The organism is Streptomyces sp. 3211.6 (assembly GCF_003634815.1).
In the GTDB taxonomy this organism is placed as follows: domain Bacteria; phylum Actinomycetota; class Actinomycetes; order Streptomycetales; family Streptomycetaceae; genus Streptomyces; species Streptomyces katrae_A.
The window spans coordinates 2,534,534-2,590,955 of sequence record NZ_RBXC01000001.1; the positions used below are offsets into that span (position 1 = coordinate 2,534,534).

Genomic DNA, 56,422 nt, shown 5'->3' on the forward strand with positions numbered 1-56,422 from the left:
AACTGCTCGCGGGTCAGGTCGTGGCGGGCGGGCTCGGCGGCGAGTTTCGCGTCCGAGGGCGGGGCCGGTGGCGTGGCGGCGGCCGCACTGTGCGGCAGGGCCGGCAGGAGTGCCGCGGCCAGGGCTGCGGCGGCGAGTCCCGCTGCGGGGCGTGTCAAGGGGTCTCTCCTCGGGGAGGGTGGGGGCCGCCCGGCGTGGCAGGGTCAGGGGTGCCGGGCGGCCCTGGTCGGGGGCGCGGGTCAGTTGCGCCAGGTGTCGGTCAGGGTGACCTTGCCGTTGGCCGGGACGGTGGCGGAGCGGTTGGCCCCGCTCTCCCAGGTGACGTTGCCGGAGGCGTCCTTGCGGACGTACTTGTAGGAGAAGGAGGTGCCGGCGGGGAGGGTGACGTCCAGCTTCCACACGGGGTAGGAGGCCGGGTCGAGCTTGAGGGCGGCGCCGGTGTTCCAGTTGCCGAGCTCCGCCCGGTCGCCGGTGACGTAGACGTCCTGGCCGGGGACGGTGGTGGCGCTGACGGCGAAGGAGGCGCCGGTGGCGGCCGGGGGCGTCCCGGCGGCGGTGCAGGTGCGGGCGCCGGTGTGCAGGGCGAGGGCGGTCTGGGGGGCGAGCGTGGCGGTGAACCGTCCGCCGGAGTCCACGCTCACGGCGCGGCCGCTCTGCACGTCGCAGTAGCTCCCGGCGGGCAGGGAGGTCTGGAAGGTCCGGGTCAGCGGCGAGCCCTCGTGGTTGAGGGCCACGTACGCCTTGGTCCCGCGCCCGAAGGCGATCTGGTTGGCGCCGTCGTCCCACCAGTCCGTGACGCCCTGCCCCCGGGCGGTGTTCCGCAGGCCCACCATGGAGGAGATCTCCGGCCAGGCGTGCTGGCACTTCCACCCGTCGCTGTAACAGGCGTTGACCGTGCCCCCGTTGGGCGAGCCGGCGTCCTTGTCGGTCCACTCGTAGCCGGAGTGCACGTCCGGGGAGCCGTAGGGCCAGGCCAGCATGAAGACGGAGGCGAGGGTGTAGTTCGCGCCGTCCTTGTAGTTGAGGGTGTCGCCGACGCGTTCGGTGTCGTGGTTGTCGACGAACACCGCCGACTGGGCCGAGGGCATGTATCCCCAGCCCTCGCCGAAGTTCTTCAGGTAGGCGAGCTTCTCGCCCTGGAACACCCGCTTCAGGTCCCGGGCGTACCGGAACTCCTGCACGTCCCCGTTGCCGAGGTATTCGGAGGGCTGCACGGCCTCGCCGGCCCCGTATATCGCCTCCTGCTTCCAGTAGGCGGAGGGGTGGGCGAGGCGGGACTTGATGTTGGCGAGGTCGGCGGCGGGCATGTGCTTGGCGGCGTCGATCCGGAAGCCGTCGACGCCCAGCGACAGCAGGTCGTTGAGGTAGCCGGCGATCCGGCCGCGTACGTACTCCTCGCCGGTGTCGAGGTCGGCGAGCTGGACGAGCTCGCAGTTCTGGACGTTGGCCCGGTTCTGGTAGTCGGAGACGGTGGCCCGGCAGTCGTCCATGTCGGCGCCGGAGTAGAGGCCGGGGTAGTCGTACTTCGTGTACGAGGACCCGCCGGTCCCGATCCCGTCCCCGGCGGCCATGTGGTTGATGACGGAGTCGGCGACGACCTTGACCCCGGCGGTGTGGCAGGTGTCCACCATCCGCTTGAAGGCGGCCCGGTCCCCGAGCCGCCCCGCGATCTTGTAGCTGACGGGCTGGTACGAGGTCCACCACTGGGGGCCCTGGACGTGTTCCTGCGGCGGCGAGACCTGGACGTACCCGTATCCGGCGGGGCCGAGGCTGTCGCTGCAGGCCTTGGCGACGGAGTCGAACCGCCACTCGAAGAGCACGGCGGTGACGTCCTTGTCCCCGGGCGGGGCGGCCTGCGCGGGCGGGGCCTGCGCGGTGAGGGAGGCGGCGGCGAGCGCGACCACCGCGAGCCCGGCTCTGCCGGCGCGCGCGGATACGGATCTGGCCATGTGGGGGCTCCTCCTGGCGGGAAGGCGTGGGGGGTTGCACGCGACCGTAGGGGGCGGCCAGGAGTGTTGCAAGAGCTTGCGCAAGAGATTGCAGAATTGTTTCCGGACCTGCCTCCGCCCCCCGTGCCGGGTTCGCCTAGGTTGGGCGGCATGACTTCTGCGCTTCTCATCGGGTACGACCCGCACGCGATACCGGTACCGGACGTCGACCGGGCGGGCGTCCAGGCAGCCCTCGACGCGGAGTTGGTCCGCTTCGGCGAGCACGGCATCGACGCGGCGATGACAATGATCGTGTGGGACGAGTCGGCCGAGCCCACGCTCATCGCATCACTGACCGAACGGCCGTGGGACGTCGTGATCGTCGGCGGCGGCATCCGCAAGGCGGAGCAGCTGTTTCCCCTGTTCGAGCAGACCATCAACCTGATCCGCCGCCACGCCCCCCAGGCGGCGATCGCGTTCAACACCCACCCCGGCGACAGCGTCGAGGCGGCCCGGCGCTGGCTCTGACCGCGCCGGGCACGCGAACGGGGGGTGGCAGACGCGGACTGCGCGCCTGCCACCCCCCGCGGGGTGTGCGTTACTTGACGTTGACGGCCGTCCAGGCCGCCGCCACCTGCTGGTACTCGACGCCCGTCGAGCCGTACAGGTCGGCCGTCGCCTTCAAGGTCGCCGTGCGGGCGCCCGCGTAGTCGGTGGTCGAGGTCATGTAGGTCGACAGGGCCTTGTACCAGATCTTGTACGCCTTGGTCCGGCCGATGCCCGCGACGGTCGAGCCGTCGTAGGTGGGCGAGTTGTACGCCACGCCGTTGACCGTCTTCGCGCCGCTGCCCTCGGACAGCAGGTAGAAGAAGTGGTTCGCCACGCCCGACGAGTTGTGCACGTCGAGACGGCCCACCGTCCTGGACCAGTAGTCGGCGGAGGCGCCGTCCTTGCTCGGCTTGTCCATGTAGCGCAGCGGGCTGCCGTCGCCCCGGATGTCGATCTTCTCGCCGATGAGGTAGTCACCGGGGTCGGAGGCGTTGTTGGCGAAGAACTCCACCGACGTGCCGAAGATGTCGCTGGTGGCCTCGTTCAGACCGCCGGACTCACGGCTGTAGTTGAGCTTGGCGGTGGCGGCCGTGAGGCCGTGGCTCATCTCGTGACCCGCGACGTCCAGCGCGGTCAGCGGCTTCTGGTTGTTCTGGCCGTCGCCGTAGGTCATGCAGAAGCAGCTGTCGTCCCAGAAGGCGTTGACGTAGGCGTTGCCGTAGTGGACCCGGGAGTAGGCGGCCTTGCCGTCGCCGGCGATGCCGTTGCGGCCGAGCTCGCTCTTGTAGAAGTCCCAGGTGACGGCCGCGCCGTAGTGGGCGTCGACGGCGGCGGTCTGGCGGTTCGCCGGGGTGCCGTCGCCCCACGTGTCGTCGCTGTCGGTGAAGAGGGTGCCCGTGCCCGAGGTGCCGCCGTTGAGGTCGTAGGTCTTGTGGCCGCCGCGCGCCGTGTCGGTCAGGCTGAACGCCGACCCGCTCGGCGCGGTGCCCAGGGTGACCGAGCCGGAGTACTCGCTGGTGCCGATGCCGGTGTCGATGGCCTCGTACGAGTAGAGCTCGGCGCCGGTGGCGGCGTCTGTGATGACGTGCCGCTCGCTGGGGGTGCCGTCGTGCTGGGTGCCCTTGACGACGGCCTCGTAGGCGAAGACCGGCTTGCCGGTCGCGGCCCACACGACCTGGCGCGCCCCTGCGGGCGCCCGCAGGGCGGAACGGGCCCCGGCCGGGGCTATCTTCGCCTCGACCGCCTTGTCGGTCTTGCGGCTGCCGTCCTTCTTCTGGTGGACGACCAGGTCGCCGCCGAGGACGGGCAGGCCCTGGTAGGTGCGCTCGTAGCGGGTGTGGACGGTGCCGTCCGCGTCCTTGACGACGTCACGGGCCACAAGGGCCTCGTCGCCGGCCAGGCCGATGGCACGCGCGGTGGCGGCGGCGGAGTTCTGCGCCTCGCCGATCGCCTGGGCGCGGGCCCCGGCCGACAGGGTGAGGGCGGTGGCACCCGCCTCACGCTCGGCGGAGGCGCTGGCGGAACCGGTCTGAACGGCGATGGCGACCATGGCCGCCGAGGCGACGATCGCGGCGGCACGCAGCGTGCGGGAAGAGGACATGGGGAAAGGTCACTCCTTGGTAGCCGTGGGGGGACTGGCTGAGAGAGTGCCAGGCAAATGGCCGAAGTGACAGGTACGCAACAAGGATTTGACCTGCCGTTGTCCGTTGACCGAAGCACAAGCACCGCTCAACGAACGAAAACCCCCCATTCCGCTTCCCCCGCAACGGAGTTGCCTCCAGCCCGGGCCGGCTCCCCCGACCTTCAGATCACCGGCGGCGCCCCAGCCGGGTCATCCTCCACACCGTCCGCCATCGGATCGGGCGCCGTGGGAGCGCCCTCGCCTTCCCGCTCCGGCGCGTGCCTACACGTTGGCGATGGCGAGCATGTGGGAGCTCGCGGCAAGGAGGTCGGGGTGGGGTTCCGCGAGCCGGGCCGCCGTCAGTGCCGCCTCGAACATCGGGGTGTCGATGAGGCTGTCCTTGCAGTGCTGCTCCGTGGCCTTCAAGGCAGCCCACACGGGGCCTTCGATTCCGTACACGACCGGATCCGTCAGACCTGCCTCCCGCAACTCCGCCGCCAGGTTCTCGCCCGTGTGGAAGTAGGAGCTGGTGAAGCCTTTGCGGCCGGGTGCGTGGATGCCGGTGACCATGATGTCGGCGACGGCGTCGCGTACGCGGTCGATGGTGAGCATGGTCGTGGCGACGTGCTCGAACAGTGACGCGTACCGTCCGATCGCCGCCGCTGCGATGAGACCGCCGGGGCGTACGACCCGGGCCGCCTCGCGCAGGGCCCGGATGCGGTCGTCATGGTCGAGGAGGTGGTAGAGCGGCCCCAGTACCAGCGCGACGTCGTAGGAGTCGTCCTCGGCGTCCAGCGCGCGGGCGTCACCGATCCGGGCCGTGAAACCGGCGGCCGTGGCTTCTTCGACATGGCGCGGTACGGGGTCGACGAGGTCAACGTCGTAGCCGTCCTTCAGCAGCCATCGTGCGTGAGCCCCGGGGCCGGCGCCGATGTCGATGATTCGGGCGGGCGCAGCGGGCAGATGGCGCCTCAGAAGCTCTTGGGTGCGGACCATTTCCAGGACGCCGTCGGCGCTGCTGCTCAGCCGTTCGGACTCACTGATGGTCTCGCTGTAGAAGGCGATGATCTCGGGACCTACGGAAGGTGCGGTCATGCCGATGATTTTGGACCCTGGCGGGGGCAGCCGGTACCCCCCTAGCCTGACCGGTCAACCGGTCAACTCTTTTGTCGAGGAACGCACATGCCGATTCTGAAGTACGAACAGATCGCGGAGAGCCTGCGCCGCCGGATCGCCGACGGCGAATTCGGGCCCGGCGCCCTGCTGCCGTCCAGCCGGGACCTGTGCGAACAGTGGGCCGTCTCGCGAGCCACCGCCGTCAAGGCCATGGACGTCCTGCGGGCCGACGGTCTCGTGGTGCCGCACCAGGGGCGCGGATTCTCGGTGGCGGAAACCCCCGTGGCGCGGCCGGCGGGCAACCGGGGTGCGGGAACCAGCCGGATCCAGGGAGGCATGCCGTTCAGGCGGATCGGTGCGCCGGAGATGCTGGTGCCGCCTTCGCATATCGCCGACGCGCTCGGCCTGGAATCCGGCGCACGGGCCCTGCACCGCGCCCGGCTGACGCTGATCGACGACAACCACCCCCACTCGTACACCGCAGCCTGGTTCCCGCCGGACATCGCGGAGGCGTGCCCGCGTCTGCACCAGGGCGGCCCGATCGCGGAGGGGACCACGCACTACGTCCGCCGCACCACTGGGCGCGGCCCCGTACAGGGCTTGGACGTCACCACGGTCCGGCTGGCCACCAGCAGTGAGGCCGAACACCTCCAGGTGAAACGGCCCTGCGCGGTGGCCGTCGTTCTGCACACCGCCTATGACCAGGACGGGAAGCAACTGGTCTGCGAGGAGGGTGTTACGCCATCCGGGTTGTGGGAGCGCACCGACAACTACACGATGGGCCAAGGGGATTGACTGGACCGGTGGACCGGTCCAGTCTGGTGCGCACGGCGGGACGCACACAGCGTGAGCGCCCCGTCACCTTCCCGGGTCTCAGCCGCTGCACAAGCTGACCCGGGCTCCCTCGCGCAACGGTCCGCGGGTCCTCACCCTCATGCCGCCCCCGCGGCCCGATGCGTTCCCCTCTCGGAGAGGAGCACCACCGTGAGCACCTCCGAACTCCCGCGCCGCAAGCCCGGAGCCAGCGGACGCGCCGTCGCCATACAGGAACCGTCCCCCGGGGCGCCGAGCCGGGCGCTGCGCGTCCGCGCGGCCGGCGGCTGGGAGAAGTTCATGCGCCGCGCCGACTTTCTCGAAGGCGGTGACCGTGTCCCGTCCCGGCCGTGACCGCCAGCGCCAGACGATCCCCGGCTGGGTCACCGAGGGGACCGCCATCACCGATCCCCTCGAAGGCCGTAACGGCATCGTGCAGTGGATCGGCGAGTGGGAGGATCCCCAGACCCGCGTCGTCATGGCCAACGCGGTGTTCGTCCGCCCTCCCGGCGGCGGCAGGGAGTGGGTGGTCAAGGACCCCTCCAGCCTCGAACGGGCCTGACCCCGCAGACTGCCGCGCCGCCTCACGCCATCCGAAGGGACCGCCTCTCCCGCGCCTGGTCCGCCCGCCACTCGGCCCCCGACCACCGCGAGGTCGTCGGCGCGCTGCTACCCGGCCTGATCCGGGACGCGCAGGCCTCCGTCCGCGAGGCCGAAACGGTCGCCGACCGCAAAGCGGCACAAGCCCGCCTGGCGGAGACCTACTTCCTCGCGCAGTTCTTCTGCGCCTACCAGCCCGACGCCCCCCTGGTCTGGCGGGTCGCCGAACGCGGCATGACAGCGGCCCAGGACTCGGAGGACCCGCACGCCATCGGCCTGGCGGCCTGGCTCACCACCCAGGCCCACCGCGACAGTGCCCACTACGAGGCCGCCGACGCCGTCACCCTCGAAACCCTCCGCTACCTGACCCCGCTCCTCCCCGACGCCACCGCAGACGTACGGGCCGTGGCAGGCGCACTCACCGCCGAAGCCGGCCTGACGGCGGCCCGGCGCGGCGAAACCGGGACCGCCTGGCACCACTGGGAGCAGGCCCGCCTCCTGACGGAAACCCTTCCCCCCGCCTACTTCCACCCGGTCACGAGCTTCTCCCGGGCGGTCATCGGCGCCCACGCCGTCACCGTGGCCGTGGAACTCCACGCGGGCGGCGAATCAGTCCGCCAGTCCGCCCGCGCCGAGGCCGAGACGATCCCCTCCCGCCCCCGACGGGCCCGTCACCGCATCGAACAGGCCCGCGCCTACCACCTGGACGCCCAGCCCGACGTAGCCCTGGCCACGCTCGCCCAGGCCCACGAAACAGCCCCCGACACCGTCCGCTACAACGGCTACGCCCGCAGGATCATCCTGGAAGAAACAGAAGCCAAATCCCCCTCCCGCCGCCGCCGAGCCTCCGACCTGGCAGCCCACCTGGGCCTCCTCACTGCCTGAGCAGGCACCGGCCCGAAGGGCCCGTGGCCTCCGGATAGTGTTTCCGGTGTCGAGTCAGAACGGAGCACCAGCATGCACGCTCTCCCGCACGACCACACCGGCGCACGCATCAAGCGCCTCCGCCTGCAGCACGGCCTCACCCAGAAGGCGCTCTCCGATCTCTCCCAAGTCCCGTACTCCACCCTGACGAAGGCGGAGCAGGGCGTGAAGCCGGCGTCGCCGTACGTCATCGCCCAGGTCGCCCGGGCCCTCCGTGTCGACGTCGCCACGGTCCTCGGCCAGCCGTACGCCGCCGAACTCCGCGAGGACCAATTGGACGTCCTCGTACAGCCGATCCGCGAAGCCCTGGACGTGTACGACCTCGGCGCCGACCCCGAGATCACCCCGCGCCCTCATCAACTCCTCTCCGACGACGCCGAATCGCTCCTCATCGCCGTCCGGGCGGGAGAGATCAAGCGGGCGGCCGCCGCCGTTCCCGGCCTCATCCTGGAGGCCACCACCTCCGCACACGCGGCACCCGGCCACGAACGCTGGCTCCTGCTGGCCAGCACCTACCGGACCGCCTACGACGTCGCCACCAAACTGGGCTACGGCGACCTGGCGACCATCGCTCTGGCCCGCATGGACTGGGCCGCCGAACGAGCCTCCAGCGCCGCCCTCGGCGGCATCTACCGGTACATGCGCGCCCTCACCTACCTCCGCGACGGCCAATACCGCACCGGCCAGCGCCTCACCGCCCTGGGCCTGAGCCTTCTGGAGCAGGCCGACCCGGGCCAGGAGCGTGAGGTAGTGACGGGCCAACTGCACCTCGGCGCGTCGGTCATGGCCGGCCGCTCCAAGGACAGGGCGACCGCCGAGGTCCACCTGTCCGAGGCCGAGCGGATCGCCACGCGCACCGGCGAAGCACCCACCATGCACTACCTGTCCTTCGGCCCCACCAACGTGAAGGTCCATCGGGTGAGCGTCCTGGCCGAGCTGGACGAGTACGGCGACGCCGCACGAACCGGTCGCTCCCTCCAGATCCCACAGGACTGGCCAAAGTCAAGAAAGGCCCACCATTACGCCGAGCTCGCGCGAGCACACCTCTGGACCGGCGATCTGGACGCCTCGTTCGACAACCTGCTCCGCGCCCGGAAGGCCGCCCCGCAGCAGGCGCGCTACCACCAGACGGTGAGAGACACCTACACCGGCCTGGAGGCCGCTCGCCGCCAGCTGCCCGACAGCTTCCTCTCCTACGGCACCTGGCTGGGTGTCTAGCAGCACCCTGTAAGGCCCTGGCCCCGACTATCACCAGCGCGTGTCAGTCGGGGCCTTCTCACACCCCCACTCTGGTCACCTCATCCGCTGACAACGGCAGGGAGTGGCCCATGACCAGCCACATCACACACAGCTGCGCCCGCAAGGCGCCTAGGCCGTGTTTTAGAAATGGGCTTGTCGCTCGCCCTGCGCCGTGATGATCGTGGTGTGGGGCGAGGGGATCTTTCTGATGGTCAGTGGGCCGTGCTGGAACCACTGCTGCCGGTCGCGGTGTTGGGGCGGCCGCCGTTGGGCCGGCGGAGGCTGATCGACGGGATTCGGTGGCGGGTGCGGACTGGTGCTCCGTGGAGGGATCTCCCGTCGGAGTACGGGCCGTGGCAGACGGTCTATGGGCTCTTCCGCCGCTGGCAGCGTGACGGCACCTGGCCTGCACTGCTGACCAGGCTGCAAGCCCGCGCGGATGAGGCAGGGCTGATCACGTGGGAGGTCAACGTCGACTCCACGATCTGCCGGGCCCATCAGCACGCCGCGGGTGCCCGCCGCGACGGACAGGCCCAGAAGGAACCGCCCGGCGGGACCCGCGCCGAGCCGGAAGACCACGGACTGGGTCGGTCCCGGGGCGGTTTCACCACGAAGATCCATCTAGCCTGCGAGCAAGGTCAACGGCCGCTGTCGTTGCTGGTCACCGCAGGTCAGCGTGGTGACAGCCCTCAGTTCGCCGCCGTGCTGGAAGGCATCCGGGTTCCCCGCACCGGACCGGGCCGTCCTCGTGTCCGCCCGCTGCGGGTGCGGGGCGACAAGGCGTATTCCTCCCGCGCCAACCGGGCCTACCTGCGAAAACGGGGAATCCGCTGTACCATCCCAGAGCCCGCCGACCAGGTCGCGAACCGCAAGCGGCGGGGGAAGGCCGGCGGGCGGCCTCCGGCCTTCGACCGTGAGGACTACAAGGCTCGGCACGCGGTCGAGTGTGGGATCAATCGGCTCAAGCGCAACCGGGCGGTGGCCACCCGGTTCGACAAGCTCGCGGTCCGCTTCGAGGCAACCGTCCTGATCGCCGCCATCGGTGAATGGCTGTGACTGGCCTGGGCCGTCGGTCCGCATGCCATGCTGACCGCGGCCAGGGCGAACAACGCGAGGGAGAAGCAGCGATGGGGGCCCAGTACTACGGCGCCGACAGCGAGAACGGCGACCGCATCGACGACCCCTCTGAGGACGCGCTGTTCATGATGGTCAGCGACCTCAACGACTCCGACAACACCTTCGTGGTCGTCCAGCCCGACGAGGACGACCCCGTCTGGTTCGCCTCCGTGGCCGTCCTGGACGAAGGCGGCTACGAGTTCGTCCGCCGCGATACCACCCGCAACGAGCACGAGGTCACCACAGCGACCAGCATCAACGACATCGCCCGCGACCTCACCGTCTGAATGGCCGCCCGCGACTTCCCCGGACGGCCAACCAGGCAGGTCGGCGAGTTCTAAAACACGGCCTAGTTCCGAAACCTCAGACAATCCCTCGACCCGTGTGACGGTCATAGACACCCCCGGCACCGACCTGCTCACCCGCGCCCGCACCGGCTGGCAGCGCTTCCTCGACACCTTCGAGGAGCCACCCCATGAGTAACCAGTACGAGTACGTCCCCCACCGCCTCCTGCGCCGCCGCGTCCGCGACATCGCTTCCGGCGTCGAAGGGGAGCTGATGGCCGTGATCAACGAGAACGTCTCGGACTCGGACACCTACGAGCACTGGATGGAACTGGCGTACATCCGGAACGCCTCCGGCCGCGAATTCACGACCGCCGTCGCCAACGTCCAGCCCGCCTATGAACAACCCCAGACGGCCGACAGCCGCCGAAACGAGCGGAGCGCGTAGCGATCTGTCCGCCTGGGGGCTCCGCACAGGCCGATGTGTTCGTCATTTGCCGCAGGTACCAGCCCCAGACGACCGCCGGACGCCGAGACGGGAGAAGCGCGTAGCGATCTGTCGCGGGCGGCGGCGCCGCTTGCCGCTGATGTCGACCCGGATGCCAGGCGAGGCGGCCCCCGACCTACCCGCCTCATCGCTGAGGGAGCCGGATGGTCAAGGTAGGACCGTGCCGTCCTTTTGGGGGTTTCCCGGCAGTCCTTGTCTTTCCGGGGCGGGCTGTTCTGTCAAGGGTCGCCGCAGGCGATCGCGAAGCGACGCGACGAAGGAGCGCCCTTGACAGGGCGGCCCGGACCGGAAGGACAGTGGGACTGACGGGAAACCCCCAAGGCATCTCTGAGACCGCCGGGCCGGAACCCGGCCCCCCACCCCACCGCCCCGCACCCGGGGAGGCGGGTGGGCAAGCACCGCTCGGCCCCAGCCCCTCGAGGGGGAGATAGCGCGCCCGCACCGCGAGGCCCCGTAACCGCGGGCCCGCACCGCGAGGCCCGGTATCCGCGGGCCCGCACCCCCAGGCCCCCCTACCCCGGCCCCGTCGACCCCCGGACCACCAGCTCCGGCTGGAACACGTACTCCGTCCGCTGGACCGGTGTCCCCGCCACCGCCTCCAGCAGCGCCCCCACCGCCGCCGTGGCCATCGCGCGCACCGGCTGGCGGACCGTCGTCAGCGGCGGGTCCGTGAAGGCGATCAGCGGGGAGTCGTCGAAGCCGACCACCGAGACGTCCTCCGGGACCCGCAGCCCACGTTCCCGGGCGGCCCGTATGACGCCCAGCGCCATCATGTCGCTCGCGCACACCACCCCCGTGCAGCCCCGCTCCAGCAGGGCGATGCCCGCCGCGTGGCCCCCCTCGACGGTGAACAGGGTGCGCTGGACCAGCCCCTCCTCCTCGGCCCCCGGCCTCGCCGCCAGGAAGCCCTGCTCCTTGCGGGCCGACGGCACGTACCGCGTCGGCCCGATGGCCAGCCCGATCCTGCGGTGCCCCAGCTCCTCCAGGTGCCGCACGGCCATGTCCGCCGCCGCCCGGTCGTCCGGAGAGACGAACGGCGCCTGCACGTGCTCGTTGAAGCCGTTCACCATCACGAACGGAACCCCGCGCGCCGCCAGCCGCTGGTACCGCGCCGGATCCGCCGTCGCATCCGCGTGCAGACCGGACAGGAAGACGATGCCGGTGACCCCCCGCTCCTCCAGCTGCTCGACGAGCTCGTCCTCGGTCGCCCCGCCCGGCGTCTGCGTGCACAGCACGGGCGTGTACCCGTGCCCGGCCAGCGCCTGCTCGATGACCTGCGCGAACGCCGGAAAAATCGGGTTGGTCAGCTCCGGGATCAGCAGCCCCACCAGCCCGTTGCTCCGCCGCTTGAGCCGCACCGGCCGCTCGTAGCCCAGCAGGTCCATGGCGGCCAGCACCCGGTGCCGGGTGCCGGCCGCCACGCCCGCCTTGCCGTTGAGCACACGGCTGACGGTCGCCTCGCTGACCTGGGCCTGCGAGGCGATGTCCGTCAGCCGCAACGGGGAACTCACCCCTGCCACCACACAGCGGTGTCAGCGGGAAGGACGTCGGGGTCGCCAACGGCACCGCTCGCGAGCAGAACAGCACCCGCCGCCGGTATCCGCACGTCCTCCCCCGTCGTATTGACGGTGCACACGAACGCCCCACGCCGGAAGGCCAGCACGCCCTCGGGCGCCTCCAGCCACTCCACCGCGTCCCCGGCCCCCAGATCCGCATGCTCCCGCCGGATCCGCAGCGCCGCACGGTAGAGCTCCAGCGTCGACCCCGCGTCCCCGGTCTGCGCCTCCACGCTCAGCCCGGCCCACTCCGCGGGCTGCGGCAGCCAGCTGCCCCCCGCCCCGAACCCGTACGGGGCGGTGTCCCCCGACCACGGGATCGGCACCCGGCAGCCGTCGCGCAGCCCGTCCTGGCCGTTCGCCTTGAAGAACGAGGGGTCCTGGCGCACCTCGTCCGGCAGGTCGACGACCTCCGGCAGCCCCAGCTCCTCCCCCTGGTACACGTACGCCGACCCGGGCAGCGCCAGCATCAGCAGTGCGGCCGCCCGCGCCCGCGCCAGGCTCCCGAACCGCGTCCGGTGGCGGACCACGTCGTGGTTGGACAGCACCCAGGTGGTGGGCGCGCCCACGGGCCGCATGGCGTCCAGCGACTCGTCCACGGCGGCCCGCAACGCAGCCGCGTCCCAACCGGTCGTCAGATAGTGGAAGTTGAACGCCTGGTGCAGCTCGTCCCGCCGCACGTACAAAGCAGTACGGGCCACACTCGGCGCCCACGCCTCGGCGACGCCGATCCGCTCGCCGGCGTACTCGTCCAGCACCTTCCGCCAGGACCGGTAGATCTCGTGGACCCCGTCCTGGTCGAAGAAGGGCAGCACCTGGTTGCCCAGCAGCTTCAGCTGCTCGTCACGCCCCAGGTCGGGCAGCCCGGCCGCCTTCACCAGCCCATGCGCGACATCGATCCGGAACCCGTCCACCCCCAGGTCCAGCCAGAACCGCAGCACGGACCGGAACTCGTCCTGCACGGCCGGGTGTTCCCAGTTGAAGTCGGGCTGCTCGGGAGCGAACAGATGGAGGTACCACTCCCCGTCCTCGACCCGCGTCCACGCGGGGCCGCCGAAGATCGACTCCCAGTCGTTCGGCGGCTCCTCTCCCGCCTCGCCCTTCCCCGGGCGGAAGTGGAAGCGCTCGCGCAGCGGGGTCCCCGGACCTTCCCGCAGCGCCTGCTTGAACCATTCGTGCTGGTCGGAGCAGTGGTTGGGAACGAGGTCCACGATGATCCGCAGGTCCAGCGCGTGCGCTTCGCGGATGACGGCGTCGGCGTCGTGCAGGGTGCCGAACATGGGGTCGATGGCCCGGTAGTCGGCGACGTCGTAGCCGGCGTCGGCCTGCGGGGAGGCGTAGAAGGGGCTCAGCCAGACGGCGTCGACGCCCAGCTCCTTGAGGTAGGGCAGTCTGCCGCGGATGCCCTCGAGGTCCCCCATGCCGTCCCCGTTGGAGTCGGCGAAGCTGCGCGGATAGACCTGGTAGATCACCGCGTCTCTCCACCAGCCGGACCGGGTCCCGGTCGGGGTGGGGAGGGCGTCGGCGAGGTGCTGGGTCATGGTGTCCTTGGAGAGGTCGGGCCGGTGGAACACAGGAACGGGCGCCGGGTGGTCACCCCTTGGTGGCGCCCGCCGTCATGCCGGCGACGAGGTGACGCTGGGCGAACAGGAAGAAGACGGCCGCGGGGATGGCGATGAGGACGGAAGCCGCGCTCATCGCACCCCAGTTGGAGGTGTACTGGGTGACGAAGGTCTGCAGGCCGCCCGCGAGGGTGAGGTTCTCCTCGCCGACCATGAAGGCCGACGCGTACGCGACCTCGCCCCACGCGGTGATGAAGGCGTAGAAGCCGGTGACGGCGAGGCCGGGCCTGGCGAGCGGGAGGATCAGGCGCCAGAAGGTGCCGAAGGGGTTGAGCCCGTCGACCCGGCCGGATTCGTCGATCTCGACCGGGATGGAGTCGAAGAAGCCCTTCATCATCCAGGCGCAGAAGGGCACGGCGATGGTGAGGTACGTGATGATCAGGCCGAGCGGCTGGTTGAGCAGCCCGAGGTCGCCCATCAGGTTGTAGAGCGGGACGATGAGGATGGCCATCGGGAACATCTGCGTGATGAGCAGGGTCCACATGAGCGGCTTCATGCCGGGGAACTTGAAGCGGCTGACGGCGTACCCGGTCGTGGCGGCGATGAACACGCCCAGAACCGTCGTGACTCCCGCGACCAGCACGGAGTTCCAGAACCAGCTCAGGAAGTGGCTGGACTCCAGCAGGTTCGCGTAGTTGTCGAACGTCGGTTCCTTCACGAAGTCCGTGCTGATGGCGTACTTCGCGGGCTTCAGCGAGGTCAGCAGGATCCAGAGCACCGGGAAGACGGCGATGACGGAGGCGACGAGGAGCGTGGCGTGCAGCCCGAAGGAGGCGAGCGGCGACCGCGCACCACGCGGCCGGACGGCCTTCGAACGGGACGCGGAGCCGGACTCCGCAACGGACTCGGAAGCGGACACGGTCACCACACCTCTCCCTGCTTGCGCAGCGAGCGCCGGTAGACCAGCGCGAAGATCATGAGCAGGCCGAGGATCAGCACGCCCCAGGTCGCGGAGCCGGCGAAGTCGCGCGGGCTGGCGACGAAGGCCTGGCGGAAGGCCTGGGTCACGAGGATCTCGGTGGAGTCGCCGGGGCCGCCCCGCGTGAGCAGGAAGATCACCGGGAACATGTTGAAGGTCCAGATGGTGGAGAGCAGGATCACCGTCATGCTGACCGCCCGCAGCCCGGGCAGCGTGATGTGCCGGAACCGCTGCCACGGTCCGGCGCCGTCCATCTCGGCGGCCTCGTACAGCTCCGCGGGGATCGACTGGAGCCCGCCGAGCAGGGCGACCATCATGAAGGGCACGCCGAGCCAGACGTTGACGGCGATGACGGCGACCTTGGCCCAGGTGGGGTCGTCCAGCCACGGCACGGCCGAGATCCCCCCACCGTCGAGGATCTTGTTGAGGATGCCGTTGTCCCGGTTGAAGAGGAACCGCCAGGCGAAGACGGAGACGAAGCCGGGCACGGCCCAGGGCAGGATGAGGGCCATCCGGTAGGCGGAGCGGCCGCGGAACTGCCGGTTGAGGATCGTGGCCAGGGTGAGGCCGAGGGCGAAGGTGACGGAGACGCAGGCGACGGTCCACACCACCGTCCACACCAGCCGCTGCCAGAAGACGGGGTCGCCGAGGACCGCGGCGTAGTTGTCGAACCCGACGAACTCGTACGTGGCCTCGATGTGGCGGACGCCGATCGTCCGGGCGACGTTGCGCTCGCTGGCGTTGGTCAGCGACAGGTACACGCCGCGGACGAGCGGCCAGCCGACGATGACGCCGAGGACGAGGACGACCGGGGCGACCATGGCCCAGGCGTACCAGTGCGTGGCGAGGGCCCGGCGGAAGCCGCCGCGGGGGCTCCCGGCGGCGGCCCCGGCGCTCTTGGCCGTGGTACGGCCGGGGCCGGGGCCCCGGCCGGCGAGGGTCGTCTCGCCGGCCGCGGCCCCGGTCACCGACCGGCTGGTGTCAGCAGCCATCGTCCGTACTACTTCCAGCCCTTGAGGATCTTGCGGAACTCGACGCCGGCCGCCTTGGCCGCGTCCTCGGGGCTCGACGCCCCGGTGACGGCCTTGGTGTACTCGACCTTCAGCGGCTCGAAGAGGGAGCCGTTCTCCGGGATCCAGGCGCGCTGGACGGACTGGTCGACGGCCGGCTTGAAGAACTGGACCATCTCGCTGTTCTTGACGTCCGGCTGCTCGTAGGCGGCGGTGCGCGTCGGCAGCAGGCTCAGCTCCTTGGCGGACTGGACCTGGACCTCCTGGGAGGTCATGTACTCGACGAAGGCGTGCGCGGCGGCGGTGTTCTTCGAGCCGGCGTAGACGGCGAGGTCGTGGCCGCCCTGCGGGGCGCCGGCCTTGACGGAGCCGGCCGGGACGGTGGCGACGCCGAGGTTGGACTTGTCCTTGAACTGCTCGCCGGCGTAGCTGTCCTCGACCGCCCAGGGGCCGTTGATCATCATGGCGACCTCCCCGGACTTGAAGGCGGTCTGCATGTTGGTCCAGCCGTCGGTGGCGTTGGTGACCGCCGCGCCGGAGGCGACCAGGTCGCGGGCGGCCTTGAAGGCCTTGACGCCGGCCGGGCCGTCGACGGTGACGGTCTTGTTCTTCGCGTCGACGAGGTCACCGCCCTCGCCGTAGATGAACGGCAGGAACCAGTAGGAGTCGTCGCCGCGCAGGTAGAGGCCGGTCTTGCCGGTCTTGGCCTTGATCGCGGCGGCCGCGGTCTTCAGCTCCTCCAGGGTCTTGGGGGGCTGGACGCCGGCGTCGGCGAGCATCTTCTTGTTGTAGAAGAGGCCGAGGGTGTCGATGACCTGCGGGACGGCGTAGGTCTTGCCGTCGAACTTGCCGCTGGCGGCGGCCTGCGGGAGGAACTCGGCGTCGACCTTCTTGACCTGGTCGGCGGGGACCTCGTCGAGGTAGCCGAGGGAGGCGAAGTCGGCGACCCAGCCGACGTCGGCGCGGATCACGTCGGGGGCGTCGGCGCCGCTGCTGAAGGCGTTCTTGACCTTGTTCTGGGCGTCGCCGTAGGGCACGTTGACGTACTTGACGGTCACCTTCGGGTGCTTCGCGGTGAAGCCTTCGGCGATCTTCTGGAAGCTCGCCTTCTCGGCCGCGTTCGAGGTGTCCCACCAGGTGACGGTGCCGGACAGCTCGCCGCCGGCGTTCGTCTCGCCACCGTCCTTGGTGTCACCGCCGCAAGCCGTCGCCGCGAGCGCCAGGGTCGCGACCAGCGCGGTGGCCGCTATGCCACGCCGCATATGAACTCCTTCGATGATCCCGGCCGCGCCCTCGCGGTCCCGAGTTGCAGGGAACGTAACAAGCCTGAAAGCCGACGGAAAGACCTTGCGGCAATTTTCTGCAAGCGGAGGGGATCGTTACATCCGTGTGTCCCGAAGGTTGCCGCAGCTTGCTGTTAGTTCGAGGCCGCTTCGATTGAGCAGGCCCGCAACCACGGGGCGCGTACGCGCGTTGACTGCGGTATGAAGCACGAGTTGACGGCCGTCCCGCTTGCAAGAGCTTCCAGCAATCCGTCCGCGAGCGGCGGCTGGTGGCGTGATGCCGTCATCTACCAGGTGTACGTCCGCTCCTTCGCCGACAGCGACGGCGACGGGATCGGCGACCTCCGCGGGGTGCGCGAGCGGCTGCCGCACCTGGCCCGGCTCGGGGTGGACGCCGTGTGGCTCACCCCCTTCTACGTCTCCCCGCAGGCGGACGGCGGCTACGACGTCGCCGACTACCGGGCGGTGGACCCGCTCTTCGGGGACCTCGCCGACGCCGACGACCTCGTACGGGCCGCGCACGCGCTGGGCCTGCGGGTGATCGTGGACGTGGTGCCGAACCACACCTCCGAGCGGCACCCCTGGTTCCAGGAGGCCCTCGCCGGCGTGCCGGGCGCCCGGGAGCGGTACCTGTTCCGGCCGGGGCGCGGGGTGGACGGCTCGCTGCCGCCGAACGACTGGGAGTCCGTCTTCGGCGGGCCCGCCTGGACCCGGGTCCCGGACGGGGACTGGTACCTGCACCTGTTCGCCCCCGAGCAGCCCGACCTCGACTGGGAGCACCCGGAAGTGGCGGAGGAGTTCGCCTCGGTCCTGCGGTTCTGGCTGGACCTCGGGGTGGACGGCTTCCGGGTGGACGTGGCCCACGGCATGGTCAAGGCCCCCGGCCTGCCGGACATCGGCCGGGGCGCGCAGGCCACGCTGATCGGCACCGAGCCGCTCCCCTTCTTCGACCAGGACGGGGTGCACGCCATCCACCGCTCCTGGCGGCGCCTGCTCGACTCGTACGGGGGCGGGCGGATCGGGGTCGCGGAGGCCTGGGCGCCGACCTCGGAGCGCCTCGCGCTGTACGTACGGCCCGACGAGCTGCACCAGGCCTTCAACTTCCGCTTCCTGAACTGCCCCTGGGACCCGGCGGCGATGCGGACGGTCATCGACGAGTCCCTGGCCGCGACCTCGGCGGTGGGGGCGCCGACGACGTGGGTGCTGTCCAACCACGACGTGGTACGCCATGTGACCCGGTACGGGGGCGGGGCGCAGGGGCTGGCCCGGGCGCGGGCGGCGGCGCTGCTGATGCTGGCGCTGCCGGGGTCGGCGTACGTCTACCAGGGCGAGGAGCTCGGCCTGCCGGAGGTCACCGACCTCCCGGCGGAGTCCCGCCGGGACCCGGCCTTCCGCCGCCGCACCACGACGGCCACGACGGCCACGACGGCCACGACACCCCCAACAGCCCCGGCAGCCGCAACCGCCGACGCCGACGCCGACGCCGACGGGCAGGACGGATTGCGGGACGGGTGCCGCGTGCCGCTCCCCTGGGCCGGCGACGAGGCCCCGTACGGGTTCGGGCCGGGCGGGAGCTGGCTGCCGCAGCCCGACGGGTGGGGCGGGCTCAGCGTCGCCGCGCAGACCGGCGACCCGCACTCCACGCTCGAGCTCTACCGCGCCGCCCTGGAGCTGCGCCGCGCGATGCCGGGCCTCGGCGCGGTCGAGGCGGGCCAGGGCGGACCGGACGACGAGTGGCCCGGGGCCGGTGCCGGGCCCGCCGTGTACGCCCGGGGCATGCGGTGGTGTCCGGCCCCCGAGGGCGTCCTCCTGTTCACCCGGCCCGGCTTCGCCTGCACCGTCAACACCCGTCCCACCTCCGTCGAACTGCCCTCGCCCGGCCGCCCCGTCCTGTCCAGCGCCCCCGTGGAGACCGACGGCCGCACGGTCCGTCTTCCCCCTGATTCCTGCACGTGGTGGGCTTTCTGAGCCGCCTACCGGTACAGTCCGGTCCCGTGACCGCACGGCTTGCCGACATCGCAGCCCAGGCGGGGGTCAGCGAAGCCACAGTCAGCCGCGTGCTCAACGGCAAGCCCGGTGTGGCCGCAGGCACCCGTGAATCCGTCCTGGCCGCGCTCGACGTGCTCGGCTACGAGCGGCCCGTACGGCTGCGGCAGCGCAGTGCCGGCCTGGTCGGCCTGATAACCCCCGAGCTGGACAACCCCATCTTCCCGGCGCTCGCGCAGGTCATCGGGCAGGCGCTGACCCGGCAGGGGTACACGCCCGTGCTGGCCACGCAGACGCCCGGCGGGTCCACGGAGGACGAGCTGACCGAGATGCTGGTGGACCGGGGCGTCTCCGGGATCATCTTCGTCTCCGGGCTGCACGCCGACACCACCGCCGACATGGGCCGCTACGAGCAGCTGCGCGGGCAGGGCGTCCCGTACGTCCTGATCAACGGCTTCTCCGACAAGGTGCGGGCGCCCTTCGTCTCCCCCGACGACCGGGCCGCGATGCACCTCGCGGTGACGCACCTGACGGCCCTCGGGCACAGCCGGATCGGCCTCGCGGTCGGCCCGAAGCGGTTCGTGCCGGTCCTGCGCAAGATCGAGGGCTTCCGGCTCGCCATGAAGGAACGCCTCGGGCTCGACGAGGCCGCGGCGGAGGAGCTGATCCAGCACTCCCTCTACACCCTGGAGGGTGGCCAGGCCGCCGCGGCGGCGCTCATCGGGCGGGGCTGCACGGCCGTCGTCTGTGCCAGCGACATGATGGCGCTGGGCGCGATCCGGGCCGCGCGCCAGCACGGGCTGCGGGTGCCGCAGGACGTCTCCGTCGTCGGCTTCGACGACTCCCCGCTCATAGCGTTCACGGATCCGCCGCTGACCACCATCCGCCAGCCCGTGCAGGCGATGGGGCAGGCGGCGGTGCGGACCCTGCTGGAGGAGATCGGCGGTACGCCGGCCCCGCACAGCGAGTTCGTGTTCCTGCCGGAGCTGGTGGTGCGCGGGTCGACGGCTTCCGGCCCCGGGCAGCGGCGCGGGGCAGGGTAGCGGACCTCCGGGGCGGTGTCCTCCGCAGGGCGGAGCGCGGGCGCGGAAGACCGTCCGGAGGGATGATCGGAGGCGAGGACGCATCTGGCAGACTCTCTCCCCATGGGTGAAGCGAGCGTGAAGACACTGGAAACTCCCCCGGCCGCCGCCGGGGGCACCCCCAGCACGGACGTCTCGTCTCCCCCCGCGACCGGGAGCGAGGGCCGCCCGGGAACGGACGCCGCCCTCCTGACCCGGCTCCGCGCTCCGCGCCGGCCACGGATCTGGTTCGAGGTCCTGCTGATCGCGGTCAGCTACTGGACGTACTCGCTGATCCGCAACGCGGTCCCGGAGCAGAAGGCCGCCGCGCTCGCGAACGCCGACTGGATCTGGAGCGTCGAGCGCAGCCTCGGCATCGCGGTGGAGCACCACGTCAACCACGCCGTGGACTCGGTGACGTGGCTGGTGGTGGGCATGAACTACTACTACGCCACGCTGCACTTCATCGTGACCATCGGCGTGCTGGTGTGGATCTACCGCTTCCATCCGGGCCGTTACGCGGCCACCCGCCTCGTCCTCTTCGCGACGACGGGCGTGGCGCTGCTCGGCTACTTCTTCTTCCCGCTCGCACCGCCCCGGCTGATGAACGGGGGGCACTTCGTCGACACCGTGCTGGTGCACCACACCTGGGGCTCGATGGCCTCGGGCAACCTCAAGCACATGTCGAACCAGTACGCGGCGATGCCGTCCATGCACATAGGGTGGTCGCTCTGGTGCGGCCTGACGATCTTCGCGGTCGCCTCGGCCCCCTGGGCCCGGATCCTGGGCCTCCTCTACCCGGCGGCGACCCTGGTCGTCATCGTCTCCACGGCGAACCACTTCTGGCTCGACGCCCTGGGCGGCATGCTCTGCCTGGCCTTCGGCTACACGGTCTCCCGCACCTGGTACGGCTCCCTCCCGCACCGCCTGCCCCGCAGCCCCCTGGAAACCTCCCCGCACCCGGCGACGGCGGCCCTGGTAAACCGCTTCCGCCGCTGACCGGAAGCGGTTCGGCCGCGGGCTACGCCCCGTAGAAGAGGTCGTCCACGACCGCGCGGGCGCGGCGGGTGGTGCGGCGGTAGTCGTCCAGCATTTCGCCGACCCTGCCCTCCGGGTAGCCGAGGTAGCGGCCCACGGCCGCCAGTTCCCGGGCGTCCGCGGGGAAGGTGTCGCCGGCGCGGCCGCGGACCAGCATGACGGCGTTGCGGACCCGGGTCGCCAGCACCCAGGCCTCGTCGAGGATCTGGGCCTCCTCGGTCGGGATCAGGCCGGCCGCGTGGGCGGCGGCCAGGGCCCGGCGGGTGCGGGTGGTGCGCAGGCCGGGTTCGGCCCAGGCGTGCCGCATCTGGAGGAGCTGGACGGTCCACTCCACGTCGCTGAGGCCGCCGCGGCCGAGTTTGGTGTGGAGGGTGGGGTCGGCGCCGCGCGGGAGGCGTTCGGCCTCCATGCGTGCCTTCAGGCGCCGGATCTCGCGTACGGCGTCCTCGCCGAGGCCTTCGGCGGGGTAGCGCAGCGGGTCGATGAGGTCGATGAAGGTGCGTCCCAGATCGGCGTCGCCCGCGACGGGCTCGGCGCGCAGCAGGGCCTGGCTCTCCCAGGTCAGGGACCAGCGCCGGTAGTAGGCGGCGTAGGAGGCCAGGGTGCGCACGAGGGGGCCGGAGCGGCCCTCGGGGCGCAGGTCGGCGTCGATGAGGAGCGGCGGATCGGCGGTGGGCAGCTGGAGGAGCCTGCGCATTTCGGCGATGACGGTCTGGGCGGCCTTGGCGGCCTCCTGCTCGTCGACGCCCTCGCGGGGGTCGTGGACGAAGAGGACGTCGGCGTCGGAGCCGTAGCCGAGCTCGTGTCCCCCGAAGCGGCCGACGCCGATGACGGCGAAGCGGGTGGGAAGGGTCTCGCCCCAGTGGTCGCGGACGGCGGCCCGCAGGGCTCCGGCGATGGTGGCGGCGGTGAGTTCGGAGACGGCGTCGCCGACCCGGTCGACGAGGGCGCCGCAGTCCTTCTCGGCGGGGTTCTCCTCGGTGCCGTAGGAGGCGATGATGTCGGCGGCGGCGGTGCGGAAGAGCTCGCGGCGGCGGACCCCGCGGGCGGCGGCGACGGCGGCTTCCCCGCTGTCGGCGCGCCCGACGGCGGCGAGGACCTCCTGTTCGAGGGCCTCGGGCGTACGGGGCTGGAGGCCTTCGGGGTCGCCGAGGAGGGCGACGGCCTCGGGGGCGCGCATGAGGAGGTCGGGGGCGAGGCGGCCGGCGGACAGGACGCGGGCCAGGTTCTCGGCGGCGGCTCCCTCGTCGCGGAGCAGGCGCAGGTACCAGGGGGTCTTGCCGAGGGCGTCGGAGACCTTGCGGAAGCCCAGGAGTCCGGCGTCCGGGTCTGCGGAGTCGGCGAACCAGCCGAGGAGGACGGGCAGCAGGGTGCGCTGGATGGCGGCCTTGCGGCTGACGCCGGAGGCGAGGGCTTCGAGGTGGCGCAGGGCGGAGGCCGGGTCGGCGTAGCCGAGGGCTTCGAGGCGCTGGCCGGCGGCGGCCGGGGAGAGCCGGGTCTCGCCGGGGGCGAGCTGGGCGACGGCGTCGAGGAGGGGCCGGTAGAAGAGCTTCTCGTGGAGGCGGCGGACGACGGAGGCGTGCCGGCGCCAGGCCTTGTTGAGTTCGGCGACGGGTTCGGTGCGCAGGCCCATGGAGCGGCCGAGGCGGCGCAGGTCGGCCTCGTCCTCGGGGACGAGGTGGGTGCGGCGGAGCCGGTACAGCTGGATGCGGTGTTCCATGGTGCGCAGGAAGCGGTACGCGTCGTGGAGCTGGGCGGCGTCGGCGCGGCCGACGTAGCCTCCGGCGGCGAGGGCGTGGAGGGCGTCGAGGGTGGTGCCGGAGCGCAGGGTGGTGTCGCTGCGGCCGTGGACGAGCTGGAGGAGCTGGACGGCGAACTCGACGTCGCGCAGGCCTCCGGGGCCGAGTTTGAGTTCGCGGTCGATCTGGGAGGCGGGGATGTTGTCGACGACGCGGCGGCGCATCTTCTGGACGTCGGCGACGAAGTTCTCGCGTTCGGCGGCCTGCCAGACCAGGGGCGTTATGGCGTCGATGTACTGGGCGCCGAGTTCGGGGTCGCCGGCGACGGCGCGGGCCTTGAGGAGGGCCTGGAACTCCCAGGTCTTGGCCCAGCGCTGGTAGTAGGCCAGGTGGGAGGCGAGGGTGCGGACGAGGGGGCCGTTGCGGCCCTCGGGGCGGAGGTTGGCGTCGACGGGCCAGATGGTGCCCTCGACGGTGGTCTCGGAGCAGATCCGCATGAGGTGGGAGGCGAGGCGGGTGGCGGCCTGGATGCCCTTGCCCTCGTCGGTGCCGGGCACCGCCTCGCCGACGAAGATCACGTCGACGTCGGAGACGTAGTTGAGCTCGTTGCCGCCGCACTTGCCCATGGCGATGACGGCGAGGCGGCAGGCCTCGGCGTCCTGGGGGGCGGCGGCGGAGGCGATGCGCAGGGCGGCGCGGAGGGTGGCGGTGGCCAGGTCGGCGAGTTCGGCGGCGGTCTGGGCCACGTCTATGGTCGCGCAGACGTCGCGGGCGGCGATGGAGAGCAGGCAGCGGCGGTAGGCGACGCGCAGGGCGACGGGGTCGTGGGCGTCGGCGAGGCCCTGTTCGAACTCGGGGAGGCCCGGGTGCAGGTCGGCGGCTTCGTAGGTGACGAGGGCCTGCCAGTCGCGGGGGTGGCGGGCGAGGTGGTCGGCGAGGGCTTCGGAGGCCCCGAGTACGCCGAGGAGGCGGTCGCGCAGGGGTTTGGCGGCCACCAGGGTGTCGAGGAGGAGCCGCAGGTCATCGGGGGTCTGGGCTTCGGCGAGGCGGACGAGGCCGAGGAGCGCGAGGTCGGGGTCGGCGGTGGCGCCGAGGGCGTCGAGGAGCACCGGGTCGGCGCGCACGGCGGCCAGCGCGTCGGCGTCGAGGAGCCGGGACGCGGCGGTGGGGTCGGTGAATCCGCTCCGCAGCAGCCGGATGAAGGTACTGCTCCTGCGCCCCGGGACTGTCATCCCGCCGCCTCCCGAGTCTGTCGCTTCCGGTGGTCCGGTGTGTCCGTCGCCGGTCCGGTGTGTGTCGGTCGCCTGGTCCGGTCTGTCCGTCGCCGGTCGTGGTCTGGTCCTGTCCGGGAGCGAGCCTAGCCGGAGCAGGCGTTCGACTCACCGGGTGTCGTGGCCGATATCATGAGGCGGATTATCGGAATATCTGCTTACTTTTAGCTCTCCAGATCTGTGCGTCAGGGGCCCGGTCCCCGCCCGACCGGCCGCGAGGAGCCCCATGTCCCACGGACCCCCGTCCTCGCGTCCTGCCGCCGCGCCCGTTCCCCAGCCCGCCCCGAGCGCGCCTGGGGCGGCCCCCGAGGCCCCCGCGACCGTACGGCCCGACGGTGACGCGTCCGCCCGCCCCGGCCGCGGGGCGGCCGCAGGCCCCGACCGTCACGCGGCTGTCCAGCCCGACCCCGGCGCGGCCACGCGGCCCGGCCGTGACGCGGCCATCCCCCACCAGCGCGACGCGGTCACCCGGCACGGACACCACCACGTCGGGCACCCCCGCGCACGCGCGGTCGTCCAGACCATCGCCCTCCTCGCCGCCACCGCCGCCGGCGGCATGCTCATCCTGCGCGGCAACGAGGCCCTCACCGGCCTCGACGCGCCCGCCGGCCCCGGTTCCAGGCCCCCGGCCGCCGCCGTCCCGGACGCCCCGGACCCCGGCCGGGTGCTCCAGATCGTCGCCCACCCCGACGACGACCTGTACTTCATGAACCCCGACCTGGGGTACTCCATAACCGCCGGCCACCCGGTGACCACCGTCTACCTCACCTCCGGCGAGGCCGACGGCGTCAACGCCGGCGCCGGCAAGGAGGCCTCCACCCCCGCCAACAAGCCGGCCTACGCCGAGGCCCGGCAGAACGGCATCCGCGCCGCCTACGCCAAGATGGCCACCGGCGACCGCAGCAGCGCCTGGAAGCGCAGCGTCGTCCCGACCAAGGGCGGCGGCCACGCCGAGATCGACGTCCTCGTCGCCCGGCCCCAGATCAACCTCGTCTGGCTGCAGCTGCGCGAGGCGGGCAACGTCTACCAGGACGTGCCCGACAGCCTCCACGGCCTGTGGGACGGCAAGGTGCCCCGCCTGGAGTCGGTGCTCGCTTCCGGCAGCCCCGTCCGGCACGGGTTCACGTACACCAAGGACCAGGTCGTCCAGACGATCGTGGGCATCCTGGAGCGGTACCGGCCCACCACCATCCGCACCCAGGACCCCACCCCCGGCCGCTTCCACGACGCCGCCAAGCGCTACACCGACCACCAGGACCACTTCTACGGCGCCCGGTTCGTGCAGCTGGCCACCGCCCTGTACGCGGAGGGGTTCAAGGACCGGCCGCACTTCGCCGTCCAGAACTACGTCGGCTACTTCAACGGCTCCCTGCCCCGCGCCCTCGACCCCGGCGAGGCCAAGGAGAAGCTGGACATCCTGGACACCTACGCCTGGCTGGACCGGCAGAACCACTGCGGCAGCGAGGCCGGCTGCGGGGACCTCAAGGTCGCCGAGCACCCCTCCGGCAACGGCTGGGCCCAGTCCATCAACTACGCCCGCGGCACCGGCACCAACTGGCTGACCTCGGATGCCGAGCACGGCCTGTGGGCCTTCAAGGTCCTCGACGGCCAGGTCGCCGTGTGGCACCGCAGCGGGCTCATAGGCCGCTGGAGCGGCCCCCGGCTCCTCCCCGGAACCGGGATGGACCAGGGCATATCCACCGTCACCCTGAAGGACGGCCGGATAGCCGCCTTCGGCACCCGCACCTCCTTCGGCGACAAGCCCGCCGACTACCGGCGCGAGGTCGTCTACGCCGTCCAGCAGGCCCCCGGCTCCGAGGAGTTCGGCCCCTGGCAGTCCCTCGGCACCCCCGAGGCCTCCGACGCCGACTGGACCTCCGACATCAGCGCGCCCGCCGTGTCCGTCGACGGCACCGGCGCCCTCGCCGTCTACGTCCGCGACGGCGCCTCCACCCTGCGCGGCCGCGTCCAGCGCCCGGACGGCGCGTGGGGCCCGTGGGAGGCCCACGGCGGCTCCGACCTGCACGGCACCCCGGTCACCGGAACCGACGGCGCCGGGCGGCGGATGGTCTTCGCCGCCACCACCAAGTCGGTGACCGGCTGGCTCCAGCCCGGCCCCGGCGCCCCCCTCGGCCCCGCCACCCCCACCGGGCTCCCCGAGACCACCCTGCCCCTCACCGCCGAGGGCCGCGAGGGCGGCGTGCGGATCTGGTTCCGCAAGCCCGGCTCCGGCAACGTCCGCACCGCCCTGATGACGGACGCGGAAGGCCTGAAGGCGACCGGCCTCACCGACCTCGGCGGGCTCCAGGGCTTCGGCTCGGTGACGGCCAGCGGACACCTCCTCGCCGGCCGCTCGGCGGGCGGGCTGCTCGGCGCGGACGTCGGCGAGGGCCGGCCCTGGGAGCGCTCGCCGCTGATGTTCGAGGGCGCCCCGTCCAGCACGATGACCGGCAAGAACCTGGTCAGCCTGGCGGTGGTGGGCCTCGACGCACGGCTGTACGTCACCTCGTCGGCGGACGAACCCGACGCCTACCTCGCTCCCTGGCAGCCGGTGGGCCCGCGCAACACCACCCCGTAACGCCGTCCCGTCCCGGATCACCCCCACCCCGGGGCATACACCGCACACCGGCTGGACAGACACCATCCGTGCCGGATCACCCCCAAACCCCCACCCCGGGCGCCCTCTTGCCCGCGGCAGGACCGGACGGCGTCCACGATCCGGGCACGGGTCCGCCCCGGGGCCGCGGGCGGTGCATCATCACACCCGGCCGTCTTCGGAGAACACGCGTCACCGGCGAAATCGATGAACCGGTCCGTGAACCAACTTCCCCGTTTTCGCCTCTCAGTGACTGCACAGCGGTTCTTCCCGTCCGGAACGACATCGAGGCGTGACCCATGCCCGTATCCCGCCGCCGCTTCCTCCTCGCGGCCGTCGTGCCCATGCTCACCCTGGGCGCCTCCGGCGTGCTCTCCGTAGCCTCCGGCCAGCAGACGGCGGCCGAGGCCACCCAGGGGAAGGACCCCGCCGCGCTCCTCCCCGCCAGCACCACGTCCGGCACCGTCGTCCAGATCGTCGCGCACCCCGACGACGACCTGTTCTTCATGAACCCCGACCTCAGCCGCTCCCTGCTCGCCGGGCTCACCGTCACCACCGCCTACCTCACCTCCGGCGAGGCCGACGGCCGCAACGAGGCCAACGGCGGCCAGGCCAAGGACCCGAAGCAGCCCGCCGACCGCGCCCGCTACGCGGAGGCCCGGCAGAACGGCATACGCTCCGCCTACGCCCAGATGGCCACCGGAGACCGCACCAGCGCCTGGAAGCGGACCGTCATACCCACCGCCGGCGGCGGCCAGGCCGAGCTCGACGTCCTCGTCGCCCGGCCCCAGGTCAACCTGGTCTGGCTCCAGCTGCGCGAGGCCCGCAACCCGGCCGCCGAGAACCCCGACAGCCTGCGCGGCCTGTGGAACGGCGAGATACCGGCGCTGGGCTCCCAGCTCACCACCGGCACCCCGGTCAAGCAGCCGTTCTCGTACACCAAGGACCAGCTCGTCCAGTCCATATCCGGCATCCTGGAGCGCTACCGCCCGACGACGATACGGATGCAGGACCCGACCCCGAACCGCTACCCGGACACCGGCAAGTACACCGACCACCAGGACCACATGTACGGCGCCCGCTTCGTGCAGGCCGCCACCGCCGCGTACGCCGAACGGGTCGCCGACCGGCCGCGGTTCTCGGTGCAGAACTACCTCGGCTACCACAACGGCAGCCTCCCCCACGCCCTGGACCCGCAGACCGCCGAGACGAAGACCGGCTTCCTCAGGACGTACGCCTGGCAGGACCACGCCGACTACTGCGGCTCCCCCGACGGCTGCGGCGACCGCAAGGTGGCCGGCAGCCCCACCGGCCGCAACTGGGCCCAGTCCCTGCGCTACGCCCGCGCCGACAACTCCTCCTGGCTCACGGAGGGCACCCCGGGCCGGCTCTGGGCCTTCGCCGCCCTCGACGGCCGGATGGCCGTCTGGAACCGCGACCGCTCCGGCACCTGGAGCGGCCCCGCCCTGCTCCCCGGCCCCGGCATCGACTCCGGAGCCACCACCGCCCGCCTCCCCGACGGCCGCGTCGCGGTCCTGGCCACCCGCACGGTCATCGGCACCAGGGCCGCCGACTACCGGCGCGAGGTGGTGTACGCCGTCCAGAGCACCCCCGACGGCCCGTTCGGCCCCTGGCAGTCCCTCGGCACCCCCGAACCGGGCGACGAACCCGGCACCTCCGCCATCAGCGCCCCGGCCGCCGCCGTCGACCGGGCGGGCCGCCTGACCGTCTACGTGCGCGACACCGGGCGCACCCTGCGGGCCCGCGTCCAGCAGCCCTCGGGGGCCTTCACCGACTGGCAGAAACTGGGCGGCGAAGACCTCCAGAGCGACCCGGTGGCCCTCGTGGACTCCGCGGGCCGCCGCCACGTCTACGCCACCACCACCAAGTCCGTCCTGGCCTGGACCCAGCCCGCCCCCGACGCCCCGCTCGCCGGCCCCTACCCCACCGGCCTCCCCGCCACCACGGTTCCCCTCACGGCGGCCCGCGAGGGCGCGGGCGTGCGCCTCTACTTCCGCCGCCCCGACTCGGGCGTGGTCCGCAGCGCCCTGGTCACCGCCGGCCCGGGCGCCCCGCAGGTCTCCAGCGTCTCGGAATCCGGCGGGCGTGCGGGCTACGGCGCGGTCGCCGCGGCGGGCCGCCTCCTGACGGGCCGCGCCGAAACGGGCACGGTCTCCACGACCACCCTGGGCGGCCCCCCTGCCTGGACGGAGTCCCGCATGCTCTTCACGGGCGCCCCCTCAGCGGCCCTCGACGCCACGGGCACCCCCACCACAGCCGCCCTGGGCCTGGACGCCCACCTCCACACCGCCACCCCCCACCCCACCACCCCCACCTGGCACCCGGCCGTCGCACCAGCCCCGGCCACCTGATCCCCCCAACGACAGCGGCCCCGCCCGGACTCCCCGGGACGGGGCCACTCACGCCGTTCCGGCCCTACAGGACCGGCAGGTTCTTGCGGAGTTCGAAGGCGGTGACCTCCGAGCGGTATTCCTCCCACTCCTGCTTCTTGTTGCGCAGGGTCATATCCGCCTCAGCCCGCCAGCCGGACCCGACCATTCTCAGCTCGACCTGTCAGGTGCTCCTAGACGGGCGCTCGGGTCAGGTGCCCGCCGCCACGGCCGTCAGCCAGACGTTCCAGTCGCTCTCGTAGTCCAGCGAGGTGAGGAAGGAACGTGCGGCGGTCCAGTCTCCGGCGCGGTAGTGGCCGAGCACCGTGGCGACATCGGCCGGGTGCCTCTCGATCATGTAACGGGCGGCCAGATAGCCCCAGTTGTAGGTGCGGTTGACGTCGCTGTTGGCGTAGGTGGTGTCGAACAGCGTGCGCAGGGAGTACGTGTGCTTACCGGCCTCGGCCACCGCGCTGGCGTAGGTGGTGCCGCGGTAGGAATACGAGATGTACTCCGCGATGCCCTCACCCCACCACACGGTGGGGGTGGTCTGGCTGGCGCTGAAGTCGCCGTACAGGTCGAAGCGGCCGTCGAGGTAGTGCGTGTACTCGTGGTTGAGGTTCCAGATCTGCCAGCCGGGGCTCACATCCGTGCGCTCGTAACACACGAACCGCGGCTGGTTGCCCGTCTGGGAGGGGTCTCCCTCCAGGTACATCCCGCCGTTGTTGGTGTCAATGCCGTAGATCCTCCCCGCGTAGGCCTTGTAGTCGGCGCTCGAGTTGAAGACATCGACCTCCAGGGTGGTGTTGTAGTCGTTCGCGACCGGCCCCGAGTCGTTGACCACTCCGTGGAAATAGGCGTCCTGGTTGGCCAGGCTCGTGCAGGTCGTCGTCAGTTGATCGGCGGTCATCTCCTGGGCGCGGATCCGCAGCGTGGGGCTGCAGTTGTGGACGATCGGCAGGATGCGCGATTCCAGCTTGCCGCCGGTGGTCCCAGTCGAGCCGGGAGCGCCTTTGGCATTGCCGTGGGCGGGGCGCTGGCCCGGGTCCGCGAAGACGTGGTCCGGCTTGGGTTCGGCCTTTGAGGCCTGGGAGGCCTGGGCGGGAGAGGCTGCGACGGCGGCTATGAACAGGGCGGTGGCGACGGCCATGGCGCGCAAGATTCACTCCTGGGGACGGGGAGCAGTGGGGGCCCTCGGACGGGCCGCGCTGTAAAATGGCACATGTCACATGCTCTTTTCAATGTTTTTGACAGGGACACATCGAATTTCTTTCGCCGTCCCGGCGCAACGCATGCGCCCAGCAGTCGAAGCCCCGTCAGCCTCGGCGAATGACCCAGGACCTCACCGGCGTTGGCACTCGAGGCAGATGTGCCGCAGCGGGGGAAGCGTCGGCCCAGGGCCCGCGGCCGCCTGCGGGCACGCCGGGTGAGTGGGCCGCGCGCTGGAGGAGGCGGCTGCCCTACGAAGCCGCGCTCGCGCTCGCCTGCTCCAGTGACGAGGGGATGCTGCGCGAAGCGCGCGCGGCCTTCGACCGCTGGGCAGCGGCGCGATACGCCCGGCGGAACGGCGTGACGGCGGGCCTCCACCCGTCGACGGGGCGGCCCGCGTGGAGTTCCAGGGGCCCGTGTGCATGGTGCGGGCGGTATGAGCGGCCTTGATGCTGCGGCGGAGTGAGGGTTTGACCAGGTCGCGGAGTTCCGCGGGGGCGGCCGTGCGCCAGGCGAGGAGCTCGCTCGGGTCCAGGCGGCTGCGGGCGAGGGCGATGAGATCTACCGGGCCGCCGGTCCGGCGGCTGACGGCCCACGGACGGCCCAGGAGGGGCAACACGACTCCGGGCCGGCGGCTGAGTGCCGTCGGCCCGGGGGTCCGTGATGCCGGAGTACCGGCGCTGAACTGCGGTTACAGCACCGGGAGGTTCTTGCGGAGTTCGAAGGCCGTGACCTCCGAGCGGTACTCCTCCCACTCCTGCTTCTTGTTGCGGAGGAAGAAGTCGAAGACGTGTTCGCCGAGGGTTTCGGCGACCAGTTCGCTGCGTTCCATCAGGGAGATGGCCTCGCCGAGGTTCTGCGGGAGGGGTTCGATGCCCATCGCGCGGCGTTCCGCGTCGGAGAGGGCCCAGACGTCGTCGTCGGCGCCCGCCGGGAGTTCGTAGCCCTCCTCGATGCCCTTGAGGCCCGCCGCCAGGAGGACGGCGTACGTGAGGTAGGGGTTGGCGCCCGAGTCGATCGAGCGGACCTCGACCCGGGAGGAACCGGTCTTGCCCGGCTTGTACATCGGGACGCGGATCAGGGCCGAGCGGTTGTTGTGGCCCCAGCAGATGTACGAGGGGGCCTCGCCGCCCGAGCCGGCGGTGCGGGAGGAGCCGCCCCAGATGCGCTTGTAGGAGTTGACCCACTGGTTGGTGACCGCCGCCGTCTCCGCGGCGTGGCGCAGGAGGCCCGCGATGAAGGAGCGGCCGACCTTCGAGAGCTGGTACTCGGCGCCCGACTCGTAGAAGGCGTTGCGGTCGCCCTCGAAGAGGGAGAGGTGGGTGTGCATGCCGGAGCCGGGGTACTCCGAGAAGGGCTTCGGCATGAACGTCGCCTGGACGCCCTGTTCGAGGGCGACCTGCTTCATGACCAGGCGGAACGTCATGATGTTGTCGGCCGTGGAGAGGGCGTCGGCGTAGCGGAGGTCGATCTCCTGCTGGCCCGGGGCGCCCTCGTGGTGGCTGAACTCGACCGAGATGCCCATCGATTCGAGCATGGTGATCGCCTGGCGGCGGAAGTCCATGCCGACGTTCTGCGGGGTATGGTCGAAATAGCCGGAATTGTCCGCCGGGACCGGGCGGGTGCCGTCCAGCGGCTTGTCCTTCAGCAGGAAGAACTCGATCTCCGGGTGGGTGTAGAAGGTGAAGCCCAGGTCGGAGGTCTTGGCGAGGATGCGCTTGAGGACGTAGCGCGGGTCCGCGAAGGACGGGGAACCGTCCGGCATCAGGATGTCGCAGAACATCCGGGCGGTCCCGGGGGCCTCGGCGCGCCACGGCAGTATCTGGAACGTGCCCGGGTCCGGCTTGGCGATCATGTCGGACTCGTAGACGCGGGCGAAGCCCTCGATCGCGGAGCCGTCGAAGCCGATGCCCTCGTCGAAGGCCTGCTCCAGCTCGGCGGGGGCGACCGCGACGGACTTCAGGAAGCCCAGCACGTCGGTGAACCACAGGCGCACGAAGCGGATGTCGCGCTCCTCGAGCGTCCGGAGGACGAATTCCTGCTGCTTGTCCATGCCTTCATCCTCGCAGTTCAGACGATCTGTGCACCACCGACCCGGAGGACCGGCGGCACAGCCGGGGCCCGTCCAGTATCCCTAGTGGTGGTTTCCGCCACATTACGCACCCCCCAAGGCCGATGACACCCCCGCTCTGACCTCGGGCCCGTCATGAGCATTACCATCTGCGGCCATGGGGGGCTGGGAGCACACGCGGAGCGGGCGTCACGGGCGTCCCGCCCGTCGCCGCGCCCTCCTGCTGCTGCTCGCCCTGGGCGTGGCGGCCGGGATGGGGTTCCTGTGCGTGCGGGGCGGGGCTGCCGCGCGGGGCGCCGCGGGCCCGGAAGGGCCCGTACGGGTGTACGTCGCACACGGCGCGCACGGCCCCTCCGGGGAGCGGGCCGCCTGCGTGTCCCCCTACGAGCCGCCCGGCTGCTCCCCCCTCTCCCACGTGACCCCCGCCGTGCTGCCGGCCCCGCCGCCCGCCCTCCCCGCGGCGCGGCCCGGCCCGGCGCCCCGCGCCCTCGCGGCGGCCACGGGCCCGGTACGGCCGCCGGGGACCCTCGCGCGCGCCCCCGACCTGTACGCCCTGCAAGTGCTGCGGACCTGACGGTTGCGGCGCCGTACACGAGACCACCGGCACCACCCCCACACCCCCCTCAGCAGAAGGAACCAGGGCACATGGCCAGCAGGACGTCCGACAATAACTCCCGCCAGAACCGCATAGCCGAGATGCGCCGCGCCGAGAAGGCGCGCGACCGGCGCAACAAGATCATCGCGATCAGCATCTCCACGGCGGTCGTCGCCGGCCTCATCGGCTTCGGCTCGTGGGTGATCATCGAGCAGAAGCAGAAGGACAAGGACGCGGTCGCGGCCCGCAAGGCGCCGGTCGACGGCGAGAAGACCTGGGACGCGAAGAAGCTCGGCCGCAACCACGTCGAGACCCCGGTCAAGTACGAGATGAACCCGCCGGTCGGCGGCGACCACAACCCCCGCTGGATGAACTGCGACGGCGACGTCTACAAGAACCCGATCCCCGAGGTGAACGCCGTGCACTCGCTGGAGCACGGCGCGGTCTGGGTCACGTACAACGAGAAGGCCGCCAAGGCGGACGTCGACGCGCTGGCCGGGAAGGTCGGCAAGACCCCCTACACCCTGATGAGCCCCGACAAGGAGCAGGCGGGCACGATCATGCTCAGCGCCTGGGGCAAGCAGCTGACCGTGGACAAGGCGGACGACCCCCGGGTGGCGCAGTTCTTCACCAAGTACGTGCAGGGCCCGCAGACCCCCGAGCCGGGCGCGGCCTGCACCAACGGGCTGGGCGAGAAGTGACCCGCAGCCGTACGAACCGTACGTACTGGGCGGCGGGCGCGGCGGTGGTGCTGGCCGCGCTGTTCGCGGCGGGGGCCACCTTCGCCACGGCGGACGGCTCGGGCTCCGGGGACGCGGGCGGCTCCGCCGCCCCGGGCACGCCGGCCCTGTACTCCCCCGACGCGGGGTTCGCGCGGGACATGGCGGTGCACCACCAGCAGGCGGTGGAGATGTCCTTCATCGTGCGCGACCGTACCCAGGACGAGCCGGTCCGCGGGCTGGCGTACGACATCGCCAACACGCAGGCCAACCAGCGGGGCATGCTGCTGGGCTGGCTGGACCTGTGGGGGCTGCCGAAGGTGGTGGCTGACGAGCCGCCGATGTCGTGGATGGAGATGGGGTCCTCGGGCTCGACGGGATCCATGGGGTCCATGGGGCCGATGGATTCGATGGGCCCGATGGATTCGGGGCATTCGACGGGGTCCGCGGGGGCTTCGGGGGGCCATGCGGGGCACGGCGGGCAGGTCACTAAGCCCGGAGCGCTCATGCCCGGAATGGCCACCAAGGAGGAGCTCGACCGGCTGCGCGGCAGCAGCGGCCGGGACGCCGAGGTGCTCTACCTCCAGCTGATGACCGAGCACCACAAGGGCGGCGTCGCCATGGCCCAGGGCTGCGCCAAGCAGTGCCGGACCCCGGCGGAACGGGCGCTGGCCCAGGGGATGGTCGAAGCGCAGCAGTCGGAGATGAAGCTGATGGCGGACATGCTCAAGGAGCGGGGGGCCGCGCCGCGGTCGTGAGGGGGCGGCTCGGCGGGAGCGGGGCCGTCGCGTGGCGGACCGCCCGTGCCAGCTGGTGCGGGCGGTCCAGCATGACCAGGTGGCCGGCCGGCTCGGCCACCTCGAAGCGGGCGCCGAGCCGGTCCGCGAGGGCCGCCTGCCGGGCGAGCCAGCGCCGGTCGGCCCGGCCGTGGCCGCCGCCGTGCGCGACAAGGACGGTGGCGGGGGCCGGCAGGGGGTGGCGGGCCCGCAGGGCGAGGAGTTCGGCGGCGGTGTCCGGGTAGCGGGAGTTCTCCAGGAGGATGCCCTGCCAGACCCGGCCGGTGCGGTAGCAGCGGCGTACGAGGTCCCGCGCGGCCGGGTCGGCGGCCCGGCTCCCCGCACGGGAGGCCCGTACGGCGGCCCGCCGGGCGGCCGGTCCCAGTGCCGCGGGGAGCCCGGCGGCGGTGAGGGCACGGCCCAGGGCGCGGGCGGCGCCGGTGCGCAGCGCGGTCGGCAGGAGCGTACGGGGGGCCTCCTCGACGCTGGAGTCGACCAGGACCAGGGCGGCGGTGCGCTCGGGGTGGAGGCGGGCGAAGGCTTCGGCGTGGAACCCGGCGAGGGAGTGTCCGACGACGGTGACGGGCTCGGTGACGCCGAGTGCGTCCAGCAGGCCGGCGATGCGGCGGGCCTCGCCGGCGGCGGTCGGCGGGGCGGTGGCCGGGGCGCTGAGGCCGTGGCCGGGGCGGTCGAAGCGGATGACGGTCCGTCCGGCGGCCACGAGCAGCGCGGCGGCCTCGTCCCAGTCGAACCAGGCCATGGCGAGCCCGGCGCTGAGCACGACGGGCGGGCCCTCACGGCCCTCCCCCTCGACGAGGGTGTGCAGGGCGGTTCCGTCCACCCGGACGAAGCGGCCCGGAACGTGCGGCGGGGTCATGTGCGGCGCTCCTGGTGGACGGAGTACGCCAGGAGGCCGAGCCAGAGCGCGACGAGCAGGACCTGGAGCCGCTGCCCGGCGCCCAGGGCCCAGGTGCCGTGCCCGGCGGTGAACAGGGAGATGGCGGTCAGGGTCCAGGCGGTGGCGAGCAGTTCCAGGACGACGAGGGCGGGGCCGTAGCGGGCGAGGGGGGCGAGCCGGCCGTAGCGGCGGGCGGCGACGGTGAGGGCCACGGTCCCGACGAGGGCGCCGGTCATGGCGAGGCTGCTGCTGATGGCGTGGGCCTGGTGGGTGGCCGGGACCAGGCCGGCGGTCTCGCGGGCGGCGCACTCGGGGTCGGCGGTGGGCCGGCAGCTGAGCGGCAGCCAGGCGTCGGCGGCGGTGGCCGCGCCGAAGAGGGTGACTCCGGCCCAGCCGGCGACCGTCCAGGGGCGGCGGGCCGCGGGGTCCTGGGCGGGGCGGAGGAGTCGGACGAGGGCGAGGAGCCCGCCGAGGAGGACGAGCAGGCCCGCGGTGAAGTCGGTGGCCCGGAAGAGGCCGCCGAGGGGCTGGTCCTGGGCGGCGAGCTCGCTGACGTACGTCTCGATGGGGTTGAGGCCGGTGGAGAGGACGACTTCGAGCACCCAGGCGGTGTAGGCGGCCGCGCCGAGGCCGATGAGGCCGACGACGGACCCGGTACCGGGGGCGCTGCCGCGGTGGACGTCGGTGTCGGGGGCGGGGGCGGCTGGTGTACCCATGGGTGAATGATCCTCAGCAGATCGGGCATGGACGCGCGGCGCCCCGCGCGGCGGCGCTGCCGGGGATCGCCGGGGGCCGTCCGGCGCAGTCCCTCACCATGCAGAACGAGGCCGCGGGCCGCCGCGTTCCCCGTCGACCCGCGCAGAATCCGACAGACCATCCGATTTCCGTCGCCGGGGGAGGCCGGGAGGCCAATGCGGTTGGAGGGGACGGGCCGTCATGACAGGCTGCCCGCATCTCCGTACGCCGCTCTTCGCAAGGACGCCGCCAGGTATGAGCACGCCGCCGACCCCGCCCCACAGCCCGTCCGGCCCGCCGACCGAACCTGAGGGAACGCCGATACCCGAGGGGGCCGCCCCCTCGGGTGCGACGCCCCCGACGCCGGCGCACCCCGCGCAGCCCGTTGCGGCGGACCCGGCCGCGGAGGCCCCGACGGCCCCCGGGAGCACCACCGACAGCGCCGCGGCAGGGGAGCCCGCGCCGCAGGCCCCGTCGGCTCCGGCCGCGGATGCCGCGGAGACCGCCCGCCTGCCGCTGGACAAGCCCGCAGCCGCCCCGGCGGAAAGCCAGCCCACCTCGCCGGAAGACCTCGCAGAAACCGCCCGGCTCTCGCTCGACAAGCCCACCACCCCGACTGAGACCCAGCCCGCCCCGCCCGAAGACCTCGCCGAAACCGCCCGCCTGTCGCTCGACAAGCCCGCCACCCCGACTGAGACCCAGCCCGCCCCGCCCGAAGACGTCGCCGAAACCGCCCCCCTGTCGCTCGACAAGCCCACCACCCCGACCGAGACCCAGCCCGCCCCGCCCGAGGACCTCGCCGAAACCGCCCGCCTGTCGCTCGACAAGCCCACCACCCCGACCGAGGCGCAGGCTTCGCCGGTCGATGTCGGCGAGACCGCCCGGCTGCCCGAGGGCGCCGGGATCCCGCCCACCCCGCCCGCGCAGCAGCACGCCGCGGTGCCCCCCGCCGCCCCGCAGCAGCCGGCCCCCGGCGTCGCGGCGCCGGCGGGGCAGGACCCGTGGGCGACGCCCGCCCCGGGGGCCTTCGCCGCGCCCGGTGCCGCCCCGGGGCCCTTCGCCGCGCCCGCCGCCCCGCCGGCCGGCCCCGCGTACGGCGCACCCGGCGGGTCCTGGGGGCCGCCCCCGCAGGGCGGGTACCCGGGATACCCGGGGAATCCCGGCTACCCCGGCTACCCCGGGCAGCCGGGGGCGGCCGGGTACTACCCGGCCCCGCAGCCGCAGACCAACGGGCTGGCCGTCGCCGGGCTCGTGCTCGGGCTGCTCGCCGTCCTCCTCGGGATCATCCCGTTCCTCTTCTGGCTCGGCGCCCTGCTCGCCCTCATCGGGATCGGGCTCTCCGGCGGCGGCGTGGCCCGCGCCCGCAGGGGTGCCGGGCGCAGGACGATGTCCGTGGTCGGCGCCGTCCTCGGCGTCGTCGGCCTCGGCGCCTCCGTCGGCGGCTGGTTCCTGACCACCCTGATCCTCGACAAGGCCCACGACCGCATCTCCCACCAACGGCTGCACGACCCCGAATGGGGCGAGGACCCGGAGGACTGGGAGGACGAGCCCTTCCCCACCCCCTCCGTCCCGCGCTTCTCGGCGCCCCCCAAGACCCCCTCGGGCCCCGGCTTCACCACTCCGGTCCCCTTCGGCCGGACCGTGGCGTACCCCAACGGCCTCAAGGTGACCCTGGCGCCCCCGCGCAGGTACGACAGCAAGGCCACGTGGATGGAGGTGGGCAACGCGGTGGAGGTGTCCTTCACCATCACCAACAACACCGACAAGCCCCACAACGTCATCTACGCCATGCCCGCCGTGAAGGACGACAAGGGCGGCTCCGCCAAGCTCGTCTTCGACGGCGACACCCCGAAGCGGATCGAGGGCGTGATCCAGCCCGGCCAGTCCGCGACCGGCGTCGCCGCCTTCGAGGTCCCCGAGGGGACGAAGAGCATCAGCGCGGAGTTCTCCCCCGGCATCCTGATGGCCCCGGCGAAGTTCAGCGGCCCCGTCGGATAGGGGCGAAACGGCCCGGGCCCAGGACATCGCGTCAGAAAGACGATTACACTGGGCCCGTGCCTCAACTTCGCCTCGCGCTGAACCAGATCGACTCGCACGTCGGCGACATCGCCGCCAACGCCGACTCGGTCGTGCACTGGACCCGGCACTCCGCCGAGCAGGGCGCCCACCTCGTGGCGTTCCCCGAAATGACGCTGACCGGGTACCCCGTCGAGGACCTCGCCCTGCGCGGGTCCTTCGTCGACGCCTCCCGCACCGCACTGGCCGGCCTCGCCCGGCGCCTCGCGGACGAGGGCTTCGGCGAGCTCCCCGTGATCGTCGGCTACCTCGACCGCTCCGAGCGGGCCACCGACCGGCTCGGCCGGCCCGCCGGCTCCCCGGAGAACGCGGCCGCCGTGCTGCACCGCGGCGAGGTCGTCCTGCGCTTCGCCAAGCACCACCTCCCCAACTACGGGGTCTTCGACGAGTTCCGCTACTTCGTGCCCGGCGACACCCAGCCCGTGATCCGGGTGCGCGGGGTCGACGTGGCGCTGGCGATCTGCGAGGACCTCTGGCAGGAGGGCGGCCGCGTGCCCGCCACCCGCTCCGCCGGGGCCGGGCTGCTGATCTCGGTCAACGCCTCCCCCTACGAGCGCAACAAGGACGACGTCCGCCTGGAACTGGTCCGCAAGCGGGCCCAGGAGGCCGGCTGCACCCTGGCCTACCTGGCGATGATCGGCGGCCAGGACGAGCTGGTCTTCGACGGGGACTCGATCGTCGTGGACGCCTCGGGCGAGGTCGTCGTGCGGGCCCCGCAGTTCTCCGAGGGCTGCGTCCTGGTCGACCTGGACCTCCCGGCCGCGCGGCCCGACGCCCCCGAGGGCGTCGTGGACGACGGCCTGCGCATCGACCGCGTCGTCCTCTCCGAGGAGCCGGTGGAGCCGTACGAGCCGGTCGTGACCGGCGGCTACGCCGAACGCCTGGACGACGACGAGGAGGTGTACGACGCGCTGGTCGTGGGCCTGCGGGCGTACGTGAAGAAGAACGGCTTCCGCTCCGTCCTGATCGGTCTGTCCGGCGGCATCGACTCGGCCCTCGTCGCCGTCCTCGCCTGCGACGCGATCGGCGCGCAGAACGTGTACGGGGTGTCGATGCCCTCGAAGTACTCCTCGGAGCACTCCCGGGGCGACGCCGCCGCCCTGGCCGAGCGGACCGGCCTGAACTTCCGGACCGTCTCGATCGAGCCGATGTTCGACGCCTACATGGGTGCGCTGGGCCTGACCGGGCTGGCCGAGGAGAACCTCCAGTCCCGGCTGCGCGGCACGCTGCTGATGGCGCTGTCCAACCAGGAGGGCCACATCGTGCTGGCCCCGGGCAACAAGTCGGAGCTGGCCGTGGGCTACTCCACCCTCTACGGGGACTCCGTCGGCGCGTACGGGCCGATCAAGGACCTCTACAAGACGGACGTCTTCCGGCTCGCCCGGTACCGCAACCGGGCCGCGGCCGAGCGGGGCGAGACCCCGCCGATCCCGGAGAACTCGATCGTGAAGCCGCCGAGCGCCGAGCTGCGCCCGGGGCAGGTGGACACGGACTCGCTGCCGGACTACCCGGTGCTCGACGCGATCCTGGAGCTGTACGTGGACCGCGACCAGGGGCTGGAGGCGATCGTGGCGGCCGGCTTCGACCGGGGGCTGGTGGCGAAGACCATCCGGATGGTCGACGCCGCCGAGTACAAGCGGCGCCAGTACCCGCCGGGTACGAAGATCTCCGCGAAGGGCTTCGGGAAGGACCGCCGGCTGCCGATCACGAACGGCTGGCGCGAGCACCCGTAGGACGGGGGCAACGGGAAGGGCCTTGGGAACCGCCGGTGCGGCGGTTCCCAGGGCCCCTTCCCTTCCCCGACCTCCGCTCCGCGCTACTTGCGGACGGTGAGCCGCGCCGCGACCGGGAGGTGGTCGCTGCCCGTGCGCGGCAGGGTCCAGGAGGCCTCCGGCTTCACCCCGCGGACCATGATCTGGTCGATGCGGGCCATCGGGAACTGGGCGGGCCAGCTGAACCCGAAGCCGTTGCCGGCCGCGCCCTGGGTGGAGCGCATCTGCGAGGTGACCTCGGAGAGGGAGCGGTCGTTCATCGTGCCGTTGAGGTCACCGAGCAGGACGACGTTCTTCAGCGGTTCCGCGGCGAGGGCCGCGCCCAGGGCGTCGGCGCTGTTGTCGCGCTGGTTGGCGGTGAACCCGGCATTGAGCTTGACGCGGACCGACGGCAGGTGGGCGACGTAGACGCCGAGCTCGCCGAAGGGGCCGGCGGCGGTGGTGCGCATGGCCCGGGTCCAGCCCAGCCGGATGTCCACGGGCTTGCTGGAGGTCAGCGGGTACTTGCTCCACACACCGACCGTGCCCTCGACCGCGTGGTACTTGTACGTCCCGGCGAGGACTTCCTCGTAGACGGGGACGGCGCCGGCCTTGAGCTCGGTGAGGGCCAGGATGTCGGCCCCGGACTTGGCGACCGACCGGGCGGTGCCGCGCGGGTCGGCGTTGTCGGCGTCGACGTTGTGGGTGGCGACCGTCAGGTTGCCGCCCGGGCCGGACTTGTCGCTGATCAGGCCGCCGAACAGGTTCACCCAGACCGCGGCCGTCAGCAGTATCGCGATCAGGGCCGTGGCGGACCTGCGGACCACCGCGATGGCCAGCAGGACCGGCACGAACACGCCCAGCCAGGGCAGGAAGCTCTCGGTGAGGCTGCCGAGGTTGCCCACGTCGTTGGGCAGCTCGGCGTGGAAGACCATGATCCCGGAGATCAGCAGGGAGAAGGCGGCGGTGACGATGCCGCGCTTCCAGATGCCGGGGTCGCGGCGCAGCTCTTCCAGTTTGCGGCGCAGCGCGGCCCATCGGCGTCGCAGACCGGATCCGGAGGGCCCGGGCTCGGAGCCGCCGTTCCCCGTCTCCGTCATGTACGCCTGTGCCATGCCATGTCCTCGCTGCCGTGCTCGCGCTCCGTCCCCGCCCCTTGACCCTAGGCGATGACGAGAGCCTTACGTGTCGCCCTTCACGGACGTACGACCGGGAGGACGAACGGCCGTGCGGCCGGGGTTCCGCTTGTCACGAAACGCGCACATTGGCTCCCGCGCGCCTGGAGCCCGGCCAGGAGTGTGACGGACCGGTCACTGCGCCGCGGCTGCGGCACTTCCGTCCATGCCCGCGGGAGTGCCACCATGGTGGGTGAGTCCGGGGACGCCGTGAGGGCGCCTCGAGATGACACAAGGAGCAGTTGCAATGACGCATGCCGTTTCGCCTGCCCGCGAAGCCGCCTCCCCCACCCTGTACGGAGGCACGGGCACCCGGCGGATCACCGTCCGCGACCTCACCCTCGCCAAGGAGCGCGGCGAGAAGTGGCCGATGCTCACCGCCTACGACGCCATGACGGCGTCCGTGTTCGACGAGGCGGGCATCCCCGTCATCCTCGTCGGCGACTCGATGGGCAACTGTCACCTCGGCTACGACACCACCGTCCCGGTGACGATGGACGAGATGACGATGCTGTCGGCGGCCGTCGTACGGGGCACCAGCCGGGCCCTGGTCGTCGGCGACCTGCCGTTCGGTTCCTACCAGGAAGGCGCCGTGCAGGCGCTGCGCAGCGCGACCCGGCTGGTCAAGGAGGCCGGGGTCCAGGCGGTCAAGCTGGAGGGCGGCGAGCGCTCGCTGCACCAGACGGAACTGCTCGTCCAGTCCGGCATCCCGGTCATGTCCCACCTGGGCCTGACCCCGCAGTCCGTGAACGCGATGGGCTACCGGGTGCAGGGCCGGGGCGACGAGGCCGCGCACCAGCTGCTGCGCGACGCGAAGGCGGCCCAGGACGCGGGCGCCTTCGCGGTGGTCCTGGAGCTGGTCCCGGCCGAGCTGGCCGCGGAGGTCACCCGGTCCCTGCACATCCCGACCGTCGGCATCGGGGCGGGTTCGGAGTGCGACGCGCAGGTGCTGGTGTGGACCGACATGATGGGCCTGACCGGCGGGAAGATGCCGCGGTTCGTCAAGCAGTACGCGAACCTGCGGGCGACCATGGGCGACGCGGCGAAGGCCTTCGCCGAGGACGTGGTCGGCGGCACGTTCCCCCAGCCGGAGCACGCCTTCCACTAGGACCGCTGACGCGGTGACGGTCCGCTGACGCGGCGATCCGCGGAACGGACCGATCCGCGGAACGAACGGTTCCACTGACGGCCCGCCGACAGCCCTCTTCCGGGATGCCGGCGGGCCGTCGGCCGTCTGTCGGCGGTCTGTCGGAGCGTTGTCGGTGGCGGCTGGTCCCATGGGGGACATGACGCGAAACGACAAGAATCCCCACGCCGTCGAAGTGCGGGGGCTGGTGAAGCACTACGGCGACACGAAGGCCCTGGACGGGGTCGACCTCTTCGTCCGCGAGGGCACCGTGCTCGGTGTCCTCGGTCCCAACGGCGCGGGCAAGACCACCCTGGTCCGCTGCCTGTCCACCCTGATCGTCCCCGACTCCGGCACGGCGACGGTCGCGGGCTACGACGTGGTCCGCCAGCCGCGGCAGCTGCGCCGCACCATAGGCCTGACCGGCCAGTACGCCTCGGTCGACGAGAAGCTCTCCGGCTGGGAGAACCTCTACATGATCGGCCGGCTGCTGGACCTGTCCCGCAAGGAGGCCCGGTCCCGGGCCGACGACCTGCTGGAGCGGTTCTCGCTCACCGAGGCCGCCAAGAAGGCCGCGATGCACTACTCCGGCGGTATGCGCCGCCGGCTCGACCTGGCCGCGTCGATGATCGGCCGCCCGGCCGTCCTGTACCTGGACGAGCCGACCACGGGTCTGGACCCCCGCACGCGCAACGAGGTGTGGGACGAGGTGCAGCGGATGGTCGCCGAGGGGGCCACCGTCCTGCTCACCACCCAGTACATGGAGGAGGCCGAGCAGCTCGCGAGCGAGCTGACGGTCATCGACCGCGGCAAGGTCATCGCCAACGGCAAGGTCGACGAGCTGAAGGCGCGCGTCGGCGGCCGGACCCTGCGGATCCGCCCGGCGGCCTCCGCCGACCTGCCGGACATGGCCCGCGCCCTGTCCGAGGCCGGTCTGGACGGGGTGTCCGGCGCCCAGGCCGTCCCGGACGAGGGCGTGCTCCTCGTCCCGATCCTGAGCGACGAGCAGCTGACCGCCGTCGTCGGCCTGCTGGCCGGCCGCGGGTACGCGATCGCCGACCTCGGCACCTACCTGCCCAGCCTCGACGAGGTGTTCCTGTCCATCACCGGACAGCGGCCCGCCCCGTCCGAGGAGTCCGTTCCCACCGAGAAGACCGAGAAGACCGAGGAGGTCGCGGCATGAGCACCGTCACCACCACCAAGCCCGCGGCCCCCCGGGCGGCCGCGGCGGCTCCGTCCGAGGACGGCCGGATCGGCCTGCGGGGCAACCTGCGGCACATCGGCGCCCTGGTGCGCCGCAACGCCCTGCAGATCAAGCAGGACCCCGAGTCGATGTTCGACGTCCTGTTCATGCCGGTCATCTTCACGCTGCTGTTCGTGTTCGTCTTCGGCGGCGCGATCTCCGGCAAGGGCAACCAGGGCGAGTACGTCAACTACGTGGTCCCGGGCCTGATGGCGATGATGGGCATGAACATCGCCATGGGCGTCGGCACCGGCGTCAACGACGACTTCAAGAAGGGCGTGATGGACCGGTTCCGGTCCATGCCGATCGCCCGGTCCTCGGTCCTCATCGCGAAGATCGTGGTCGAGCTCGGCCGGATGATGGTCGCCATCGCGATCCTGCTCGCCGTGGGCTTCATCCTGGGCCTGTCCATCAAGTCCTCGGTGCTGGACCTGTTCCTCGCCATCGGGCTGTCCGCCGTCTTCGGTGCCTCCCTGATGTGGATCTTCATCCTGCTGGGTCTGACCATGAAGACCGCGCAGGCCGTCCAGGGCATGGCGATGCTCGTCCTGATGCCGCTGCAGTTCGGCAGCTCGATCTTCGCCCCGCCGACCACCATGCCCGGCTGGCTGCAGAACTTCACCGACGTCAACCCGCTGTCCAACCTGGCCGACGCGGCCCGCGGCCTGATCAACGGCACCCCGCTGGGCAACTCCGTGTGGATCACGCTGGCGTGGTCGGTGGGCATCACCGCCGTCACCATGCCGATCGCGGTCCGCAAGTTCCGCCAGAAGACCTGATCCGGGGGGCCGGTCCGTTCCGGATCGCGTCCCGGACGGCCCGGCGCGCACGGGGGCGGGTCAGAAGAGGGCGGCGGCCTCCTCCACCGTGAGGCCGCCGCCTTCGGCGTGCGCACGCTCGTACGCCTCGTCGCCGAGCTCCGCCCGTGCCAGTTCCCGGGCGCGGGCGGCGTCCTCGCGTTCCGCGGTGACCGGGACGTGCCGGGGCGGCAGGTTCGCGTGGTAGGCGCCGACCAGCCGCGCCGCCTCGTAGGCCCGCCGCCGCCCGCCGAGCGAGGCGAGGGAGACGGCCGCCGTCACGAGGAACACGGCGGGCAGCTCCGGGGCGACCATCGCCGCGAGCGGGTGGCGCACGGCCCGCTGGGCGTCCCGGATCCGGTCCAGGGCGTCCTCGTACTTGCCGTCCCGGTTGTCCAGCCAGGCCGTCGTCGCGCGCAGGAACGCGTCGAAGACGGCGAACGCGCCGAGGGCGAACTCCTCGCGCAGGACGTCGATCTGGGCGCGGGCCTCGGGGATCCGGCCGGTGCGGCCGAGGAGTCCGGCGTAGAACATCCGGGCGGCGGGCATGGCCTCGTTGCCGAACCGCTGCTCGGTGGAGGTGATCTCGCCGAGGATCTTCTCGGCCTCCTCCAGCCGGCCGTTCTCGATGAGGGTCCCGGCCATCCGCACGCGCAGCACCGTCACCTGGGCCCGGGCGCCGAGCCGTTCGGCGTAGGCGATGGCTTCGAGGTAGTCCTGGCAGGCGAGTTCGTACGCGCCGCTCTTCTCCCGGGACTCGGCGCGGGCGGACAGCGCTTCGGCGCAGCCCCAGTCGTCCCCGAGCGCACGGAAGAGGGCGAGGCTCTCGTCGGCGTCGCGGGAGGCGTCGCCGGCCCAGTCGGCGCGGTTGGCGAGGATGTTGGCCCGCAGTTGGAGGGCGGAGGCCAGCTCCCAGCCGTAGCCGGGGCCGAGGGCGCGGGCGGCGGTGACGGTCTCGTCGACGACCCGCTTCATCAGCCCGGGCTCCCCCGCGATCATGACGGCGTAGATCCACAGGGAGCCCGGGGTCCGGCAGGTCTGCGGGAGGCCGGGCCGGTAGGTGGCGAGGATTCCCTCCACCTCGGCGCGCACCTCCGGACTGTCCCAGGTGGTGGCCGTGTGGTCGCGGGAGGACAGGCGCACCAGGTGCACGGCGCGCCAGGCCTCGGCGAGGACCTCGCCGGAGTAGGGCGGGGGCGAGTCGAGGAGCCGCTCGTGGACCGGCTCGGCCGGGACGTGGGGCGGCGCGAAGGGGTCGGGGCCCAGTGCGGCGGCGGCCTCGGTCCAGTGCCGTATCTCGGCACGCAGGTCCTGCATGTGCCAGTACCAGCCCAGGGCGTGGACCAGGCACAGGACCTCGCCGACGTCGCGGGTGGCGAGGGCGCGGCGCAGGGCGGTGCGGAGGTTCTCGTACTCGGTGGCGATGCGGTCGGCGGCCGCGCGCTGGCCGTGGCCGCGCAGCAGGGGCTCGGTGGTGCGGGCGAGTTCGCGGTAGTGGACGAGGTGGCGCCGCCCGGTCTCCTCGCGGTCGGCCTCCTCCAGCCGCTCGGCGGCGTATTCGGCGACGGTCTCCAGAAGCCGGTAGCGCATGTCGCCGGCCGGGCCGGGGGCGGCGACGACGAGGGACTTGTCGACCAGCGCCGCCATGACGTCGGCGACGTCGAGCCCGCTGTCGTCCGCGCAGACGGCCTCGGCGGCCTCCAGGTCGCAGCCGCCGGCGAAGACGGACAGCCGGCGCAGGACGGCCCGTTCGGCCCCGTCCAGCAGGTCCCAGGACCAGTCGACGACGGCACGGAGGGTCTGCTGGCGGGGCAGCACGGTCCGGGCACCGCCGGTGAGCAGCCGGAAGCGGTCGTCGAGGCGGTCGGCGATCTGGCGGGGGGTGAGCAGGCGCAGCCGGGCGGCGGCCAGTTCGATGGCGAGGGGCAGCCCGTCGAGGCGGCGGCAGATCTCGGCGGCGGCCTCCGGGTCGTCGGCGACCCGGAACCCGGGCTTCGCGGCGGCCCCGCGGTCGTCCAGCAGCCGCAGCGCGACGGGGTCGGGCAGGGGCTCGACGGGCCGCAGCAACTCCCCCGGCACCCCGAGCGGTTCCCGGCTGGTGGCGAGGATCCGCACGCCGGGGCACTGGGTGAGGACGCGTTCGGCGAGTTCGGCGGCGGCCCCGATCACGTGCTCGCAGTTGTCCAGGAGCAGCAGGAGCCGGCGGCGGGAGCAGTGCTCTGCGAGCCGGTCGAGGGGGTTGTCGCCGGTCCGTTCGGTGAGCGCGCGCAGTTCCTCGGCGGCGCCGCCGCGCAGCTTGGTCTCGCGGGCGCCGAGGGCGGTGAGGGCGGCCTCGGCCACGTCTTCGGGGTCGTCGACGGGGGCGAGCTCCACGAGCCACACCCCGTCGGGCCAGTCGCCGGCGGGGTGCGCCTCGGCTGCCTCCTGCGACAGCCGCGTCTTGCCGGCCCCGCCGGGCCCGAGCAGGGTGACGAGCCGGGCCCGGCCGAGGTCGCCCCCGATGGCCCGGATGTCCTCCTCCCGCCCGACGAAGGTGGTCAGCCGGGCCCGCAGGTTCCCGGGGGCGGGGGCGGGGCCAGGGCCGCCGACGGCGGGGGCGCCGCCCGGGTGGTGGCCGGGCGGGGTTCCGGGACCGGCGGACGCGGCCTCCGCGGGGGCCGGCCAGGCCGCGGCTCCGGCGGACGCCGGCCCGGCCCCGGCCGGGGCCGGGCCGGGGTGGGACACGGCGGGAGTGCCCGGGTGGGAGCCGGGTGCCGGGGCGGGGGCCGGGGGCTGTGGGGTGGGCCATGCCGGGGTGGCGGGGGCGGGCGGGCGCGGTTCCGGGGCGGGGGTGCCCGAGAGGAGTTCCGTGTGCAGGGTGCGCAGGGCCGGGCCCGGGTCGGTGCCCAGGCGGGTGGACAGGTCCCGGCGGACCGTCTCGTAGGCGGCCAGGGCCTCCGCGGGGCGGCCCACTGCGCGGAGGGCCCGGATGCGGAGGGACTGCAGGGACTCGTCCAGGGGGTGGCGGGCGCACAGTTCGGTCAGCTCCGGCAGGGCCTGTTCCGCTTCGCCCAGGGCCAGCGCCGCGCCCAGCCGGCCCCGGCGCGCGTCCATCCGTACGGCCTCCCAGCGGGCGGACTCGGCCGCCGGATCGGGGAGGGAGGCCAGCGCCGGGCCCCGCCACAGGGCGAGCGCCTCGTCGTACAGGGCCGCCGCCCGGGCGGGGTCGCCCACGGCCGCGGCGGAGCGCACGAGCCCTTCGAAGCGGTACAGGTCGACGTCGTCCCGTCCGGCGTCCAGCCGGTAGCCGCCCTCCGCGGAGCGCACGGCCTCGTGCCCCAGGGCCCGCCGCAGCCGGGCCACCAGCGCCTGGAGCGCGGCGACGGCGTCGGCCGGCGGGTCGCCGTCCCACACCTCGGCGACCAGCAGCGCGGCGGGCACGGTCCGGCCGGGGCGCAGCGCGAGCGCGGTCAGGAGCGCGCGCAGGCGCGCTCCGCCGACGGCGACGGGGGTCCCGTCGTCGCGGATGGCCTGGGCGGTGCCGAGAATCGCGTAACGCACCGGCCCATTGTCCCCGGCCCCCGGGCCCCCACGGGCCACGAGCCCGGGATAGGTTTCGCCGCATGGTTCACCAGGGCGGCCGCGGCGAGCGGCGTATCAGTTCCGTTTTCCTCGGCATCGTCGCCGTCATGGCGGTCACCGGCTGGGCGGTGTGGACGGGATACGCGACGAGCCCGGGGCTCGCGGTGTTCCTCTTCGTCACCTCGGCCTGGGTGGTGTCCCTGTGCCTGCACGAGTACGCGCACGCCCGCACCGCCCTGCACGGCGGGGACTTCACCGTCGGCGCCAAGGGCTACCTCACCCTGAACCCGCTGAAGTACACGCACGCCCTGCTCAGCATCGTGCTGCCGGTGGTCTTCGTGATCCTGGGCGGGCTGGGTCTGCCCGGCGGGGCCGTGTACATCGAGCGGGACCGGATCCGGGGCCGCTGGCGGCACAGCCTGGTCTCGGCGGCGGGGCCGCTGACGAACGTGGCCTTCGCGGTCGTCTGCACCGCGCCGTTCTGGCTGGACGCCCTGGACGGGGTGCCCCAGCCCTTCCGCTTCGCGCTGGCGTTCCTGGCGCTGCTCCAGGTGTCGGCGGCGATCCTGAACTTCCTGCCGGTCCCGGGCCTGGACGGCTACGGGGTCATCGAGCCCTGGCTGTCCCACCGCGCCCGCCGCGAGCTCGCGCCGCTGGCGCCGTTCGCGCTGATCGGGGTGTTCGCCCTGCTGTGGATCCCGGAGGTCAACGCGGTCTTCTTCGACGCGGTGCGGGGCATCCTGCGCGCCCTGGGCGTCTCGGACCTGGAGACGTACTGCGGCCGCGACCTGTACCGCTTCTGGACCGGGCAGGACGGCTTCTGCGCGGCCCCGTCGGACTGACCTGCTACGCGGCGGTGCGCTGCTTCTCCGCCTTGGCCTTGCGCACGTAGAACCAGGCCATGTTGGACGTCACGCCGGCCAGCAGCACCCACACGATCCCGAGGAAGCTGCCCTCCACGAAGGCGACCACGGCGGCGGCCACGGCAAGGACGCAGACGACAACGGCGAACACGGCAAGGCGGGGCATCCGGAACAGCTCCTCGGCGACACGGAACGGGGTCGAGCCCCTCCAGTGTCCCCCATCCCGCGCCGGGCCCCGGGCCCGGCGCGGGGCCCGGGGCGGGTGGGGTCAGACGTCCGTGAGGCGGAGGCCCGCGTGGGCCTTGTAGCGGCGGTTCGTGGAGATGAGGTTGGCGACCATCGCCTCCACCTGGTGGGAGTTGCGCAGCCGGCCCGCGAAGACGCCGCGCATGCCGGGGATGCGGGCCGCGAGGGCCTGGACCAGGTCGGTGTCGGCGCGGGAGTCGCCCAGGACCATGACGTCGGTGTCGATCTCCTCGACCGAGGTGTCCTGGAGGAGGACCGCGGAGAGGTGGTGGAAGGCGGCGGTGACCCGGGAGTCGGGGAGCAGGGCGGCGGCCTGCTGGGCGGCGCTGCCCTCCTCGACCTGGAGGGCGTACGCGCCCTGCTTGTCGAAGCCCAGCGGGTTGACGCAGTCCACGACGAGCTTGCCGGCGAGGTCCTCGCGCAGCGCCTCCAGGGTCTTGGCGTGGCCCTCCCACGGCACCGCGATGATGACGATGTCGCTGCGGCGGGCGCATTCGGCGTTGTCGGCGCCCTCGACGCCGAGGCCCAGTTCCCGCGCGGCGGTCTCGGCGCGGTCGGCGGCCCGGGAGCCGATGATCACCTTCTGGCCCGCCCGGGCGAGCCGGTAGGCGAGGCCGCGGCCCTGGTCGCCGGTGCCGCCGAGGACGCCGACGACGAGGCCGGAGACGTCGGGGAGGTCCCAGGGGTCCTTGGCCGGCGGCTTCTGGGTGCTGTCTGAGGAAGTCATGGGGCCGAGCGTACTGCCGGGTAGGTGGAGGTCGAAGGGGTGGGAGAGGGGCGAATCGCTCACCGGGGCCGGGTGCGTGCGGCAGGATGCGGCCATGGATGCCGTGAGGGTGGCTCTGTTGCGCGAGGTGCTCGCGGGGACGCCGTGGCCGGGTGAGGCGCGGAGGTTCGCCGGTTCGCTGCGGCGGGCCGTGGTGCCGGCGGGCGGAGGCCTGCTGCTGGTGGGGACGGAGCAGTACGAGCCCTGGCACCTCGCGGCGCACCTGGTGGACGAGGCCGCCTGGTCGGGGCAGCCGGAGCTGGCGCCGACGCTGGTACGGCACCGGGTGCTCCCGGGCGAGCCGCCGCACCTGTCGGTCGGGCTGGGCCGGCTGGAGGCGGCCCGGCGCGGGCACACCCTGCTGGTGGTGGCTCCGGAGCGGCCGGGCGAGGGGCTGCTGGAGCGGGTCCACGACGCCCGGCGCGCGGGGGCGACCGTGCTGTCGCTGGACGGCGGGGACGCGGACCTGGGCGCCCTGGCGCACGACGCGCTGTCGGTGCCGGCGGCGGACAGCGCCCTGGACCTGGACACCGTGCAGCACCTGGTGGGTGCGGCGGCCGGGGAGAACGGCCTGCCGGTGCGGCGGGGCGCGGGCGGGGTCACGGGTGTGCGGCGGCTGCGGGACCGGCTGGCGCGGCTGGCGGACCAGCTGACCGCGCCGCCGCCCAGCCGCTGGTAGCGGGGCCGGTCAGGGGGTGGCCGTGCCCGTGGCGTCCTCGTCCCCCTCCCCTTCGCGGGTCTTGTCGTTCCACTTGGGGTCGTTCTGCCATTCGAGGTTGCGCTCCTGCGCCGTCTCCATGGCGTGGGCGGCTTCCTCTCGGCTGCTGTACGGGCCGAAGCGGTCCTTGGCGGGGCACTCGGGGCCCTCCTCGACCTTCTTGTGGACCAGGCAGTAGAACCACTCGCCGGGCTTGCCCACCTGACGTTTCTTGAACAGGGCCATCGTCGGCTCCTTCCTCTGTCGCCATGCTGCCCCATACCCGCTGGATACACTCGCTTGCATGTCTGGCCAGTCGCTGCTCGTACCAGGCGAGCTCTCTCCCGCCCGTTCCGTTCCCGGAAACATCCGCCGGCCCGAGTACGTGGGCAAGCCCGGCCCCAAGCCGTACACGGGACCGGAGGTGCAGTCCGCCGAGACCATCGAGGCCATGCGCATCGCAGGCCGCATCGCCGCGCAGGCGATGGAGGAGGCCGCGAAGCACATCGCACCGGGGGTGACCACGGACGAGCTGGACCGGGTCGCGCACGAGTACATGTGCGACCACGGCGCCTACCCGTCGACGCTGGGCTACCGGGGATTCCCCAAGTCCCTGTGCTCCTCGCTCAACGAGGTCATCTGCCACGGCATCCCCGACTCGACCGTCCTGCGCGACGGCGACATCGTGAACCTCGACGTGACCGCGTACATCGGCGGGGTGCACGGCGACAACAACGCCACCTACCTGTGCGGCGAGGTGGACGAGGAGTCGCGGCTGCTGGTGGAGCGCACCCGCGAGGCCCTGAACCGGGCCATCAAGGCGGTCAAGCCGGGCCGCCAGATCAACGTCATCGGCCGGGTCATCGAGTCGTACGCGAAGCGGTTCGGCTACGGGGTGGTCCGGGACTTCACCGGGCACGGGATCAACTCGTCGTTCCACTCCGGCCTGATCATCCCGCACTATGACAGCCCGCACGCCACCACCGTCATGGAGCCGGGCATGACGTTCACGATCGAGCCGATGCTGACGCTGGGCACCCACGAGTACGACATGTGGGAGGACGGCTGGACGGTCGTCACGAAGGACCGCAAGCGGACCGCGCAGTTCGAGCACACGCTGGTGGTGACGGAGACGGGGGCGGAGATCCTCACCCTGCCGTAGCGTCTCCGGCTGCCGTGGCGGCTTGCGCCGCGGACATTTTTTACCGACAGCACGTCGGGAACACATTGACTTAGGCATGCCTAAGCAGGAGGATCGGGCGGGGCGGCTGTGTCGCCGCGCCCGATTCCTCTCTTCGGGAGGTCCGCCTTGGACGCCTTCTCCACGGTCATCCGTGTCGCCTCGCACGAGCAGCACACCGAAGCCGAGACCTCCGCCTTCATGAGCGACCTGCTCGGCGGCCGGCTCGGCGTGGAGGCCTACACCCGCTACACCGAGCAGCTGTGGTTCGTGTACCGGGCGCTGGAGGACGCGGCCGACGCGCTCCGCGAGGATCCGGTCGCGGGGCCGTTCATCCGGCCCGAGCTGATGCGCGTCGCGGAGATCGAGCGCGACCTGGCGCACCTGAGGGGGCCGGACTGGCGGGAGTCCGTGACGGCGCTGCCGGCGACGCAGGCGTACGCGGCCCGGGTCGCGCAGTGCGCGCGGGAGTGGCCGGGCGGGTACGTCGCCCACCACTACACCCGCTACCTGGGCGACCTCTCCGGCGGGCAGATCATCCGGGACAAGGCGGAGCGGACCTGGGGGTTCGCGCGCAAGGGCGACGGGGTGCGGTTCTACGTGTTCGCGGGGATCGCGAACCCGGCCGCGTTCAAGCGGGACTACCGGGACCTGCTGGACGCGATCGCGGCCGACGACCTGGAGAAGCAGCGGATCGTCGACGAGTGCAAGCGGGCCTTCGACCACAACGGGGCCGTGTTCCGGGAGCTGGGCGAGGAGTTCCCGCTCAGCGCGTGAGCACGCCTCCCGCCCCCGCTCCCCGGCCCGGGGGCGGGGAAGGGCTAGGACGCGAAGCGGACCCGGCCGCCCAGTTCCACCGTGCCGTCCGGGGCCGGGGCCGTGAGGAGCTGGGAGCCGGCGCCCTGGGTGATGTTCAGGGCGCGGTTCAGTTCGGCGGTGAGGAGGATGGCCGCCGAGCCGGTGGCCTCGTCCTCGGGGACGGCCCCGTCGGGGCGGCGCGGGAAGCCGCGGGCGCGGATCCGGCCGGCGGGCTCGTCCTCCCAGGCCCAGGCGTAGAGCCAGCCCTCGCCGGGCGGCGGGGTGGGCAGCGCCTCGACCTCGGCGGCGGTGGCGTACTGCTGCGTGCGCTTGCCGGTGACCCATTCGGGGCGGGCGGTGATCCAGGTGAACTCCCCGTCGTGGCGGGCCCACACGGACCCGGCGGGCGGCCGGAGCTCCTCGATGTCGAGCAGCCAGGCGAGTCCGACCAGGGGGTGCCCGGCGAAGGACATCCGGGTGCCGGGGGTGCGGATGTCGACCACCCCGCGCTCCGGGTCGTCGACGAACACCGTCTCGCTGTAGCCCAGTTCGGCGGCGAGGGCCTGGCGGGCCGCGTCGTCCGGGACGGTGCGGCCGTCACGGACGACTCCGAGCAGGTTGCCGTGCCGGCCGTCACCCGCGCAGAACACCTTGATCACGTCGAGATCGTTCACATCGGCATTCAAGCACGGGACGGCCGCGGCCCCCTCCCTGTACGGCCGCCCCCGGCGGGACCCCACCCGCCGCGGTCCGGGGAGGGGCGCCGGGCCGGCCTGCGGAGGGGCGCACTGCCGGACGTACGGCCCCTCGCGCACCGGTGCGCCCCCCGGCGCTCCCCCACAGGGCGCAGGCCGGGCGAAACCGGACGGCGACCCCGGTCCCGCACGGAATGCGGACGGGGACTTGACCCGCGCTTGACCCTCGCTTGAGCCGCCCATGGAGGGGCCGTGACGGGCTCGTGTCCGGGGCCGGAAGGTGAGAGCTGAATCACTGGACGAGCGGGTATCGGTGAGGTAAGCCTCGGTTAAGTTAGGTCCGCCTCACCAGGCTGCCCCACGCCTCCACCCTCGCCAGGAGCCCCCATGCGCCCCGCCCGCCTCACCGTCCTCGCCGCGGCCGCAGCCGTCGCCGCGCTCACCGCCGTCACCGGCTGCGCGGAGAAGAGCGACAAGGGCGGCTCGGACGCGATCCACGTGACCGCGACCGACAGCGCCTGTGAGGTCTCCACGACCGACTTCCCGGCGGGCAAGGTCTCCATCGAGGTGGAGAACAAGGGCTCCAAGGTCACCGAGCTGTACGTGCTCTTCCCGGACGACCGCATCGTCGCCGAGCGCGAGAACATCGGCCCCGGCACCAAGGCCACCATCGCCGCCGAGATCAAGGCGGGCGACTACCTCTTCGCCTGCAAGCCCGGCATGAAGGGCGACGGCATCCGCACCAAGGTCAAGGCCACCGGCAAGGGGTCCGCCGAGAAGCGCAGCCCCGAGCTGGACGCCGCCGTGGCCGCGTACCGCAAGTACGTCCAGGAGCAGGCCGACGCGACCCTGCCGAAGGCCCAGGCCTTCGCCGACGCCGTCAAGGCCGGCGACCTGGAGGCCGCGAAGAAGGCCTACGCCCCCTCCCGCCTGGGCTGGGAGCGCACCGAGCCGGTCGCCGAGTCCTTCGGCGACATCGACCCGAAGGTCGACGTCCGCGAGGACGGCCTGGAGGCCGGCCAGGACCCGGCGAAGGACTGGACCGGCTGGCACCGCCTGGAGAAGTCCCTCTTCCAGGAAAACAAGATCGACGACAACGACAAGAAGCTCGCCGACACCCTGATCACCGACCTCACCGCCTGGCAGAAGAAGGTCGGCGAGGCCGAGATCACCCCGACCTCCATGGCCAACGGCGCCAAGGAGCTCCTCGACGAGGTCGCCACCGGCAAGGTGACCGGCGAGGAGGAGCGCTACAGCCACACCGACCTGGTCGACTTCAAGGCCAACGTCGAGGGCGCCGAGAAGTCCTACGAGCTCCTCAAGGCCGTCACCGCGAAGAACGACCCCGAGCTCGCCAAGCAGCTGGACACCCAGTTCGCCGCGCTGAACACCCTCCTGGACAAGTACCGCGCCGACAAGAACACCTACGAGTTCACCTCGTACGACAAGGTCGGCGAGGCCCAGCGCAAGGAGCTCTCGGACGGCGTCAGCGCCCTGGCCGAGCCGCTCTCGAAGCTGGCCGCCGCGGTCGCCAAGTAGTCCACAGCCAGGCAGAGCGGGAGATCCCACCATGACCGACGCCCAGGAGCCGAAGGTGTCCGAGGACGAGGCCCAGGAGTCCACCGGAGGCGCCCCAGCGCCCTCGCGCCGCGCCGTCCTCGGCTGGGGCGGGGCCGGGCTCGCGCTCGGCGCGGCCGCGGCCGGCGGCGCCGTGGCCGCGTTCAACGGCGGCCAGGACATCACGCCGGCGGCCTCCGCCGGCGCGGCCGTGGCCTTCCACGGCGAGCACCAGGCGGGCATCGCCAGCGCCGTCCAGGACCGGCTGCACTTCGCGGCCTTCGACGTGAAGACGAAGGACCGCGAGGAGCTCGTCAAGCTCCTCAAGGACTGGACGGCCGCCGCCCGGCTGATGACGGCCGGCCTGCCGGTCGGCGACGTGTTCGAGGGCGTGCCCGAGGCCCCGCCGACCGACACCGGCGAGGCCCTGGGCCTCAAGCCCTCCCGCCTGACCCTGACCATCGGCTTCGGCCCGGGCCTGTTCGCCAAGGACCGCTTCGGCCTGGACGGCAAGCGCCCCGAGGCCCTGGTGGACCTGGAGGCCTTCCCCGGCGACAACCTGGACCAGGCCCGCTCCGGCGGCGACCTGTGCGTCCAGGCCTGCGCCGACGACCCGCAGGTCGCCGTGCACGCCATCCGCCAGCTGGCCCGCATCGGCTTCGGCAAGGTGGCGGTGCGCTGGTCGCAGCTCGGCTTCGGCAAGACCTCCTCGACCACGCCCGACGAGCAGACCCCGCGCAACATGATGGGCTTCAAGGACGGCACCCGGAACATCTCCGGCACCGACACCGCCGCCCTCGACAAGCACGTGTGGGTCGGCGCGGGCGACGGCAGCGACTGGATGACCGGCGGCTCGTACCTGGTCGCCCGGCGCATCCGGATGCACATCGAGACCTGGGACCGCACCTCCCTGCGGGAGCAGGAGGACATCTTCGGCCGCGACAAGGGCGAGGGCGCGCCGGTCGGCAAGTCCAAGGAGCGCGACGAGCCGTTCCTCAAGGCGATGAAGCCCGACTCGCACGTGCGCCTCGCGCACCCCGACAGCAACGACGGCGCGACCATCCTGCGCCGCGGCTACTCCTTCACCGACGGCACGGACGGTCTGGGCCGGCTCGACGCGGGCCTGTTCTTCCTCGCCTACCAGCGCGACGTCCGCAAGGGCTTCGTCGCGATCCAGCGCCGGCTGTCGAAGAACGACGCGCTGAACGAGTACATCCAGCACGTGGGCTCGGCCGTCTTCGCCGTCCCGCCGGGCGTCCGCGACAAGGACGACTGGTGGGGCCGGACGCTGTTCGCGTAGTTCCACCCGGAGAGGAATCGCCGTGTTCGGCAACTATCTGATCGGCCTGCGCGAGGGCCTCGAAGCCAGCCTGGTCGTCTGCATCCTGGTCGCCTACCTGGTCAAGACCGGGAACCGCGCCGCGCTGCGGCCGGTGTGGCTCGGCATCGGGATCGCCTGCTCGCTCTCGCTCGCGTTCGGCGCGCTGCTCACCTTCGGCACGCAGGAGCTGACCTTCGAGGCGCAGGAGCTGCTCGGCGGCAGCCTGTCGGTCATCTCGGTCGGCCTGGTGACGTGGATGGTCTTCTGGATGAAGAAGACCGCCCGGCACCTGAAGAGCGAGCTCCAGGGCAAGCTCGACGCGGCGCTCGCGATGGGCACCGGCGCGCTGGTCGCGACCGCGTTCCTGGCGGTGGGCCGCGAGGGCCTGGAGACGGCG

The 56,422-nt window shown here is 72.5% G+C and carries 48 protein-coding genes and 2 pseudogenes (2 of these 50 cut by a window edge); 29 read left to right on the forward strand and 21 right to left on the reverse strand.

Translation table 11 applies throughout. The features are described 5' to 3' along the window. Both pulA and BX286_RS11745 read right to left on the reverse strand, forming a co-directional pair. On the reverse strand, window positions 1-158 hold the 5' portion of the coding sequence (gene pulA, locus BX286_RS11740; protein ID WP_121014942.1) for a pullulanase-type alpha-1,6-glucosidase. Its footprint begins 5,239 nt before the window's first position; 158 of the gene's 5,397 nt are visible here — the first part of the coding sequence; it begins with the start codon at window positions 156-158; its stop codon lies off the left edge, out of view. Window positions 159-239: 81 nt separating this feature from the next. Further along, window positions 240-1,949: a carbohydrate-binding module family 20 domain-containing protein gene (locus tag BX286_RS11745; protein ID WP_121014943.1), complete on the reverse strand. Its 1,710-nt coding sequence runs from the start codon at window positions 1,947-1,949 to the stop codon at window positions 240-242. A gap of 150 nt (window positions 1,950-2,099) precedes the next feature. Between BX286_RS11745 and BX286_RS11750 the strand changes: the two genes are divergently transcribed. Beyond that, complete coding sequence (locus BX286_RS11750) at window positions 2,100-2,456, forward strand: hypothetical protein (RefSeq protein ID WP_079426396.1); 357 nt, start codon at window positions 2,100-2,102, stop codon at window positions 2,454-2,456. Between the two features lie 70 nt (window positions 2,457-2,526). Here the strand turns inward: BX286_RS11750 and BX286_RS11755 are convergent, their stop codons facing one another. Next, the gene (locus BX286_RS11755; RefSeq protein ID WP_121014944.1) at window positions 2,527-4,077 is read right to left on the reverse strand and encodes a M4 family metallopeptidase; all 1,551 of its coding nucleotides are present in this window, start codon (window positions 4,075-4,077) and stop codon (window positions 2,527-2,529) included. Window positions 4,078-4,380: 303 nt separating this feature from the next. Then, window positions 4,381-5,193, reverse strand: coding sequence for a class I SAM-dependent methyltransferase (locus tag BX286_RS11760; RefSeq protein ID WP_079426400.1), 813 nt, complete (start codon window positions 5,191-5,193; stop codon window positions 4,381-4,383). A gap of 87 nt (window positions 5,194-5,280) precedes the next feature. Here BX286_RS11760 and BX286_RS11765 point away from each other — a divergent pair, with 87 nt between their 5' ends. From BX286_RS11765 to BX286_RS11800, 8 genes are all read left to right on the forward strand, one after another. Further along, complete coding sequence (locus tag BX286_RS11765; protein WP_079426402.1) at window positions 5,281-6,009, forward strand: GntR family transcriptional regulator; 729 nt, start codon at window positions 5,281-5,283, stop codon at window positions 6,007-6,009. A 189-nt stretch (window positions 6,010-6,198) separates the two neighbouring features. After that, window positions 6,199-6,381, forward strand: coding sequence for a hypothetical protein (locus tag BX286_RS11770; RefSeq protein ID WP_079426404.1), 183 nt, complete (start codon window positions 6,199-6,201; stop codon window positions 6,379-6,381). Continuing rightward, a complete protein-coding gene (locus tag BX286_RS11775) occupies window positions 6,362-6,589 on the forward strand; it encodes a hypothetical protein (RefSeq protein ID WP_079431684.1) in 228 nt (75 codons plus the stop codon). The genes BX286_RS11770 and BX286_RS11775 overlap by 20 nt, the downstream gene beginning before the upstream one ends. Further along, window positions 6,550-7,512 carry an XRE family transcriptional regulator gene (locus tag BX286_RS11780; protein WP_187344121.1) on the forward strand — a complete coding sequence of 321 codons (963 nt, stop codon included), beginning with the start codon at window positions 6,550-6,552 and terminating at the stop codon, window positions 7,510-7,512. The genes BX286_RS11775 and BX286_RS11780 overlap by 40 nt, the downstream gene beginning before the upstream one ends. A gap of 72 nt (window positions 7,513-7,584) precedes the next feature. Further along, a complete protein-coding gene (locus tag BX286_RS11785; protein WP_079426406.1) occupies window positions 7,585-8,769 on the forward strand; it encodes a helix-turn-helix domain-containing protein in 1,185 nt (394 codons plus the stop codon). Window positions 8,770-8,937: 168 nt separating this feature from the next. Beyond that, entirely contained in the window at window positions 8,938-9,846 is a 909-nt protein-coding gene (locus BX286_RS11790; protein ID WP_398897937.1) for an IS5 family transposase, read from the forward strand. Between the two features lie 71 nt (window positions 9,847-9,917). Further along, complete coding sequence (locus BX286_RS11795) at window positions 9,918-10,193, forward strand: hypothetical protein (protein WP_121014619.1); 276 nt, start codon at window positions 9,918-9,920, stop codon at window positions 10,191-10,193. Window positions 10,194-10,381: 188 nt separating this feature from the next. Further along, window positions 10,382-10,639 carry a hypothetical protein gene (locus BX286_RS11800; RefSeq protein WP_079426408.1) on the forward strand — a complete coding sequence of 86 codons (258 nt, stop codon included), beginning with the start codon at window positions 10,382-10,384 and terminating at the stop codon, window positions 10,637-10,639. Between the two features lie 572 nt (window positions 10,640-11,211). Here BX286_RS11800 and BX286_RS11805 read toward each other — a convergent pair. The 5 genes from BX286_RS11805 to BX286_RS11825 are packed head-to-tail and all read right to left on the reverse strand — an operon-like array spanning window position 11,212 to window position 17,068. Beyond that, a complete protein-coding gene (locus tag BX286_RS11805; protein ID WP_237292792.1) occupies window positions 11,212-12,219 on the reverse strand; it encodes a LacI family DNA-binding transcriptional regulator in 1,008 nt (335 codons plus the stop codon). Then, window positions 12,207-13,796 carry a glycoside hydrolase family 13 protein gene (locus tag BX286_RS11810; protein WP_079431685.1) on the reverse strand — a complete coding sequence of 530 codons (1,590 nt, stop codon included), beginning with the start codon at window positions 13,794-13,796 and terminating at the stop codon, window positions 12,207-12,209. Before BX286_RS11810 ends, BX286_RS11805 begins: the two co-directional genes overlap by 13 nt. 52 nt (window positions 13,797-13,848) lie before the next feature. Further along, window positions 13,849-14,736, reverse strand: coding sequence for a sugar ABC transporter permease (locus BX286_RS11815; RefSeq protein WP_398898410.1), 888 nt, complete (start codon window positions 14,734-14,736; stop codon window positions 13,849-13,851). Window positions 14,737-14,738: 2 nt separating this feature from the next. Next, window positions 14,739-15,788, reverse strand: coding sequence for a carbohydrate ABC transporter permease (locus BX286_RS11820; protein ID WP_079426414.1), 1,050 nt, complete (start codon window positions 15,786-15,788; stop codon window positions 14,739-14,741). An 8-nt stretch (window positions 15,789-15,796) separates the two neighbouring features. After that, a complete protein-coding gene (locus BX286_RS11825) occupies window positions 15,797-17,068 on the reverse strand; it encodes an extracellular solute-binding protein (protein ID WP_079426416.1) in 1,272 nt (423 codons plus the stop codon). 222 nt (window positions 17,069-17,290) lie between these two features. Between BX286_RS11825 and BX286_RS11830 the strand changes: the two genes are divergently transcribed. The 3 genes from BX286_RS11830 to BX286_RS11840 all read left to right on the forward strand — a co-directional run bounded on the left by BX286_RS11830 (window position 17,291) and on the right by BX286_RS11840 (window position 21,135). Beyond that, window positions 17,291-19,057, forward strand: coding sequence for a glycoside hydrolase family 13 protein (locus BX286_RS11830; RefSeq protein ID WP_121014945.1), 1,767 nt, complete (start codon window positions 17,291-17,293; stop codon window positions 19,055-19,057). A 26-nt stretch (window positions 19,058-19,083) separates the two neighbouring features. Beyond that, window positions 19,084-20,118, forward strand: a complete 1,035-nt coding sequence (locus BX286_RS11835) for a LacI family DNA-binding transcriptional regulator (RefSeq protein WP_121014946.1) — start codon at window positions 19,084-19,086, stop codon at window positions 20,116-20,118. 102 nt (window positions 20,119-20,220) lie between these two features. Beyond that, a complete protein-coding gene (locus BX286_RS11840; protein ID WP_079426422.1) occupies window positions 20,221-21,135 on the forward strand; it encodes a phosphatase PAP2 family protein in 915 nt (304 codons plus the stop codon). A gap of 22 nt (window positions 21,136-21,157) precedes the next feature. Here BX286_RS11840 and BX286_RS11845 read toward each other — a convergent pair whose 3' ends face one another. After that, the gene (locus BX286_RS11845; protein WP_079426424.1) at window positions 21,158-24,145 is read right to left on the reverse strand and encodes a bifunctional [glutamine synthetase] adenylyltransferase/[glutamine synthetase]-adenylyl-L-tyrosine phosphorylase; all 2,988 of its coding nucleotides are present in this window, start codon (window positions 24,143-24,145) and stop codon (window positions 21,158-21,160) included. Window positions 24,146-24,410: 265 nt separating this feature from the next. Here BX286_RS11845 and BX286_RS11850 point away from each other — a divergent pair, with 265 nt between their 5' ends. After that, window positions 24,411-26,762 carry a PIG-L family deacetylase gene (locus BX286_RS11850; RefSeq protein WP_121014947.1) on the forward strand — a complete coding sequence of 784 codons (2,352 nt, stop codon included), beginning with the start codon at window positions 24,411-24,413 and terminating at the stop codon, window positions 26,760-26,762. 317 nt (window positions 26,763-27,079) lie between these two features. After that, window positions 27,080-29,152, forward strand: coding sequence for a PIG-L family deacetylase (locus tag BX286_RS11855; protein ID WP_121014948.1), 2,073 nt, complete (start codon window positions 27,080-27,082; stop codon window positions 29,150-29,152). 64 nt (window positions 29,153-29,216) lie between these two features. Here the strand turns inward: BX286_RS11855 and BX286_RS11860 are convergent. From BX286_RS11860 to BX286_RS11870, 3 genes and pseudogenes are all read right to left on the reverse strand, one after another. Beyond that, window positions 29,217-29,309: pseudogene (locus BX286_RS11860) on the reverse strand (glutamine synthetase); the annotation flags it as partial. A 78-nt stretch (window positions 29,310-29,387) separates the two neighbouring features. After that, window positions 29,388-30,149: pseudogene (locus BX286_RS11865) on the reverse strand (collagenase); the annotation flags it as partial. A gap of 921 nt (window positions 30,150-31,070) precedes the next feature. Next, complete coding sequence (locus BX286_RS11870; RefSeq protein ID WP_007263785.1) at window positions 31,071-32,432, reverse strand: glutamine synthetase family protein; 1,362 nt, start codon at window positions 32,430-32,432, stop codon at window positions 31,071-31,073. Window positions 32,433-32,607: 175 nt separating this feature from the next. Between BX286_RS11870 and BX286_RS11875 the strand changes: the two genes are divergently transcribed. The 3 genes from BX286_RS11875 to BX286_RS11885 all read left to right on the forward strand — a co-directional run bounded on the left by BX286_RS11875 (window position 32,608) and on the right by BX286_RS11885 (window position 34,522). Beyond that, window positions 32,608-33,024 carry a hypothetical protein gene (locus BX286_RS11875; RefSeq protein ID WP_107438250.1) on the forward strand — a complete coding sequence of 139 codons (417 nt, stop codon included), beginning with the start codon at window positions 32,608-32,610 and terminating at the stop codon, window positions 33,022-33,024. 71 nt (window positions 33,025-33,095) lie between these two features. Further along, complete coding sequence (locus BX286_RS11880; RefSeq protein ID WP_079426428.1) at window positions 33,096-33,746, forward strand: DUF3105 domain-containing protein; 651 nt, start codon at window positions 33,096-33,098, stop codon at window positions 33,744-33,746. Beyond that, on the forward strand, window positions 33,743-34,522 hold the full coding sequence (locus BX286_RS11885; protein ID WP_100863747.1) for a DUF305 domain-containing protein: 780 nt from the start codon (window positions 33,743-33,745) through the stop codon (window positions 34,520-34,522). Before BX286_RS11880 ends, BX286_RS11885 begins: the two co-directional genes overlap by 4 nt. Here the strand turns inward: BX286_RS11885 and BX286_RS11890 are convergent. Together BX286_RS11890 and BX286_RS11895 are read right to left on the reverse strand one after the other, a co-directional pair. Continuing rightward, complete coding sequence (locus tag BX286_RS11890; RefSeq protein WP_121014949.1) at window positions 34,491-35,417, reverse strand: alpha/beta fold hydrolase; 927 nt, start codon at window positions 35,415-35,417, stop codon at window positions 34,491-34,493. The two genes, BX286_RS11885 and BX286_RS11890, sit on opposite strands and share 32 nt — an antisense overlap. Next, the gene (locus tag BX286_RS11895) at window positions 35,414-36,154 is read right to left on the reverse strand and encodes a DUF998 domain-containing protein (protein ID WP_237292799.1); all 741 of its coding nucleotides are present in this window, start codon (window positions 36,152-36,154) and stop codon (window positions 35,414-35,416) included. Before BX286_RS11895 ends, BX286_RS11890 begins: the two co-directional genes overlap by 4 nt. Window positions 36,155-36,428: 274 nt before the next feature. Here BX286_RS11895 and BX286_RS11900 point away from each other — a divergent pair, with 274 nt between their 5' ends. After that, on the forward strand, window positions 36,429-38,171 hold the full coding sequence (locus BX286_RS11900) for a DUF4352 domain-containing protein (protein WP_121014950.1): 1,743 nt from the start codon (window positions 36,429-36,431) through the stop codon (window positions 38,169-38,171). A 56-nt stretch (window positions 38,172-38,227) separates the two neighbouring features. Beyond that, complete coding sequence (locus tag BX286_RS11905) at window positions 38,228-39,982, forward strand: NAD+ synthase (protein ID WP_121014951.1); 1,755 nt, start codon at window positions 38,228-38,230, stop codon at window positions 39,980-39,982. A gap of 83 nt (window positions 39,983-40,065) precedes the next feature. Here BX286_RS11905 and BX286_RS11910 read toward each other — a convergent pair whose 3' ends face one another. Continuing rightward, window positions 40,066-41,115 carry an endonuclease/exonuclease/phosphatase family protein gene (locus BX286_RS11910; protein WP_079426437.1) on the reverse strand — a complete coding sequence of 350 codons (1,050 nt, stop codon included), beginning with the start codon at window positions 41,113-41,115 and terminating at the stop codon, window positions 40,066-40,068. Between the two features lie 307 nt (window positions 41,116-41,422). Between BX286_RS11910 and panB the strand changes: the two genes are divergently transcribed. The 3 genes from panB to BX286_RS11925 all read left to right on the forward strand — a co-directional run bounded on the left by panB (window position 41,423) and on the right by BX286_RS11925 (window position 44,323). After that, the gene (panB, locus tag BX286_RS11915; RefSeq protein WP_100863743.1) at window positions 41,423-42,283 is read left to right on the forward strand and encodes a 3-methyl-2-oxobutanoate hydroxymethyltransferase; all 861 of its coding nucleotides are present in this window, start codon (window positions 41,423-41,425) and stop codon (window positions 42,281-42,283) included. Window positions 42,284-42,452: 169 nt separating this feature from the next. Further along, on the forward strand, window positions 42,453-43,484 hold the full coding sequence (locus BX286_RS11920; RefSeq protein ID WP_185117268.1) for an ATP-binding cassette domain-containing protein: 1,032 nt from the start codon (window positions 42,453-42,455) through the stop codon (window positions 43,482-43,484). Continuing rightward, window positions 43,481-44,323 (forward strand): ABC transporter permease, encoded by an 843-nt coding sequence (locus BX286_RS11925; protein WP_121014952.1) that lies wholly within the window; start codon window positions 43,481-43,483, stop codon window positions 44,321-44,323. The genes BX286_RS11920 and BX286_RS11925 overlap by 4 nt, the downstream gene beginning before the upstream one ends. A 60-nt stretch (window positions 44,324-44,383) precedes the next feature. On the opposite strand, the gene BX286_RS11930 is transcribed toward BX286_RS11925, so the two are convergent. Further along, window positions 44,384-47,881: a BTAD domain-containing putative transcriptional regulator gene (locus tag BX286_RS11930; RefSeq protein ID WP_121014953.1), complete on the reverse strand. Its 3,498-nt coding sequence runs from the start codon at window positions 47,879-47,881 to the stop codon at window positions 44,384-44,386. A 62-nt stretch (window positions 47,882-47,943) separates the two neighbouring features. Here BX286_RS11930 and BX286_RS11935 point away from each other — a divergent pair, with 62 nt between their 5' ends. Continuing rightward, window positions 47,944-48,744: a site-2 protease family protein gene (locus BX286_RS11935; RefSeq protein ID WP_079426444.1), complete on the forward strand. Its 801-nt coding sequence runs from the start codon at window positions 47,944-47,946 to the stop codon at window positions 48,742-48,744. Between the two features lie 4 nt (window positions 48,745-48,748). Here the strand turns inward: BX286_RS11935 and BX286_RS11940 are convergent, their stop codons facing one another. Together BX286_RS11940 and npdG are read right to left on the reverse strand one after the other, a co-directional pair. Beyond that, a complete protein-coding gene (locus BX286_RS11940) occupies window positions 48,749-48,931 on the reverse strand; it encodes a hypothetical protein (RefSeq protein ID WP_079426446.1) in 183 nt (60 codons plus the stop codon). Window positions 48,932-49,033: 102 nt separating this feature from the next. Further along, a complete protein-coding gene (npdG, locus tag BX286_RS11945; RefSeq protein WP_121017620.1) occupies window positions 49,034-49,738 on the reverse strand; it encodes an NADPH-dependent F420 reductase in 705 nt (234 codons plus the stop codon). 94 nt (window positions 49,739-49,832) lie between these two features. Here npdG and BX286_RS11950 point away from each other — a divergent pair, with 94 nt between their 5' ends. Continuing rightward, window positions 49,833-50,456, forward strand: coding sequence for a hypothetical protein (locus tag BX286_RS11950; protein ID WP_100863741.1), 624 nt, complete (start codon window positions 49,833-49,835; stop codon window positions 50,454-50,456). Window positions 50,457-50,465: 9 nt separating this feature from the next. Here the strand turns inward: BX286_RS11950 and BX286_RS11955 are convergent, their stop codons facing one another. Further along, window positions 50,466-50,720: a hypothetical protein gene (locus BX286_RS11955; protein ID WP_079426451.1), complete on the reverse strand. Its 255-nt coding sequence runs from the start codon at window positions 50,718-50,720 to the stop codon at window positions 50,466-50,468. A gap of 58 nt (window positions 50,721-50,778) precedes the next feature. On the opposite strand from BX286_RS11955, the gene map reads away from it, so the two are divergent. Together map and BX286_RS11965 are read left to right on the forward strand one after the other, a co-directional pair. Next, window positions 50,779-51,636, forward strand: coding sequence for a type I methionyl aminopeptidase (map, locus tag BX286_RS11960; protein ID WP_079426454.1), 858 nt, complete (start codon window positions 50,779-50,781; stop codon window positions 51,634-51,636). 147 nt (window positions 51,637-51,783) lie between these two features. Continuing rightward, window positions 51,784-52,431 carry a heme oxygenase (biliverdin-producing) gene (locus BX286_RS11965; RefSeq protein WP_079426457.1) on the forward strand — a complete coding sequence of 216 codons (648 nt, stop codon included), beginning with the start codon at window positions 51,784-51,786 and terminating at the stop codon, window positions 52,429-52,431. A 44-nt stretch (window positions 52,432-52,475) separates the two neighbouring features. On the opposite strand, the gene BX286_RS11970 is transcribed toward BX286_RS11965, so the two are convergent. Further along, on the reverse strand, window positions 52,476-53,126 hold the full coding sequence (locus BX286_RS11970) for a PhzF family phenazine biosynthesis protein (RefSeq protein WP_079426459.1): 651 nt from the start codon (window positions 53,124-53,126) through the stop codon (window positions 52,476-52,478). 408 nt (window positions 53,127-53,534) lie between these two features. Here BX286_RS11970 and efeO point away from each other — a divergent pair, with 408 nt between their 5' ends. The 3 genes in view from efeO to efeU are tightly spaced (at most 31 nt apart) and all read left to right on the forward strand, a layout consistent with a single transcriptional unit that may run on beyond the window. Then, the gene (efeO, locus tag BX286_RS11975; RefSeq protein WP_100863740.1) at window positions 53,535-54,686 is read left to right on the forward strand and encodes an iron uptake system protein EfeO; all 1,152 of its coding nucleotides are present in this window, start codon (window positions 53,535-53,537) and stop codon (window positions 54,684-54,686) included. A gap of 31 nt (window positions 54,687-54,717) precedes the next feature. Beyond that, entirely contained in the window at window positions 54,718-56,004 is a 1,287-nt protein-coding gene (gene efeB, locus BX286_RS11980) for an iron uptake transporter deferrochelatase/peroxidase subunit (RefSeq protein WP_187344122.1), read from the forward strand. Between the two features lie 22 nt (window positions 56,005-56,026). Then, window positions 56,027-56,422: the start of an iron uptake transporter permease EfeU gene (efeU, locus tag BX286_RS11985; protein ID WP_100863739.1), read on the forward strand. The gene runs 447 nt beyond the window's last position; only the first 396 of its 843 coding nucleotides appear in the window; its start codon is at window positions 56,027-56,029; its stop codon lies beyond the right edge, outside the window.

What these genes read in the sequence shown, in the direction of transcription:
- BX286_RS11825 (WP_079426416.1), bottom strand. Translation starts at nt 17,068, where the DNA reads ATGCGGCGTGGCATAGCGGCCACCGCGCTGGTCGCGACCCTGGCGCTC.
- BX286_RS11955 (WP_079426451.1), bottom strand. Translation starts at nt 50,720, where the DNA reads ATGGCCCTGTTCAAGAAACGTCAGGTGGGCAAGCCCGGCGAGTGGTTC.
- efeO (WP_100863740.1), top strand. Translation starts at nt 53,535, where the DNA reads ATGCGCCCCGCCCGCCTCACCGTCCTCGCCGCGGCCGCAGCCGTCGCC.
- BX286_RS11755 (WP_121014944.1), bottom strand. Translation starts at nt 4,077, where the DNA reads ATGTCCTCTTCCCGCACGCTGCGTGCCGCCGCGATCGTCGCCTCGGCG.
- BX286_RS11920 (WP_185117268.1), top strand. Translation starts at nt 42,453, where the DNA reads ATGGGGGACATGACGCGAAACGACAAGAATCCCCACGCCGTCGAAGTG.
- BX286_RS11800 (WP_079426408.1), top strand. Translation starts at nt 10,382, where the DNA reads ATGAGTAACCAGTACGAGTACGTCCCCCACCGCCTCCTGCGCCGCCGC.
- BX286_RS11750 (WP_079426396.1), top strand. Translation starts at nt 2,100, where the DNA reads ATGACTTCTGCGCTTCTCATCGGGTACGACCCGCACGCGATACCGGTA.
- BX286_RS11810 (WP_079431685.1), bottom strand. Translation starts at nt 13,796, where the DNA reads ATGACCCAGCACCTCGCCGACGCCCTCCCCACCCCGACCGGGACCCGG.
- panB (WP_100863743.1), top strand. Translation starts at nt 41,423, where the DNA reads ATGACGCATGCCGTTTCGCCTGCCCGCGAAGCCGCCTCCCCCACCCTG.
- BX286_RS11820 (WP_079426414.1), bottom strand. Translation starts at nt 15,788, where the DNA reads ATGGCTGCTGACACCAGCCGGTCGGTGACCGGGGCCGCGGCCGGCGAG.
- BX286_RS11785 (WP_079426406.1), top strand. Translation starts at nt 7,585, where the DNA reads ATGCACGCTCTCCCGCACGACCACACCGGCGCACGCATCAAGCGCCTC.
- BX286_RS11830 (WP_121014945.1), top strand. Translation starts at nt 17,291, where the DNA reads ATGAAGCACGAGTTGACGGCCGTCCCGCTTGCAAGAGCTTCCAGCAAT.
- BX286_RS11900 (WP_121014950.1), top strand. Translation starts at nt 36,429, where the DNA reads ATGAGCACGCCGCCGACCCCGCCCCACAGCCCGTCCGGCCCGCCGACC.
- BX286_RS11910 (WP_079426437.1), bottom strand. Translation starts at nt 41,115, where the DNA reads ATGGCACAGGCGTACATGACGGAGACGGGGAACGGCGGCTCCGAGCCC.
- BX286_RS11940 (WP_079426446.1), bottom strand. Translation starts at nt 48,931, where the DNA reads ATGCCCCGCCTTGCCGTGTTCGCCGTTGTCGTCTGCGTCCTTGCCGTG.
- BX286_RS11935 (WP_079426444.1), top strand. Translation starts at nt 47,944, where the DNA reads ATGGTTCACCAGGGCGGCCGCGGCGAGCGGCGTATCAGTTCCGTTTTC.
- BX286_RS11840 (WP_079426422.1), top strand. Translation starts at nt 20,221, where the DNA reads ATGGGTGAAGCGAGCGTGAAGACACTGGAAACTCCCCCGGCCGCCGCC.
- BX286_RS11760 (WP_079426400.1), bottom strand. Translation starts at nt 5,193, where the DNA reads ATGACCGCACCTTCCGTAGGTCCCGAGATCATCGCCTTCTACAGCGAG.
- BX286_RS11795 (WP_121014619.1), top strand. Translation starts at nt 9,918, where the DNA reads ATGGGGGCCCAGTACTACGGCGCCGACAGCGAGAACGGCGACCGCATC.
- BX286_RS11765 (WP_079426402.1), top strand. Translation starts at nt 5,281, where the DNA reads ATGCCGATTCTGAAGTACGAACAGATCGCGGAGAGCCTGCGCCGCCGG.
- efeB (WP_187344122.1), top strand. Translation starts at nt 54,718, where the DNA reads ATGACCGACGCCCAGGAGCCGAAGGTGTCCGAGGACGAGGCCCAGGAG.
- map (WP_079426454.1), top strand. Translation starts at nt 50,779, where the DNA reads ATGTCTGGCCAGTCGCTGCTCGTACCAGGCGAGCTCTCTCCCGCCCGT.
- BX286_RS11880 (WP_079426428.1), top strand. Translation starts at nt 33,096, where the DNA reads ATGGCCAGCAGGACGTCCGACAATAACTCCCGCCAGAACCGCATAGCC.
- BX286_RS11950 (WP_100863741.1), top strand. Translation starts at nt 49,833, where the DNA reads ATGGATGCCGTGAGGGTGGCTCTGTTGCGCGAGGTGCTCGCGGGGACG.
- BX286_RS11890 (WP_121014949.1), bottom strand. Translation starts at nt 35,417, where the DNA reads ATGACCCCGCCGCACGTTCCGGGCCGCTTCGTCCGGGTGGACGGAACC.
- BX286_RS11790 (WP_398897937.1), top strand. Translation starts at nt 8,938, where the DNA reads ATGGGCTTGTCGCTCGCCCTGCGCCGTGATGATCGTGGTGTGGGGCGA.
- BX286_RS11870 (WP_007263785.1), bottom strand. Translation starts at nt 32,432, where the DNA reads ATGGACAAGCAGCAGGAATTCGTCCTCCGGACGCTCGAGGAGCGCGAC.
- BX286_RS11855 (WP_121014948.1), top strand. Translation starts at nt 27,080, where the DNA reads ATGCCCGTATCCCGCCGCCGCTTCCTCCTCGCGGCCGTCGTGCCCATG.
- npdG (WP_121017620.1), bottom strand. Translation starts at nt 49,738, where the DNA reads ATGACTTCCTCAGACAGCACCCAGAAGCCGCCGGCCAAGGACCCCTGG.
- BX286_RS11895 (WP_237292799.1), bottom strand. Translation starts at nt 36,154, where the DNA reads ATGGGTACACCAGCCGCCCCCGCCCCCGACACCGACGTCCACCGCGGC.
- BX286_RS11850 (WP_121014947.1), top strand. Translation starts at nt 24,411, where the DNA reads ATGTCCCACGGACCCCCGTCCTCGCGTCCTGCCGCCGCGCCCGTTCCC.
- BX286_RS11875 (WP_107438250.1), top strand. Translation starts at nt 32,608, where the DNA reads ATGGGGGGCTGGGAGCACACGCGGAGCGGGCGTCACGGGCGTCCCGCC.
- BX286_RS11925 (WP_121014952.1), top strand. Translation starts at nt 43,481, where the DNA reads ATGAGCACCGTCACCACCACCAAGCCCGCGGCCCCCCGGGCGGCCGCG.
- BX286_RS11745 (WP_121014943.1), bottom strand. Translation starts at nt 1,949, where the DNA reads ATGGCCAGATCCGTATCCGCGCGCGCCGGCAGAGCCGGGCTCGCGGTG.
- BX286_RS11845 (WP_079426424.1), bottom strand. Translation starts at nt 24,145, where the DNA reads ATGACAGTCCCGGGGCGCAGGAGCAGTACCTTCATCCGGCTGCTGCGG.